The 57,671-nt window shown below is 42.9% G+C and carries 46 protein-coding genes (1 of these 46 only partly in view); 40 read left to right on the forward strand and 6 right to left on the reverse strand.

The window, feature by feature from the left end:
- Together ACESTK_RS02530 and ACESTK_RS02535 are read left to right on the forward strand one after the other, a co-directional pair.
- Positions 1 to 5,216, forward strand: a 5,216-nt coding sequence (locus ACESTK_RS02530; RefSeq protein ID WP_373118472.1) for a Cna B-type domain-containing protein, incomplete at its 5' end; no start/stop codon positions are given.
- Positions 5,217 to 5,512: 296 nt separating this feature from the next.
- Complete coding sequence (locus ACESTK_RS02535; RefSeq protein WP_187565818.1) at positions 5,513 to 6,328, forward strand: hypothetical protein; 816 nt, start codon at positions 5,513 to 5,515, stop codon at positions 6,326 to 6,328.
- A gap of 71 nt (positions 6,329 to 6,399) precedes the next feature.
- Here the strand turns inward: ACESTK_RS02535 and ACESTK_RS02540 are convergent, their stop codons facing one another.
- Positions 6,400 to 7,239, reverse strand: a complete 840-nt coding sequence (locus ACESTK_RS02540) for a helix-turn-helix domain-containing protein (protein WP_373118475.1) — start codon at positions 7,237 to 7,239, stop codon at positions 6,400 to 6,402.
- Positions 7,240 to 7,408: 169 nt separating this feature from the next.
- Between ACESTK_RS02540 and ACESTK_RS02545 the strand changes: the two genes are divergently transcribed.
- The 3 genes from ACESTK_RS02545 (at position 7,409) to ACESTK_RS02555 (ending at position 12,279) form a co-directional block, all read left to right on the forward strand.
- Positions 7,409 to 9,571: an alpha-galactosidase gene (locus tag ACESTK_RS02545; RefSeq protein WP_373118478.1), complete on the forward strand. Its 2,163-nt coding sequence runs from the start codon at positions 7,409 to 7,411 to the stop codon at positions 9,569 to 9,571.
- A 155-nt stretch (positions 9,572 to 9,726) separates the two neighbouring features.
- Positions 9,727 to 11,160 (forward strand): hypothetical protein, encoded by a 1,434-nt coding sequence (locus ACESTK_RS02550; protein ID WP_373118481.1) that lies wholly within the window; start codon positions 9,727 to 9,729, stop codon positions 11,158 to 11,160.
- Between the two features lie 99 nt (positions 11,161 to 11,259).
- Positions 11,260 to 12,279, forward strand: a complete 1,020-nt coding sequence (locus ACESTK_RS02555) for a U32 family peptidase (RefSeq protein WP_373118483.1) — start codon at positions 11,260 to 11,262, stop codon at positions 12,277 to 12,279.
- Between the two features lie 57 nt (positions 12,280 to 12,336).
- Here the strand turns inward: ACESTK_RS02555 and ACESTK_RS02560 are convergent, their stop codons facing one another.
- Complete coding sequence (locus tag ACESTK_RS02560; protein ID WP_173716073.1) at positions 12,337 to 14,127, reverse strand: flavin reductase; 1,791 nt, start codon at positions 14,125 to 14,127, stop codon at positions 12,337 to 12,339.
- A 221-nt stretch (positions 14,128 to 14,348) separates the two neighbouring features.
- On the opposite strand from ACESTK_RS02560, the gene ACESTK_RS02565 reads away from it, so the two are divergent.
- Positions 14,349 to 14,999 (forward strand): Crp/Fnr family transcriptional regulator, encoded by a 651-nt coding sequence (locus tag ACESTK_RS02565; protein WP_373118486.1) that lies wholly within the window; start codon positions 14,349 to 14,351, stop codon positions 14,997 to 14,999.
- A gap of 251 nt (positions 15,000 to 15,250) precedes the next feature.
- Here the strand turns inward: ACESTK_RS02565 and ACESTK_RS02570 are convergent, their stop codons facing one another.
- Positions 15,251 to 15,955 (reverse strand): hypothetical protein, encoded by a 705-nt coding sequence (locus ACESTK_RS02570; RefSeq protein ID WP_373118489.1) that lies wholly within the window; start codon positions 15,953 to 15,955, stop codon positions 15,251 to 15,253.
- Positions 15,956 to 16,168: 213 nt separating this feature from the next.
- Between ACESTK_RS02570 and ACESTK_RS02575 the strand changes: the two genes are divergently transcribed.
- The 19 genes from ACESTK_RS02575 (at position 16,169) to ACESTK_RS02665 (ending at position 36,707) form a co-directional block, all read left to right on the forward strand.
- Positions 16,169 to 16,438, forward strand: a complete 270-nt coding sequence (locus ACESTK_RS02575; RefSeq protein ID WP_373118492.1) for a hypothetical protein — start codon at positions 16,169 to 16,171, stop codon at positions 16,436 to 16,438.
- An 82-nt stretch (positions 16,439 to 16,520) separates the two neighbouring features.
- On the forward strand, positions 16,521 to 17,240 hold the full coding sequence (locus ACESTK_RS02580; protein ID WP_331479148.1) for a transposase: 720 nt from the start codon (positions 16,521 to 16,523) through the stop codon (positions 17,238 to 17,240).
- Positions 17,241 to 17,835: 595 nt separating this feature from the next.
- Positions 17,836 to 18,840, forward strand: coding sequence for a LacI family DNA-binding transcriptional regulator (locus ACESTK_RS02585; protein ID WP_295260775.1), 1,005 nt, complete (start codon positions 17,836 to 17,838; stop codon positions 18,838 to 18,840).
- A gap of 9 nt (positions 18,841 to 18,849) precedes the next feature.
- Positions 18,850 to 19,749, forward strand: a complete 900-nt coding sequence (locus tag ACESTK_RS02590) for an N-acyl homoserine lactonase family protein (protein WP_295260774.1) — start codon at positions 18,850 to 18,852, stop codon at positions 19,747 to 19,749.
- 62 nt (positions 19,750 to 19,811) lie between these two features.
- Positions 19,812 to 20,774 (forward strand): sugar ABC transporter substrate-binding protein, encoded by a 963-nt coding sequence (locus ACESTK_RS02595; RefSeq protein ID WP_295260773.1) that lies wholly within the window; start codon positions 19,812 to 19,814, stop codon positions 20,772 to 20,774.
- A gap of 15 nt (positions 20,775 to 20,789) precedes the next feature.
- A complete protein-coding gene (locus ACESTK_RS02600) occupies positions 20,790 to 22,301 on the forward strand; it encodes a sugar ABC transporter ATP-binding protein (RefSeq protein ID WP_295260772.1) in 1,512 nt (503 codons plus the stop codon).
- Between the two features lie 13 nt (positions 22,302 to 22,314).
- A complete protein-coding gene (locus ACESTK_RS02605; RefSeq protein WP_295260771.1) occupies positions 22,315 to 23,295 on the forward strand; it encodes an ABC transporter permease in 981 nt (326 codons plus the stop codon).
- A 548-nt stretch (positions 23,296 to 23,843) separates the two neighbouring features.
- Positions 23,844 to 24,854, forward strand: coding sequence for a sugar ABC transporter substrate-binding protein (locus ACESTK_RS02610; RefSeq protein ID WP_373118496.1), 1,011 nt, complete (start codon positions 23,844 to 23,846; stop codon positions 24,852 to 24,854).
- 127 nt (positions 24,855 to 24,981) lie between these two features.
- Positions 24,982 to 26,466 carry a sugar ABC transporter ATP-binding protein gene (locus tag ACESTK_RS02615; protein WP_373118498.1) on the forward strand — a complete coding sequence of 495 codons (1,485 nt, stop codon included), beginning with the start codon at positions 24,982 to 24,984 and terminating at the stop codon, positions 26,464 to 26,466.
- A gap of 11 nt (positions 26,467 to 26,477) precedes the next feature.
- The gene (locus ACESTK_RS02620; RefSeq protein ID WP_295260767.1) at positions 26,478 to 27,425 is read left to right on the forward strand and encodes an ABC transporter permease; all 948 of its coding nucleotides are present in this window, start codon (positions 26,478 to 26,480) and stop codon (positions 27,423 to 27,425) included.
- A gap of 12 nt (positions 27,426 to 27,437) precedes the next feature.
- Positions 27,438 to 28,073 (forward strand): SGNH/GDSL hydrolase family protein, encoded by a 636-nt coding sequence (locus ACESTK_RS02625; protein WP_295260765.1) that lies wholly within the window; start codon positions 27,438 to 27,440, stop codon positions 28,071 to 28,073.
- A 107-nt stretch (positions 28,074 to 28,180) separates the two neighbouring features.
- On the forward strand, positions 28,181 to 29,191 hold the full coding sequence (locus ACESTK_RS02630; protein ID WP_295260763.1) for a LacI family DNA-binding transcriptional regulator: 1,011 nt from the start codon (positions 28,181 to 28,183) through the stop codon (positions 29,189 to 29,191).
- 233 nt (positions 29,192 to 29,424) lie between these two features.
- Positions 29,425 to 30,315: a ribokinase gene (locus ACESTK_RS02635; RefSeq protein WP_295260761.1), complete on the forward strand. Its 891-nt coding sequence runs from the start codon at positions 29,425 to 29,427 to the stop codon at positions 30,313 to 30,315.
- A gap of 420 nt (positions 30,316 to 30,735) precedes the next feature.
- The gene (locus tag ACESTK_RS02640) at positions 30,736 to 31,719 is read left to right on the forward strand and encodes a D-ribose ABC transporter substrate-binding protein (protein ID WP_118582021.1); all 984 of its coding nucleotides are present in this window, start codon (positions 30,736 to 30,738) and stop codon (positions 31,717 to 31,719) included.
- A gap of 173 nt (positions 31,720 to 31,892) precedes the next feature.
- Positions 31,893 to 32,480 (forward strand): DUF2291 family protein, encoded by a 588-nt coding sequence (locus ACESTK_RS02645; RefSeq protein WP_173718359.1) that lies wholly within the window; start codon positions 31,893 to 31,895, stop codon positions 32,478 to 32,480.
- A 14-nt stretch (positions 32,481 to 32,494) separates the two neighbouring features.
- On the forward strand, positions 32,495 to 34,033 hold the full coding sequence (locus tag ACESTK_RS02650) for a sugar ABC transporter ATP-binding protein (RefSeq protein WP_148463203.1): 1,539 nt from the start codon (positions 32,495 to 32,497) through the stop codon (positions 34,031 to 34,033).
- 19 nt (positions 34,034 to 34,052) lie between these two features.
- Entirely contained in the window at positions 34,053 to 35,099 is a 1,047-nt protein-coding gene (locus ACESTK_RS02655) for an ABC transporter permease (protein ID WP_373118503.1), read from the forward strand.
- 103 nt (positions 35,100 to 35,202) lie between these two features.
- Positions 35,203 to 35,604 (forward strand): D-ribose pyranase, encoded by a 402-nt coding sequence (gene rbsD, locus ACESTK_RS02660; protein ID WP_173716076.1) that lies wholly within the window; start codon positions 35,203 to 35,205, stop codon positions 35,602 to 35,604.
- Between the two features lie 104 nt (positions 35,605 to 35,708).
- Positions 35,709 to 36,707, forward strand: coding sequence for a LacI family DNA-binding transcriptional regulator (locus tag ACESTK_RS02665; protein WP_187565811.1), 999 nt, complete (start codon positions 35,709 to 35,711; stop codon positions 36,705 to 36,707).
- A gap of 229 nt (positions 36,708 to 36,936) precedes the next feature.
- Here ACESTK_RS02665 and thrH read toward each other — a convergent pair whose 3' ends face one another.
- Complete coding sequence (thrH, locus tag ACESTK_RS02670; protein WP_118582003.1) at positions 36,937 to 37,542, reverse strand: bifunctional phosphoserine phosphatase/homoserine phosphotransferase ThrH; 606 nt, start codon at positions 37,540 to 37,542, stop codon at positions 36,937 to 36,939.
- Between the two features lie 354 nt (positions 37,543 to 37,896).
- Between thrH and ACESTK_RS02675 the strand changes: the two genes are divergently transcribed.
- From ACESTK_RS02675 to ACESTK_RS02695, 5 genes are all read left to right on the forward strand, one after another.
- Entirely contained in the window at positions 37,897 to 39,579 is a 1,683-nt protein-coding gene (locus ACESTK_RS02675; RefSeq protein WP_118582000.1) for a phospho-sugar mutase, read from the forward strand.
- 179 nt (positions 39,580 to 39,758) lie between these two features.
- A complete protein-coding gene (locus ACESTK_RS02680) occupies positions 39,759 to 39,968 on the forward strand; it encodes a hypothetical protein (RefSeq protein ID WP_118581997.1) in 210 nt (69 codons plus the stop codon).
- 516 nt (positions 39,969 to 40,484) lie between these two features.
- A complete protein-coding gene (locus ACESTK_RS02685) occupies positions 40,485 to 41,987 on the forward strand; it encodes a DUF4186 family protein (protein ID WP_373118507.1) in 1,503 nt (500 codons plus the stop codon).
- A 100-nt stretch (positions 41,988 to 42,087) separates the two neighbouring features.
- A complete protein-coding gene (locus tag ACESTK_RS02690; protein ID WP_373118510.1) occupies positions 42,088 to 43,239 on the forward strand; it encodes an exonuclease SbcCD subunit D in 1,152 nt (383 codons plus the stop codon).
- Positions 43,236 to 46,547: an SbcC/MukB-like Walker B domain-containing protein gene (locus ACESTK_RS02695; protein WP_373118513.1), complete on the forward strand. Its 3,312-nt coding sequence runs from the start codon at positions 43,236 to 43,238 to the stop codon at positions 46,545 to 46,547. Before ACESTK_RS02690 ends, ACESTK_RS02695 begins: the two co-directional genes overlap by 4 nt.
- A gap of 54 nt (positions 46,548 to 46,601) precedes the next feature.
- Here the strand turns inward: ACESTK_RS02695 and ACESTK_RS02700 are convergent, their stop codons facing one another.
- Positions 46,602 to 47,261: an HAD family hydrolase gene (locus ACESTK_RS02700; protein WP_373118515.1), complete on the reverse strand. Its 660-nt coding sequence runs from the start codon at positions 47,259 to 47,261 to the stop codon at positions 46,602 to 46,604.
- Positions 47,255 to 47,944, reverse strand: coding sequence for a thiamine phosphate synthase (thiE, locus tag ACESTK_RS02705; RefSeq protein WP_195698899.1), 690 nt, complete (start codon positions 47,942 to 47,944; stop codon positions 47,255 to 47,257). Before thiE ends, ACESTK_RS02700 begins: the two co-directional genes overlap by 7 nt.
- 105 nt (positions 47,945 to 48,049) lie before the next feature.
- Here thiE and ACESTK_RS02710 point away from each other — a divergent pair, with 105 nt between their 5' ends.
- The 10 genes from ACESTK_RS02710 to ACESTK_RS02755 form a co-directional block, all read left to right on the forward strand.
- Complete coding sequence (locus ACESTK_RS02710; protein ID WP_118581979.1) at positions 48,050 to 48,235, forward strand: DUF6783 domain-containing protein; 186 nt, start codon at positions 48,050 to 48,052, stop codon at positions 48,233 to 48,235.
- Between the two features lie 118 nt (positions 48,236 to 48,353).
- Positions 48,354 to 49,007 (forward strand): hypothetical protein, encoded by a 654-nt coding sequence (locus ACESTK_RS02715; protein ID WP_373118518.1) that lies wholly within the window; start codon positions 48,354 to 48,356, stop codon positions 49,005 to 49,007.
- Between the two features lie 222 nt (positions 49,008 to 49,229).
- Positions 49,230 to 49,772 (forward strand): TetR/AcrR family transcriptional regulator, encoded by a 543-nt coding sequence (locus ACESTK_RS02720; RefSeq protein ID WP_256144131.1) that lies wholly within the window; start codon positions 49,230 to 49,232, stop codon positions 49,770 to 49,772.
- Between the two features lie 375 nt (positions 49,773 to 50,147).
- Entirely contained in the window at positions 50,148 to 50,588 is a 441-nt protein-coding gene (locus tag ACESTK_RS02725) for a hypothetical protein (protein WP_373118521.1), read from the forward strand.
- Positions 50,589 to 50,626: 38 nt separating this feature from the next.
- The gene (gene ftsH / locus ACESTK_RS02730) at positions 50,627 to 52,459 is read left to right on the forward strand and encodes an ATP-dependent zinc metalloprotease FtsH (protein ID WP_195698902.1); all 1,833 of its coding nucleotides are present in this window, start codon (positions 50,627 to 50,629) and stop codon (positions 52,457 to 52,459) included.
- Positions 52,456 to 52,998, forward strand: a complete 543-nt coding sequence (locus tag ACESTK_RS02735) for a DUF308 domain-containing protein (protein ID WP_173716088.1) — start codon at positions 52,456 to 52,458, stop codon at positions 52,996 to 52,998. Before ftsH ends, ACESTK_RS02735 begins: the two co-directional genes overlap by 4 nt.
- A gap of 98 nt (positions 52,999 to 53,096) precedes the next feature.
- The gene (locus tag ACESTK_RS02740) at positions 53,097 to 54,083 is read left to right on the forward strand and encodes a LacI family DNA-binding transcriptional regulator (protein ID WP_118581958.1); all 987 of its coding nucleotides are present in this window, start codon (positions 53,097 to 53,099) and stop codon (positions 54,081 to 54,083) included.
- 605 nt (positions 54,084 to 54,688) lie between these two features.
- Positions 54,689 to 55,951, forward strand: a complete 1,263-nt coding sequence (locus tag ACESTK_RS02745; protein ID WP_118581955.1) for an ABC transporter substrate-binding protein — start codon at positions 54,689 to 54,691, stop codon at positions 55,949 to 55,951.
- 205 nt (positions 55,952 to 56,156) lie between these two features.
- The gene (locus ACESTK_RS02750) at positions 56,157 to 57,038 is read left to right on the forward strand and encodes a carbohydrate ABC transporter permease (protein WP_118581952.1); all 882 of its coding nucleotides are present in this window, start codon (positions 56,157 to 56,159) and stop codon (positions 57,036 to 57,038) included.
- Positions 57,038 to 57,671, forward strand: partial view of a carbohydrate ABC transporter permease gene (locus tag ACESTK_RS02755; protein WP_270413668.1) — the 5' portion only. It continues 227 nt past the right edge of the window; only the first 634 of its 861 coding nucleotides appear in the window; it begins with the start codon at positions 57,038 to 57,040; the stop codon falls past the right edge of the window. The genes ACESTK_RS02750 and ACESTK_RS02755 overlap by 1 nt, the downstream gene beginning before the upstream one ends.

Below are 57,671 nucleotides of genomic sequence, written 5' to 3' on the forward strand. Positions count from 1 at the left end.
TAAGGAAGGTATGGGATGACAGCAGCAACCAGGACGGAATCAGACCTGCAAGTGTGACAGTACAGCTTTATGCAGACGGAAAAGCAAACGGAGCCCCGGTAGACCTGAATGCGGCGAATAATTGGAGCCACACCTGGAGCGGACTTGCGAAGAAAGCAAATAAGACCGACATTAAATATACGGTGGACGAAGTGAGCGTACCAGAAGGTTATACCAAGACGGTAAGCGCAAATGAAGCCAAGACGGAATATGTGATCACCAATACCCATGTGACCGAGACAACAGAAGCAACGGTCAAGAAGGTATGGAACGACAGCAATGACCAGGACGGAAAACGCCCGGCTAAACTGACCGTAAACCTGATGAATGGAAATACAGTAGTGTCTACGGTAACCCTGAGTGAAGAGAACGGCTGGGAAGCAACTGTATCCAACCTGCCAAAGAAGGAAAACGGAACGGTCATCAGCTACAGCTGGAGCGAGGGAAGCATGCCGGAAGGCTACAGCCTTGAAGGAAGTGTGACAAGCGGAACCGTAACCACGCTGACTAATAAATATGCGCCGGAAGAGACCAGTGTAAGCGTAAGAAAAGTATGGACGGACAGTGACAACCAGGACGGAATCCGTCCAGACTCCATCACCGTACAGCTGAAAGCAGACGGTAAAGAGAGCGGAGAGCCGGTAGAGCTGAATGAGGCAAACAACTGGACCCATACCTGGAATGGTCTTGCGAAGAAGGCAAGCGGAACCGAGATTGAGTACAGTGTAGACGAAGTAAGCGTGCCGGGAGGCTATACTAAGACGGTAACAGCCAATGAAAACAAGACGGAGTATACGATCACAAATACCCATGAAACTGAGAAGACAGAAGCAACGGTCAAGAAGGTATGGAATGATAGCAACAACCAGGACGGAACCCGCCCGGTTGAACTGACCGTAAACCTGATGAATGGAAATGCAGTAGTGGATACTGTAACTTTGAAAGAAGCGAATGACTGGAGCGCAACTGTAGGGAATCTGGAAAAGAAGGCTGGTGGAAAAGATATCGAGTACACCTGGACAGAGGGAAGCATGCCAGAAGGCTACAAACTGACCGACACCAGAAAGAACGGAACTGTAACCACCCTGACTAACACCTACGCTCCGGAAAAAGTTTCCATCACTGGAACAAAGACCTGGAACGACGCGAATAATCAAGATGGCAAACGTCCAACCAGCATCAAGATCAGCCTTTTTGCAAATGGAAATGTAGTGAAGAGCCTTGATGTAACAGCAGCAACCAACTGGACGTATAGCTTCACAGACCTGCCGAAGTACGAAGCAGGAACTGAAATCAAGTACACAGTAGGAGAGGAAGCAGTTGCAGATTATGAGACTAAGGTAGAAGGCTACAACATCACCAACACTCATAAACCAGCAACCCTCGACATCACCGGAACCAAAACCTGGAACGATTCCAACAATCAGGATGGCAAACGTCCAAAGAGCATCACCGTCAACCTTCTTGCAAATGGCATAATTACAGACACCAAGACCGTAACAGCTGACGATAACTGGACCTACAGCTTCACCGATCTGCCGAAATATGCAAATGGTCAGGAAATTACCTACACGGTAAGCGAGCTTACCGTACCTGGTTATACAACAACTATTGATGATAATTACAACATCACCAACAGCTACACCCCAGGTGAGACCAGCGCGTCTGTAACCAAGATCTGGGATGATGCTGACAACCAGGATGGCATTCGTCCAGAGAGCATTACCGTAGCTCTCCTTGCAAATGGAACGCCAACTAACAAAACTGTTACTCTTACTGCTGCGAACAACTGGACACAGACGATAACTGGTCTTCCGGAAAAAGCAGATGGAGAGTATATCACCTACACCTGGACCGAGGTTAATGTTCCAGAAGGCTACAGCTTGACAGGAACTTCCAAGAACGAAACGGTAACCACTCTGACCAACACTCATACTCCAGAGCTTACTTCCATCACCGGAACCAAGACCTGGAAAGATGCAGATAATCAGGATGGAAAACGTCCAGAGAGCATTACCGTAAACCTTTTTGCAGACGGAACTAAGCTTAAGAGCCAGAGTGTAAGTGCTGATGCAGACGGAAACTGGAGCTACAGCTTCACAGACCTTCCGAAATATGCAAACGGACAGGAAATCACTTACACCGTAACTGAGGATGCAGTCGATGGCTACACAACCGAGAGTGATGGCTATAATTTCATTAACACTCATCAGCCAGAGACCACCGAGATTACCGGAACCAAGACCTGGAACGATGCAAACAACCAGGATGGCAAGCGTCCGGAAAGCATCACTGTAATCCTTCTTGCAAATGGCACAGAGAAAACTCGCCAGGCCGTAACTGCAGACGAAGCAGGAAACTGGACTTACACCTTCAAAGATCTGCCGAAATATGCAAATGGCCAGGAAATCACCTACACCGTAGCTGAGGAGGAAGTAACTGATTACACTACAACCTACGATGGCAGCAACATCACCAACAGCTACACTCCAGGAAAGACCAGTGCAACAGTAACCAAGATCTGGAACGACGCTGAAAATCAGGATGGAAAACGTCCGGAGAGCATTACCGTAAGTCTTCTTGCAGACGGTAAAGAAACCGGAAAGACCGTTACCCTGAGCGTCGAGAACAATTGGAAACAGACTATATCTGACCTTCCGGAAAAAGCAGACGGAAAAGCAATCGAGTACACCTGGACAGAGGAAACTCTCCCAGAAGGTTACGAACTTACCGACAACAGCAAGAACGGAACTGTAACTACTCTGACTAACACCTACGCTCCAGAAACAACTTCCATCACCGTAACCAAGACCTGGGATGACGCAGACAATCAGGATGGCAAGCGTCCAGAGAGCATTATCGTCAACCTTCTTGCAAACGGAGAGATCGTAGCAAGGCAGACTGTAAAAGCAGACGAAGCAGGAAACTGGACCTACACCTTTAAAGACCTGCCGAAATATGCAAATGGCAAGGAAATTACCTACACTGTAACCGAGGAAGCAGTGGAAGGCTATGAAACAAGTGTAGACGGATTTAACATCACCAACACTTACACAACCGAGACAACTGAGGTGAAGGGCTCCAAGACCTGGAACGATGCCGACAATCAGGATGGCAAACGTCCGGAGAGCATCACTGTAAGACTTCTTGCAAACGGCGAGGAGAAAGACAGCCAGACCGTAACCGCAGACGAAAATGGAAACTGGACCTACAGCTTCGAAAAACTGCCGAAATATGAGGCTGGAAAAGAAATTGTATACACGGTAACCGAGGATGCAGTTGCAGATTACACAACTGAGATCACCGGCTACGATATCACCAATAGCTATGCACCAGAAAAGACCAGCGTCACAGTTACCAAGTCATGGGCTGATAACGATGACCGCGGCGGTCACAGACCGAAGGAAATCAAGGTTCAGCTGAAAGCCGATGGAGAAAACAGCGGCGAGGAAATTACCCTGAATGCAGAGAACAACTGGACCTACACATGGTCTGACCTTGACCAGAAGAAAGCCGGTAAGGACATTGCCTATACCGTAGAAGAGACTGGAAAAGCAGCTGGTTACATTTCCACAGTAACCGGAAATGCAGAAGAAGGCTTTATCATTACCAACACCATTACCTCCGTGAAGATCAGCAAGGTAGACATCACCGACCAGAAAGAACTGGCAGGTGCTCATATCCAGGTGATCGACAAGGATGGAAATGTAGTAGAAGAGTGGGATTCCACATGGGAAGCTCACGAAGTAACTGGCCTGAAGCCTGGCGAAACCTATACCCTTCGCGAGACTGTAGCACCAGAGGGATATACTTTGACCAGCGATACCACCTTTACCCTGAAAGAGGATGGAACCGTTAACAAAGATACTACCACAACAACCATATCAGATAATGGAACCCTTCTGGTAGAAGACAGCAGAACTTCTGTAAAAGTAAGCAAAGTAGATATTTCCGATGGGAAAGAGCTGGAAGGTGCTCACATCCAGATCATTGACCAGGATGGAAACGTAGTAGACGAGTGGGATTCCACCAAGGAAGCTCATGTTACCGAGAAACTGAAAACCGGTAAGATTTACACTCTTCGTGAGACTGTAGCTCCAGACGGATATTTACTTACAAGCGACACTACTTTTGTTCTGAAAGAAGACGGAACAGTAGATGCAGAAAAAACAACAGCTGTTTCCAAGGATGGTGTTTTACTTGTACAGGATAAACTGGCAACCTCAGCATCTATTGCAGTGACAAAGAAACTTACCTATATTGGTGAAGGTCTGGCAGCAAGAAATCAGACCTTCTATGTAGCCCTGTATTCTGATAAAGAATGCACACAGAGAGTTTCTGATGTGAAAGCTCTTGTATTCAAGAATGCAGATGCTTCCACCGTAGTATTCTCAGAGAATATTAAGGCAGGCAAGACATACTACATTGCAGAGTGTACACAGGATGGAACTTCTCAGACGATCGGCGCTCTTGCAGATGGAACTGTTTATGAAGCTGTATTTGGCAATGGTAACTCCACAACAGTAACCGAAGCCGATGGAACAACAACCGTTTCCTTTGAAAACGTGTTCAGCAGCTTCCCGCCAGATGGATTCTACAAACAGGGTCAGCTGACAATTACCAAGAAGGTTCTTGGTGCAGATGGAGGCACCAGAAACAGCAACGAGGTATTCTATGCAGGTATCTTTGATGATGCAGCTCATACACAGCTTTCCCAGCAGGTTGAGCAGAACATTATCAAGCTTGATATGGACGGTGGCTATGAAGTAAGTGAGATCATCAATGTTGGTCTTGCCCAGTCAGGAGCAAAGGTAACCCTGTATGTAACGGAAACTGATTCCAACGGAAAACCAATTGCAGGCTCCGAAGGCTTTGGATATAAAGTTACCGTAAGTGCAGATTCTGTTACATTTGATGAAACGAATATGACAGCAGAAGTTGTCATCACCAACCAGGAAGAAAGCACAGTAACAGAAACACCAACACCAACACCTACTCCTTCTTCCGATGGTGGAAATAGCGGTGGCTCCGAAGATCATTCCGGCGGCTACGGCGGAGGCAAATCACCGAAGACCGGAGATGATACCCCGATCGGAACTTATCTGATGCTTCTTCTTGCAGCTGCAATGCTTGCAGCCGAGACTGAAAGACGCCGCAGAAGAAACAAAAGACAGTAAAGCAAAACAAGGTTTCTGACCAGATTGGAACCATAACAAAGTAAGTACAAACGAAGGCGGTCCGCACACAAAGCGGATCGCCTTTTTGCAGATTCACTTTAGCTTCCTGCTCAATTAAGGAAAACCACAGAACAGCCCTGTGGTTCTGGTTTTGCAAAAAAGTAAAAAAACTTTCCTGAAAAGTGGAAAAACATCCCGAAGAAAGAGTTGACGAAACAGCCCTACTGGTATAATGAAGTCAAATTAAAGGATATTACATTTGGGAATGACTTTATAGATTTCAGGAGGTTTCCATTATGAGAAAGAATACATTAAAAAAAGCAATGGCAGTTATGATTTCAGCGACAATGCTGGTGACAGGATATACAGTAGTTTCCGCAGAAGGATTTACAGATGCGGAGGCACTTGCAGAGATGGATGCTTTTACTACAGGTGATGAAGCTGTATATGTGGAAGAAGTTCAGCCGGAAGCTGCACAGACTGAGGAGGTTCAGCCAGAGCAGACTCAGACAGAGGTTCAGCCGGAGGTTGCACAGACCGAGGAAGTTCAGGTAGAAGAGCCTCAGGCAGAAGAATCTCAGGATGAGTTCCAGACCGGGGAATCTGCTGAAGAAGCCGCTTTTGTTGATGGATTCACAGATAGCTCTGCAGAAGCTGATCCAGCTGAGTTTACCGATGGAACCGGTGAAGTTGGAGATGCAGTAGAAACTACCGTAGATTCCGATTTCCGTTTCGAGAACGAAGAAGTCATTATCACTGCAAAAGTGTTTGATGAGACAGCTCTTCCAGAAAACGCTGAAATGAACGCTGTAAAGCTTGAAGTTGGCAGTGAGAAATATGAAGAAGCAAAACAGGCTTCCATCAGAGACCTTGGAACAACAGAAGACGACGAGTACACTTTCTACGACGTAACCTTCATCGCAGATGGTGTTGAGATCGAAGTTCCAGACGAAGCAGTTGTAATTAATATGGAATTCAAAAACGTTGCATCAGAGGAAAACGAAACCCAGAGCGCCCTCCACATCCAGGAGACAGAAGCTGGCGTAGTTGCCCAGGACGTAACCGCACAGTCCGCAGACGGAACACTGAAATCCGTAGGATTTAACTTCTAAAATTCAATAACCGCAAGCAGATACAGGACTTTCTGAGAAATCGGAAAGTCCTTTTTTGTATAATCAAAATTTCATCTATGCTGCTCCCGCCACGTCCGCGGTGAAACCCCATACACATTTTTAAAAGCCCGGGAGAAGTGGAGGGCGTTTTCGTAGCCTACGGCAGAGCCGATATCTCCTATAGATAATGTGGTCAGCTTCAGCAATTCCGCCGCTTTTGTCATGCGGTAATGAATGAGAAATTCCTGTGGAGAGCGTCCTGTGCTGGTGCGGAAAATTCGTCCCAGATAGCTTCTGTTAATACCGCATACAGCTGCCACATCCTCAATAGAAATATCATTCTGGAAGTTCTGTTCGATAAAATTTATCGCCTCTTTTATATAATAATCACTCATTTTACTGGTGGCGGCAGGCTGTGGTCTGGCAACAGATTGTGCAAGCAGATCCGCAAAAAGATAGAAATGTCCCATCAGATGAAAAGGAGATTGCTCTGAATTCTGAGAAATGTAAATCAGTTCATCCGCCATCTTTTTTCGTGCCTCCCTGGAGTGGGCCATATAGACTGGCGCATCCTTGGAAAAGCCACAAACGTTGAGGATTTCTGTGGTACGCAGCCCGTCAAACTCCACCCAGACGTATTCCCATGGCACCTGAATATCTGCCACATAAGTGGTGATCTGTCCTGGAAAAATCATAAATCCCTGTCCGCTCCGAACCTGATAATTTACATTCTGCCCCTTGGAATTCGTGGCCATCAGGGTGCCTGTTCCGGAAAGAACATAGTGAAAAAGATAGTGATTCCGCGTTGCCGGACCAAATAAATGTCCGGGAGTACACTTCTCATGTCCATATTGGTAAAGGCATAGATCAATGAAAGTTTCGCTCGGAAAAATGTGAAAGTTGTTATCCATATCCGGAATCCTCCGTTACATTTGCTGACAATATATCATAATGCGATAATATATTTCATTATACCATAAAAAACCATCATAAAGGCATAAAATAAGAAAAATTAAGCTATTTAAGTGTTGATTTTGGTATGCTATACTTAACACATCATAGAAAAAGGAGGCCCCACTCATGGCAATTACCTTCAACGAAATAACCCGGATCTTTACCCTCACCACTGCCCACACTACCTATCAGATGCAGGCGGATGCTCAAGGGTACCTTTTGCACCTGTATTATGGTGCCAGAACTGCAGGAGAAATGGACTATCTTCTGAATTATGGAGACCGTGGATTTTCTGGAAATCCGAATTCAGCAGGCAGCGACAGAACCTATTCTCTGGATGCATTGCCACAGGAATATCCATCACTTGGCACAGGAGATTTCCGAAATTATGCGTTAAACATAGAGAATGCAGATGGTTCCCAGTGCTGCAATCCGGTTTACATAACACATGAAATTGCGGCTGGAAAATACACTCTGAAAGGTCTTCCATTCGTCCGTGCAGAAGAAAATGAAGCGGAAACTTTGAAGATTATACTGGAAGATCCTGTTACAAAAGTAGAGCTTCATCTGCTCTACGGAGTACTGGAAAAAGAAGATATTATCACCAGAAGTGTGATAATTAAGAATGCTGGAAAAGCCCCTGTAACAGTAAAAAAAGCCCAGTCTGCATGCCTGGATTTCCTTCACGGAGACTATGATCTGATCAAATTTTATGGCAGACATGCTATGGAAAGAAACATGGAAAGAATGCCGGTTTCCCATGAAAGCACCCGAATTGGCAGCCGCCGTGGAACCTCCAGCCACCAGTATAATCCAGGGGTAATCCTTGCAGGAAAAAACACAAATGAAGACAGCGGAAGCTGCTACGGAATGCTGTTTGTATACAGTGGAAACTTCCTTGTAGAAGCAGAAAAGGACCAGTATGATCAGACCAGAATCCAGATGGGTCTGACTGATGAACTGTTTGCATATTCCCTGGAAGCCGGAGCTGAATTTACCGCGCCAGAGGTTGTTTTATCCTACACAAACAAAGGTCTTTCCAGGCTTTCCCAGCAGTACCATCACTGCATTATGAATCATATCTGCCAGGGAAAATACGTCCATGCAAATCGTCCTGTCCTGATCAACAGCTGGGAAGCCGCATATTTTGATTTCACCGGAGACACCATCGTAGAGCTTGCAAAGGAGGCAAAAGCGCTTGGAATCGATATGGTGGTTATGGATGATGGATGGTTCGGAAAGCGAAATGACGACAATTCTTCTCTCGGCGACTGGTATGTGAACGAGGAAAAATTAGGCGGAACTCTGACGAAATTAATCGAAAGAGTAAACGCAGAAGGCGTGAAATTCGGTATCTGGATTGAGCCTGAAATGGTCAGTGAGGACAGTGATCTTTACAGGGAACATCCGGACTGGGCAATCACAATTCCAGGCCGCAAGCCTGTCCGTTCCAGAAACCAGCTGGTCCTTGATTTTTCCAGAAAAGAAGTACGTGATGAGATATTTAAACGCATCTGCGCAGTTCTGGATCAGGGAAATGTGGAGTACATTAAATGGGATATGAACCGCAGCCTGGCAGATATTTATGCACCAAACGTGACCTATGATTATGTTCTTGGGGTGTACGATTTCCTGGAAAAACTTACGAACCGTTATCCGGATATTCTTATTGAAGGCTGCAGCGGAGGCGGCGGAAGATTTGATGCCGGAATGCTGTATTATACGCCTCAGATCTGGTGCAGTGACAACACAGATGCTATTAATCGTACACGGATTCAATATGGAACCTCCTTCTTTTATCCGGTAGCAGCAATGGGTTCCCATGTGTCAGCAGTGCCAAACCATCAGACCGGAAGAGTGACCAGTATGCATACAAGAGGCGTTGCAGCTATGTCTGGAACCTTTGGCTATGAACTGAATCCCGCACTTTTAAATGCAAAGGAAAAAGCAGAAATCCGTGCCCAGCTTGCCCAATACAGGGAGTATCAGGAATTGATCCGTGAAGGAGATTATTACCGTCTTTCCAATCCTTTCCAGGATAATTTTGCGGCCTGGATGGTGGTATCAGATGACAGATCCAAGGCACTGGTAAGTGTGATAAGATTTACAGCAGAAGCCAATCCGCCGGCAGCATACGTTACCTTAAAAGGAATGGAAGAGGATGCTTTTTATCGGGAAAAAACTACCGGAAAAGTATATCCGGGAGCTGCACTTATGGAGGCTGGAATACTGCTTCCTGCTGCGATGAGCGAATATGAAGCATACCAGATAGAACTAGAGCGTGTTTGAAAAATCAATGATTATGTTTTCATAGCCGTTAAGTTAATTTTATCATTCTTTTGTGAAGAAAAAAGGAGAAAAAGTTTATAAACCGGAAAGATTGTTTTTTTATATGTTCTGAGATATACTTGCAGTATTCGTAGACGGAACAGGGTGTGATTGCAATGGTTTCAATGATTCCTTTCGGGCTTCTTGCCGGGGTTGTGGGGGGACGGGAGGTTCGGATTACAGAGGTTGATGAGAGTGGATTTTGTTTTCGGACAATAGAAGAAAATATCTCTGATTCAGAAGCTTTGAAGGTGTGCTTTTATGATATAAAGAATGGGTGTTACCGTGAATTGGAAATTTCAGAATACGATATACAAAGGTTTGATATGGAGGACGCAGAACTCTCCGGATTTTATGTGAAATATAAGGTGACGGTGAAGCAGAAAGCGTATGCAGAGGCGGTTCAGAGGCTTCTTTATCAGTATAATCACTACATTCATCTGAAGCTGGAAGAGGACGACAGCGCGTTGGCGAAAAGCCTGACAGGGTATCCGGGGGAACTGGATGAGGTCAAGCGTGGCAGTCTGGAAGAGCAGGTGGGAATATGGCGGAGAGAGCTTACGCCAGATGGATTGGAGTCCGCTTATAATGGGAAACGTATAGATTTAACTGATAATTGTTCTCAGTACGGAACTGGCTTTAAGCCTGGGTATAAGTGCCAGGTACCGCCTGAATCAGGTGTTACGGAGCTGGCGCTGGAGATAGATCGCCCGGAATTGTATCAGGAATATTTGAATAGTTCCCTGACAGAATTTTCCAAAAAGTATGCCGGAAAATGTATCGGTATCTGCGGCAGCATTATTCTGGAACATAGAGTACCGGATCACCTTTATATTGGAAATCAGTTCTGTCATCTTCTGTTTCCGGAACGTAAATTGTTGTTTGAAATAATAGAAAAAGCAGCGGCAGAACAGGTGGAAATCACACTTGTTTTTTCTTATATCCGGGAATATATGCTGGATTATATAACAGAATTGCTTGATGAAATTAACCGGTGGTGTGAAGAAAAAAGGCAGTCTGTAGAGATTGTTGTAAATGACTGGGGAATGGCTTCTTTAGTAAAAAAAAGCAGAAGGAATCTGATTCCCAGCCTTGGAATTTTGTTAAATAAACGCAGAAAAGACCCTCGGATTCCGTTCAAAAAAGGAGAACAGAAATGGTTTGAGAGGAACAGCCTGAATGCTGGATTTTACCGTAATTTTCTGGAAAGAGAATATGGAATCCAACGCTTTGAATGGGAATCCTGCGGTTACGAACAGCAGATTCCACCTGGAAAAAACAGCCTGCATATTCCGTTCTATCAGACCAATACATCACAGTATTGTCCTCTTGGTGCAGTATGTGAAACAGGTGAGAGAGGACGGCAAAAGCTTGCAAAAAAATGCCCGGGATATTGTACGGAATATGCACTTTTGTATCCGGAACATTTGCATATGATAGGGCGGTATAATTCGTTGTTTGGGATTGATATGATGATATTGAAAGAGGAAGAAATACTGAAGAATTATATCCAAAACGGTGTGGACCGGGTTGTAATAAGAGCATGGTAATGCCGCCTGCAGGTGACATACCCGTGTTGAGGCAGAAGCGATAGTTTATTCAGGATGAAGTACATGGCTGCTCAAAGCTGGAATTTATGGAGATAAGTGATGAAAATAGTAGCAGGATTAGGCTCGATAGATGAATATATAAAGTTCGCGGAGGCTGGTGCAGATGAATTTTTCTGTGGTTATGTTCCTTATTCCTGGTCCCAAAAATACGGAACGGTACTGCCCTTAAACCGCAGGGAAGTACTTTGTTATAACGTACAGCTTGGCGCATTCAGTGAGCTGGAAATCCTGTCTGGGATGATGAAAAAGTACGAAAAACCAGTCCATCTTACCTTCAACTCCCTGTATTATATCCCGGAACAATATCCAGAAATTGCCGGGATTATAAGCCAGTGTATGAAAATCGGTTTTCACAGTTATATTATTGCAGACCCGGCGTTGATGGTATATTTACGTGAAAATGGTATAAACTGCGAAATCCATCTCAGTGGAGAATGTGGAGAAATTAACAGCCAGATGGTGGCTTCATTGGCAAAAATGAGATTGAAACGTGTGATTTTTCACAGGAAAAATACATTCGAAGATATGAAAGCGGTTGTTGATAAATGTGGAAAAAAGGATGGAACAGAAGGAGTTCCGGAATTTGAGGCCTTTGTATTGAATGAAATGTGCCAGTTTACAGGTGCATTTTGTAATTCTTTGCATTGCGATGAGATGGGGTATCTTTGTAAAGTGCCCTATCAGATCGGAACCTTAAAAACAGGGAATGCCGGTTCTGAAATCTTCAATCAGAAAATAAACGGAGGGCATTTGCTGCCAGACGGCTTTGTTCCTGATGATTTTCACAGTTTACATGATTTTTCCTATGATTCTGCGGGTTATCTTTGCGGTGAAACTGGCTGTGGTCTATGTGCACTTTATCAGTTAAAGCAAGCCAGAATTACGCACTTGAAGCTGGTTGGCCGTGGAAATTATACGGATTACATGGAAAAAGATATTCGAAATCTTCGAATGGCGTTGAATATATTGAAAGAATCCGCTGACGAAATGGAGTTTCGGCGAAAATTGAAATTGCAGATTTTTCCCAGCGGGTGCAGCAGGAATTGCTATTACCGGTAATCAGGCAGCACAGGATCTGGATCCTGCGCTGCCTTGAGAAATTTATCTGGTTGTTTTTTATCCGATGGGCTCGAAATCTGCAGCTCCATGTTTGCACAGCGGGCAGATGAAGTCATCCGGGAGCTCGTCACCTTCGTAGATGTAGCCGCATACTTTGCAGACGAAGCCTTTTTTGCCATCGGTTTCTGGCTTCGGTTTTACATTTTTCTGATAGTAGGTGTAAGTCATGGTGTCAAGATCGTTCATGACGCGGGCTTCGGTGACGCTGCAGATGAACATTCCATGGGTACCAAGGTCTACATATTGTTCAACCTTCAGAGACATAAATGCATTAATATATTTGTCCAGGAATACCAGTCCATTATCGGAACGGTAGACCTTCTGACCTGCAAATTTATCTACGCTGCGTCCGGTCTGGAAACCAAACTGCTGGAATACAGAGAACGGTGCATCTACAGACAGGCAGTTTACATTGAGAACTCCAGTCTGTTTGATCACATGGTGGGAGTAATTTGCCTTATTGATATTTACCGCAATACGGTTTGGAGTATCAGTGAGCTGGGTCACAGTGTTGACGATCAGTCCGTTGTCTTTTTTGCCGTCATTGGAGGTAACTACATAAAGACCGTATCCGATTCTGAAAAGGGCTGTCATGTCATTTTTGTTTGCCAGCTCATCATTCTGGGCAATGTATTCTTTGCAAAGTTCGCTTGCCATAGCTTCCAGCTGATCCTTGTTTTCCTGGTTTACTGCGGAAAGCACTTTTACAGTAGTGTCCAGCCAGTTGATCTTCTTGCAGCCAGAAAGCATTTCTTTCATAATTTTTGCTGCCAGAGGTGCCCAGGAACCATTTTCGATGATGCCCACGGTGCGGTTCTGGAAGTTGTGCTCGGTCAGACGGGTGATATAGTCGTGCATGAACGGATAAATGCTTGCATTATAGGTTGTGGTAGCAAGAACCAGCTTACTGTAGCGGAATGCGTCGGACAGAGCCTGTGACATGTCATCTCTTGCAAGATCATATACAACAACTTTGGGACATCCCTTGCTGCGAAGCTTGTCAGCCAGCAGCTCTACAGCCGCTTTTGTATGACCGTATACAGATGTGTAGGCAATGACAATTCCTTCTGTCTCTGGTGTGTAAGAGGACCATGTATCGTAAAGACCAATGTAATGTCCAAGGTTTTCTGTAAGAACAGGTCCGTGAAGAGGGCAAATGATCTGGATATCCAGGCCTGCGGCAACTTTCAGTAATTTCTGAACCTGTGGTCCGTATTTTCCAACGATGCCAATAAAGTATCTGCGAGCTTCATCGTCCCAATCTTCTTCTACATCCAGTGCGCCGAATTTTCCGAAGCCATCTGCGGAGAAAAGTACTTTATCGGTGCTGTCATAGGTTACCATAACTTCTGGCCAGTGCACCATGGGAGCGAAAACAAAGGTCAGGTTGTGGTTTCCAAGGTTGAGGGTGCCGCCATTTGTAACCTCCAGTTTCTGTCCTTCCAGGTCGAGACCGAAGAAGTTCTGGATCATAGTGAAGGTTTTTGCGTTGGCTACGATGGTGGTTTCCGGATAAACTTTCAGGAAGTTTGCCACATTTGCTGCGTGGTCCGGCTCCATATGCTGTACAATCAGGTAGTCTGGCTTGCGGCCTTCCAGGATGCGGTCCAGATTATCCAGCCATTCGTGAGTGAAATTTGCATCTACAGTATCCATGACTGCGATTTTTTCATCCAGGATCACATAGGAATTATACGTCATACCGTTCGGTACTTTGTACTGACCTTCGAAAAGATCAATCTGATGGTCGTTTACGCCTGCGTAGCGGATGGTGTCTGTAATTTTCATAGGGGTTCGTCTCCTTTTTATGAGATATTGTTATTGGTGTAATTGTTTGTGATTTCTGCGGGAACTATGTATTTTTTACTGCTTTGTTATTTCTTTAACATGGTCTTAGTATAACCAAATTTTGAAATAAAATCTGTTGCAAATACAACAAAATGGTGTAAGATATAAGAAATTATTTTTTGAACATGTTCTGGATAAATTTATAGAAAGGGATTGTAGAAATGACACCAGTGACACTTTTTTCATACATAACTCCTGAAGAACAGGAACGTATGCGCATCTGTTTCGATATGCATGAAGCAGTCTATCGGAATAATGAGACTGTGATGGAATATGCCAGTTCCATGAAAAAAATAGGTCTGATCCTGGAAGGTCAGGCAGTCCTTTATTGCATTGATGAAGATGGAAATCAATATATGATAGATAGCCTGAAAAAGGATAGTGTTTTCGGCGAACCATTCCTTTTATCTGAAGAATCCCAGCACTATTATGTCTGTGCAAAATCCGAAACAAGAGTGCTGTTTATCGCCTATGAGCATGTGATTAAACGCTGCGAAAATGCCTGTAAATTCCATAGCCAGCTGGTAAGCAATCTGCTCCAGATGATTGCCCAGCGTGCCAGCCAGCAGGCCAGTCGGATTTATGTGCTGTCAAGAAACAGCATCCGAAAGAAGATCATGACCTATTTAAATTCCATTGCCGCAGAAAAACAGACGAAAACTGTTATTTTGCCCATGTCCTACACCACTCTTGCCGAATACCTTAGTGTAGACCGCAGTGCCATGATGCGTGAGATGAAAAATTTGGTGGATGAGGGAATTATAGAAAGAGATGGGAAGAAATTGCGTATTTTGGAAAGCAAATCATCTTAAAACGGGGGATGAATTGCTGCGTGTTGTATAGCTGAGGAGTGGAAAGCTGCGTGTTGACAATAATCTGGTAAATTAATAACTAAGACTTCCCATACCTGAAATGGGATTCGCACCTTGAAAATTCAATATTTCAGCTAACAAAATAGTGATTTATGCCGCTACTGCCTCCGGATGAAGTGCATTCCGCAGATATTTCGGCAGTCTTGATTCAAAATCAGCAGTAAATGCGACCAACTGCGCATCACTGAGCTTTAGGATTTCCTGAAGGCTTGGGCTATTTCCGAAATCTCTTCTTCAGAATATCTCGGAATAATACGCCGGTGATCATTTTTCAGTTTCAGGAGAGTATAATCACGCTGCAGACAACAGTTCCCATGGGCACGAAGATATTCCGTAGCGTACTTTACACATCTTAACGTACGTCCAGTACTACCTCCGTTCGAAACCGGTACTTCGTCAATCAGAAATGACATGACTATAGTGTCATCAATTAATTGTGGCTTTATCCCGAGCTGTTCGGCGTACCACAGAAAATGTCTGATGGGAGCCCGGAGATCATTTTTTGTCGCGGTGCTGACAGGGTGGCTGTCAAGTATCATTTCAACGAGGCTGTTTATCTCGTCGGATACAATGTACTTGAGCGGATGAGATTTAGTGCTCGAAAAATCAACAACGCCTCTTTCCGCAAGCGAGGACAGCATACGCATAACACGTAGCTGGAATCGATGATATTCCTTACATATCTCACCAGAAGAGCACCTTGTGTCAAGATTATCCTTGTAGGAATCCATCAACTCTGGACTGTAGGAATCAACCTGTGATGACTGTGCAAAGCGTACTATCGAGTTACAAATAATCTGATACTGTTCTAAAGACACTTCCAGTATCCCATAGGTTCTCACCTCCTTCATGAGCTGATCAGTTAATGGTTTTAGTAACGGGTAGGATTTTACCATACACAGCCTCCTTTCTATAGCGATGACTGGTTACATCTCTATAGTAAGAAATGCCGATGTATTTATAAAGTCCTATAAATCCAATATTTCAGAAAATCAAAAATCGGTATATGGCAGATTGAAGTTTTCTTCAAAACCTGTAAGTCCATGCTCAACCTGCTAGGAGAGTGTCACAGTTTATCTTATGATGCACTAACTGCTCACGTAGCAATTGTGTTTACCAGATATATGCTACTTGCAACGGAACAACGGCGGAACGAAGAACAGAGAACGCTGGGAGAGCTATTCTTTTTCCTTGTTGATGAAATGGCAGATATTACTTTCAGCAGATCACTTGACATCCTGATGGATGCCTTAATGGCGAGCCTTCAGGAAATCCTGAAGCTGAGTGACGAGCAGCTTTCTGCCTTTATTGCTGATTTTGAATCCAGACTGCCGGAATATCTGCGTAATGCACTCCATCCAGGGACTGCGATGGCATAAATCGCTATTTTGTTAGCTGAAATATTGAATTTTCAAGGTGCGAAGCCCATTTTGGGTATGGGAAGTCTTAGGAGTTTTATTTATGAAAGTTGTTTATCAAACCTGTTGTGGTGTCGATGTTCACAAATCTTTTCTCGTTGCCATAATCATTAAAACCACTTCTGGAGTTCAGCCTTCTTATCAAAAGAAGCGTTTCTCCACCTTTAACAATTCTATTCTGCAATTCAAGAAATGGCTGTTGGAAAACGCATGCCGTGATGTCTGTATGGAATCTACCGGAAAATACTGGGTTCCTGTCTTTAATCTCTTAGAAGATGATATCAATGTCACCATCGCTGATCCTAAATGGGTAAAAGCTGTAAAAAGAAATAAAGACGACACAAAAGATTCCAAGTGGATTGGGGATTTGTTTCGATTAGGATTGGTTCCAAGAAGTTATATTCCATGCAAACCGATACGTATCCTGCGTGAATTTACAAGATATCGGTATAAACTGACTTCCTGCCGCTCCAGTGAAAAGAACAGATACCAGAATGCGCTTACTGTCTGTAATATCGCATTAGATTCGCTTGTTTCCGATATCTTTGGGAAATCAGCTACATCTGTTATTGATTACCTGATCGAACAATCCGACAATTCCATCAACTACGAAGAAATCACTTCCAGACTGCTCTGTTCCTTAAAGAAGAAGTCTGACAGTGTCATTGAATCCATCGAAGGGTATCAGATGACTGACTCCCCAAAATATCGTATGCGTCTCGTCCGCGCACATATGGATTATAATCACATCTACCATCAATGATATAGACACTATGCTTGATTCTTTGATTATTCCTTACGAAAATGCTGTCCAGTTACTTTGCGCCATTCCGGGTGTTGACCGTAACAGTGCAATCACTGTTATCTCCGAAATAGATACAAATATGACTCCGTTTTCTAATTCCAAACGCTTATGCTGTTTGACATTATTTTTCCGGAAGAGGCTTGACCCGAACCGTACTAAGAATATAACGAGAATTTTTTCGATTAGCTTATAATGAGGGGAAAGAATTGTTGGGAACGGAAGGCGTATTCAATGCATATGTTGTACTTTATAGAGTGAGATTAATACCCGAAATCAGTATTTAATTTGGGGTAAGCAGATGGTTAGGGTGATCATATTAAAACATGTATGTGACCGTTTACATTTGATGATTGGTCAAAATATTAACGATGTAATCGGTTACATGAAAAAAACCTTAATTTAACGCATAAAACAATGCAAAAATGCACAAAATAAATCGATATAAATTATATAATAGTTACGAAAAGACGATAAATGCATGAAAAGTAACCGTTTACATATTGCGTTTCATGTATTTCTATGCTATATTACCAACATAAGGAGCAAACACTATATGACAATTAAAGAAATCGCAAAACTCGCTGGTGTTTCGACTGCTACAGTATCAAGAGCGCTAAACGGTCAACCAGGTGTTTTACCAGAAAAACAACAATATATTTTGCAATTGGCCAAAGATTTAAATTATCAGCCAAATGTTCTTGCTAAGGGTTTATCCTCAAAAAAGTCATATACCTTAGGTGTGGCTATTTCCGATATCACTAATCCTTTTTATGGAGAAATTGTGAGAGGAATTGAGGAAATCGCGACGCCACACGATTATACTACTGTGCTTTTTAGTACAGATTATGACATCGATAAAGAACGAAGAGCTTTAAACTTCTTACAAAGTGGTCGAATAGATGGATTAATTGCATCCGTTAGTAATTATGTCGTAGATGAATGCGTATCTCTCGAACAATCGGGTCTTCCGTTGGTTTTGCTAGGACATATGCATAATGAAGCAAAATGCGGAAAGGTAGGTTGCAATAATGTTTCTTCCGCCTATCAAGCAACAGAATATTTGATCAAAAAGGGACATAAAAATATAGCACACGTTGCTGGTCATCGTAGAACTAAGACAGGAATGCAACGTCTAGAAGGCTTTCGCTCAGCAATGGCTAATTATGATCTCCCTGTGCCACCAGAGAATATTATTTATACGGATTATTTAGAAGTTGATGCATATGAGAAGGTTTTAGCATATCTAAAAACAAAGCCAGGGATCACTGCAATGTTTGTGGCAAATGATTACCTAGCAATTGGTTGTTATAAAGCAATTGAAGAAATGGGTTTAAAAATACCTGATGATATTTCAGTTATTGGACATGATGATATTTATCTGTCAACGATATTGAATCCAGAATTAACTACAATGCATCAACAACCTCGAAAAGTTGGAAGATTAGCCTCACAGTTAATTTTTGAAGAAATTGAGAAAACAAGAAATGAAGAGAAAATGCTGATTGTACCAACAGAACTTGTTGAACGAGCTTCAGTAAGAGATTTGAATTTGAAATAGTAATTTGCAATGAAAAAAGAAAATGTAATTTTTTTAATGAAAGGAGAAAAAGGCATGTATTCTATTTGGTTGTTAGAGTATTGCCATGTACCAACACAGCCCATAGGGAGTGTATTATCAGGTCAGCATAATGCCGGTTTTAGGGAGTTGTCGTTTACCTACATGGTACTTAAGGGAAATGGTCTCAATATCTTAATTGACACAGGTACGGATGGAAATGATCCGGTGACTCAGGCTTATCATAAGAGAGACAGTGTAACAAATTGGCATTCTCCTGAAGAAGTACTTAAAAAAGTCGGATTGAAACCAGAGGACATCAATTATGTGCTTATTACACATGCACATTACGATCATATGGATAATCTTAAGGCATTTCCAAATGCTAAATTTATAATTCAGGAAAAGGAACTTTTAGGTTGGGTATGGGCAATGACAAGACCTAGAAAATTCCGTGCACCACATATGGCTTTGAAATCACAGAATATTTATGAAGCACTCCATTTAGTTGAAGAAGAACGAATGACAATGGTAGATGGAGATGTGAAAGATATTCTTCCAGATATCGATCTGAAGGCTGCATTTGATGGTCACACCTTTGGATCACAGGCAATTGTCATCAATAATGAAGATGGTCCCTGGGTTAATGTTGGCGATATGGCGTATGTACGTGAAAACCTCACGGGATTCAATAATGATGGAGTATATGTTCCGGTTGGTCTGGCAGTTGGTACACCTTATAACATTACTAAATCAATCGACGAGGTTATAGATCTTGTTGGTGGAAAGCTCAACAGAATTATTATTGGTCATGAAACTGATAATTGGGATATTTATCCATCTAAAAAGTGTGAAGATGGATTATATATGGCAGAAATAGCCTTGGCCGAGGGAGAAACGTCAAAACTATAACAGTACATACTTTGAGATGGAGATCTTGAATAAAAATAAATGAGTAAAGAAAGGAAAGAATTATGAAAAAACAAATCGCTATGCTTACAGCTCTCGCAACATTAACAATGGCAGTTGCACCGATTTCGGTGTTAGCCGATGAAGAAAAGGTAGATATAGCTGTAGTATCTATTTCGGCAGCAGATTCTAACAACGTAAGATACATCAAAGGTCTTGAGGATGGCGCTGAACAATATGGTTATGAAGTGTCTGTTCTTGATGCAGATGGATCAACCGATAAGGCAAACTCAGCTTTTGCAAATTTTGTGTCACGTGGTGCAGATGTCATTGTTGACATGGTATTTCCGGCAACTTCGATTGCAACAGGACTTAAGTCAGCTGAGGATGCAGGAATTCCGGTTGTGACTTGGGGCGGTGGAATGGCAGATGGAGTATGGTATACGAATGGTAGTGGCGGCCCAACAGCTACTGATGTTATCAAAAAGATGATTGAAGATATGGATGGAGAGGGCGAACTGCTTGCTCTTACATATCATGAGGGACAGGTGGCTCGTGATAGAGAAGCTATTCTCGATGAACTGTTAGCAGATTATCCGGATATCGAGGTTACAAAAAATGAAGTAAACATTCCTGGAACACTTCAGAATGCAATGGAATACGCTAATGCATGGCTTGCATCAAGACCGGCGGATGGAACCAATTATGCTGTTTGGGGTTCATGGGATGATCCTGCTCTTGGCGCTATTTCTACACTGAAACAGATGGGTCGTACTGACGTAAAGGTATATGGACAAAACGGTAATGCTGATGCTTTACAGGCGATTCTTGACGGAACAATGACGGCTACAAGTTGGCAGAGTGGATATGATGAAGGCATTGCTGCAATGGAAGCAATCCATGAGATCTTGGAAAAAGGCGAAGAGTTTGAAAAGACAGAAGAAGTAGTACCGGTTGTTGTTGTAACTGCGGATAACATTGAAAAATTTATCGAAGAACATCCGGAAACAATGGAGAATGTACAGTAAGTAAAGGATACGACTATGAATAGTGATTATTCAATATCTGTAAGATCTATTACAAAGGTTTTCGCCGGTGTGAAAGCTTTGGACAATGTGAGTATAGATGTTGTGAGCGGAAAGGTTCATGGCTTAATTGGAGCAAATGGTGCTGGGAAGTCCACACTAATAAAAATTCTTGCCGGAGTTTATCATCCGGATGAGGGACAAATTCTTATTGATGGGAATGAAGTGAAGATAACAGATCCAGCGACTTCGACAGCATTAGGCCTTAGCTTTATACACCAAGATCTTCATTTGGTTGAGCATTTTAATGTAATGCAAAATATGCTGATGGGAGAGAAAAAAGATACAAAGCTTGGTCTTATTGATTGGAAGAAATCTACTCAGAAAATACAAAAAGTACTTGAACTAGTTAATTTTACGAAACCTTTAACAACCAAGGCAAAGGACTTGAGCACTGGTGATCAGTGGTTGATCGCCATTGCAAAAGCCTTAATGCATGATGCAAAATTTATAGCTATGGATGAGCCTACTGCAGCTTTATCTGAGGCAGAGGTAGAAAATTTATTCAGAATAGTTCGAGATCTGACCAGTCATGGAATTGGAGTAATTTATGTTTCACATAGATTAGATGAAATACTCGAATTATGCGATGAAATTACCGTTTTCAAAGATGGGAAAAAAATTCTTTATGAACTGACCTCAAATATTAGTAAGGAAGAATTAATAACAGCAATTGCTGGTCATAAAATCAAGCATTTAGATTCTATTACATATCGTTTTTCTGATGCAGAGACTGTTTTACAAGTTGAACATTTGCATGACAAAATGGATCGTGTGAAAGATGTTTCATTTGAACTCAAAAAAGGTGAGGTATTAGGTATTACTGGCTTGGTCGGAGCTGGAAGAACAGAAACGGCATTGTCTGTGTATGGTGCTAATCCGCTAAAAAATGGAAAAATGACACTATATGGAAAAGACTATACACCTAAATCTCCGCATGATGCTGTTAATAGTAAGATTGTGTTGGTTCCTGAAAACAGAAGACTGGAAGGATTAATCACAAATCAGACAGTTAATTTTAATACAAACATTCCAACTTTAAGCGTACTTCGTGTGATTAAGAATTTGCCATTTATTAGTCCTAGAAAAAGTAAGGCCGTTACACAGGAAGCTATCAAAAGATTACAAATTAAAGTTAATTCACCACAAGATCCTGTGCTCAGCCTAAGCGGGGGTAATCAGCAAAAAGTAGTAATCGGAAAATGGTTACAGCGTCAACCTCAAATCATTATTATGGACGAACCGACGCAAGGAGTAGATGTTGGTGCACGTACAGAGATTTATAAGTTAATCCGTTCTATGGCGGAAAAAGAAGGTATTAGTTTCCTCATTATATCATCAGATATTGAGGAATTACCGGGGCTATGCGATCGTGTTATCGTTATGGCCGAAGGAACAGTCACAGGTGAACTCATCAATGATGAAATTAATTCTCAGTCAATGCTCAGATTGAGTTATGCAGCACAGTAAGGAGATACAGAGCATGAATACTTCAGATAAGCTTCAAAAGAAAGCAAAGATATTTCGATTTATAGGAAATTATGGAACCATAATAGGATTATTACTTATGATTGTAGTATTTTCTATTTTAAGTCCAAAAGCATTTCCGACGATGACGAATTTCCTGAACGTACTAAACAATGCCTCTCTGTCTGCAATCATTGCTTGTGGGTTGACAGTTGTTGTTATCGTCGGCGATTTCGATATGAGTATATCTTATATAGGTAGTTTCGCAGGTGTACTTGTATGTGGATTAATGGTTAAGCAACATTTACCTGTAGCGGCAGCCATTATTGTCACAATTCTTGTGGCGGCATTAATAGGTGCTTTTAATGGTTTTATCGTTACAAAGCTTAATGTGGTTTCTATTATTGCAACAATAGGAAGTGGAAGCCTAGTATATGGACTAAATTATATGTATTCACATGGTTCGCCAGTTTTGACAGGTATTCCGACAGAATTTAATCAATTAACATTAACGAGAATCGGTGGGAAATTACCGGTAAATATTCTCTATATGGCAACCGTTTCACTGATTTTGTGGATAATGCTAAACAGAACAGAACTTGGCGAACGAATTAAAGCGGTTGGTGGAAATATTGTTTCTGCAAAGCTGGCAGGTATCCGTTCAGATCGCATTAAAATTATTGCATATATTATTTGTGCAATGTGTTGTGCAGTGACTGGTATTTTGTTGGCATCAGTCATGGGAGCCGGAACTAGTTCAGCTTGTGATGCGTATATGGTAAATTCTTTTGCGGCGGTTTATGTTGGATCAGCAACCTTGAAAGATGGAGAATTTCATATTGTAGGAACATTAATTGGTGTGCTAATTACAACAATAGCATTTAATGGCTTAGCAATATTGGGAATTGATACTTATGCACAGTATCTGTTTCAGGGCTTCATCATCCTTTTCTCTGTTGCTCTGAGTTCCGTAGCAAGAAAGTATGCAATCAAATAATATTGAAATAATGATGGCGGTATTGGTCTAAAGGCTAAATACCGCTATTTTTGTTTTAGACGTTAACTATTTAATTACTAAAACTTCCCACACCTTATTGGTGTAGGAAGTCTTAGCATATAATAGGTAGACACAAAAGACGCTGAGCTGGTTCGCAATCTTGAATTAAAACAGGGAATATAAGTTTTTTAGAAGTTTTTCTAAAAGTAATAGAGTTTTTGGAACTGGATCCAGCGTCTTGTGTGGTGGCGGAGATGTCTTACAATATTCAAAGGTCACTTTTTAATTAGAGAAAATTGCTGTAAATTATGCATAAAAAGTATTGCCAATATTCATATAAAACAGAAAAAATGTAAAAACAGATTGACAGAAACAATAGGAAAGTGTATGATGAAAACATCAAATGGGAACGTTCTCACGAATGAAAAAATTAGTGCTATTTCACAAGAAAAGAATGCGAAATTTTTTTTGCAACAAAATGGTAACGTTCCCACGAAACGCTAACGTAACTGCTTCAAAATTATTTAAATCAAATGGAGGAAAGAAATATGAAGAAAAAACTCGTAAGCCTGTTTCTTGCAGCAACAATGACCTGTTCCATGATCGCAGGAGCAACAACTGTATTCGCAGAAGATAATGCAGAGGATACAACAGCAGAAGAGACTGTGGAATTAGCAGAGCCTTCTACTGATGAAGGATATACCATTGGTATTTCCGTTCTGAATCTGACCGGACAGTTTTTCATCCAGTTGGTAGATGCAGCACAGAATGAAGCAGATGCGACTGGCTGTACATTAATGACAAATTCCTGTGACAGTGATTCTGCAAAACAGATTACAGCATTGGAAAACTTCATTTCAGCAGGATGTGATGCGATTATTGTATGTGCTGTTGATTCTGAAGCTGCAAAACCTGTTATTGCAAAGGCAAAAGAAGAAGGTATCGCAGTTGTATGCTTAACCTCTACAGTTGATGGATATGACGCATATATTGGATGTGAAGAATATGTACTTGGATATACACAGGGCTGTGCAGTAGGACAGAGAATCGCTGAAATGTACGGAACAGAAGAGGAAGTACAGGCAGCTACATTGAATTATGATTTAATGGAATCTGTTATTGCACGTAAAGAGGGAATCATTGCTGGTGTTCAGGAATATGCACCGAATGTTAAATTTGTGGCAGATGCAACAGCAGCAGATCAGGAAGAGGGTATGTCAAATACAGAGAACTTCCTTCAGGCAAATCCAGATCTGAAAGTTGTATGCGGTGTATCTGATGGTGCAGCTCTTGGTGCTTATCAGGCATTTAAGGCAGCAGGTATGACTGATTCTGAGCAGTATCTGATTGCAGGTATTGATGCTACAGACGAAGCTCTGAAACTTATTGATGAGGGTACGATCTATCAGGTTTCTGTAAGCCAGAACCCGACTGCAACAGGTAAAGCACTTGTTGATACAGCAATCGCAGTAGTAAATAAAGCATCTTACCCGAAAGACAGTTTATTTGACCTTCAGGCTGTAACATCTGCAAATGTAAAAGATTATATCACTGAATAAGTGAAAGAAAAGTGATGTCATTAAGCGTTCGGGGGACTATATCAGTCCCCCGAAGTTGTTCAAGGAGTGCGGGGCGCAAAGTGAACCGTAATCGTTCAGGGGTTACCCCGGGAAGGAAACAGATTATATGGAACCTATATTGACGTTAAAGAATGTTACGAAAGAATATCCCGGTGTTGTGGCTTTGGATCACATGAATCTGGAAGTTTATCCCGGGGAAGTACATGCACTTATGGGTGAGAATGGTGCAGGAAAATCTACTTTGATCAAAGTGGTTTCCGGAGCCATAAAACCAAATGGCGGCACTATTTTGTATGAGGGAAAAGAATATACATCTATGACTCCGGCATTGTCAAAGAAACTGGGAATCGGTGTTATTTATCAGGAATTTAACCTTGTTCCGGACCTTTCTGTTGCAGAAAATATTTTTCTTGGTCAAAAGCTGACTACAGGTTTTACAATCAACAGAAAGCTGATGAACCAGAAAGCAAAAGAACTTATGGACAGCTTTGGAATTGATATTGATGTGACAAAAGAAGTAAAAAGCCTGACAGTAGCCTATCAGCAGCTTGTAGAGATTACCAAAACGATTTCTTCTAATGTAAAAGTTCTGATTATGGATGAGCCTTCTGCGCCATTAACCAATCGCGAAATTGATGCTATGTTTGGAATTGTACGGAAACTGAAAGAACAGGGTGTGGCAATCATTTATATTTCCCACCGAATGGAAGAAATCTTTGCTCTAGCTGACCGGATCACAGTTATGCGTGATGGCAAATATGTGGGAACGAAAATGGTTTCAGAAATCGACAACAACGGACTGATTAAAATGATGGTAGGCCGGGATCTGGATGAGCAGTATCCTACAGTAGAAAAAGAAATCGGAGAGGTAGCACTGGAAGTAGAACATCTTAGCACAGAAGCCCTTCTGAAAGACATCAGTTTCCAGGTGCATAAAGGGGAAATCCTTGGTCTTGCAGGTCTGGTAGGAGCAGGAAGAACCGAAACTGCAAGAGCTATTTTTGGAGCAGATCCAAAATCTTCTGGAGAGATTAAAATTCATGGAAAGAAAGTTTCAATTCATAACCCGAAAGATGCCATTAAAGATGGAATTGCTTTGATTCCAGAGGATCGTAAAAAACACGGAGCGCTCCTTGATATGACGATCCGGGATAATATTTCTTTTATTGCGGTAAAAAGCATTTCAAAGGCAGGCTTTGTTGATCGGAATGCAGATAAAAATATGGCCCAGAAATACATAAAAGAACTGGCAATCAAAACACCTTCCATGGAGCAGCTTACCAGAAATCTTTCTGGAGGAAATCAGCAGAAGGTAGTTCTTGCAAAATCCCTGGCATCGAATTCCGATATCATTATTTTTGATGAACCTACCAGAGGAATTGATGTGGGCGCAAAAAAAGAGATTTATGTGTTAATGAATGAATTGGCCAAAAAAGGAATGGCGATCATTATGATTTCTTCTGAAATGCAGGAACTTTTGGGAATGTCTGACCGGATTATCGTAATGCATGAAGGGGAAATGATGGGTGAATTAAAGAAAGAGGATGCTACGCAGGAAAAGATTCTTGAGCTGGCCTCCGGAATCAGATAAGGAGAGAAGACATGAAACAGATATTAAAGAAATTCAGTACGCTTATTATTTTAGTGGTCTTGGTAGTTATTTTTTCAGTTGCGTCCCCAAATTTTCTGCGGGTAAATAACCTTTTGAATGTTCTTCGCCAGGTGGCTGTTATTGGAATCCTGACGGCTGGCATGACTTATGTTATCATATCCGGCGGTATGGATTTGACAGTGGGCGCTTATCTAGGTCTTTCCGGTGTTGCTCTTGCACAGTTGATCAGTGCAGGCGTTCCGGTACCGGCAGCGGTGATTCTGACAATAGTGCTGATGACTGTGATTGGTATCGTAACAGGAGCTCTTATTGTAGGCCTAAATGTATCTGCAATTGTAATTACCCTTGGAATGATGACCGTTGTTCGGGGACTTGCTTATATTTTTTCCGGCGGACTTCCAGTGTATGACATTCCAGATTTGATCGTATTTCTTGGACAGGGATATGTTGCAGGAATTCCAGTTCCAGTTATCATTATGGTAATTATTGTGGTAATTGCAGGACTTATTTTAAAATATTCTTACTTTGGACGTTATGTATATGCAATCGGTGGAAACGTAGAAGCTGCAAAACTGGCAGGTGTGTCCGTTAATAAAATTACGATTTCTTTGTATGGAATCAGTGCATTTCTTGCATCTATCGCAGGTATTGTGCTTACCGGACGTATTAGTTCTGGTGCTCCTGCATCAGGAACAGGTACTGAAATGGATGTTGTAACTGCAGTTGTAATTGGCGGAATCAGTGTAAATGGCGGAAAAGGTTCTATGCTGGGAGCTTTTCTTGGAGCTGTAATTATTGGTGTTCTTAGCAATGGTCTGACTATTATGAATATTGGAGAATACTATCAGCAGGTAGTAAAAGGACTGGTTCTGATTCTTGCAGTAGCCTTCGATGTTTTGGCAAATAAAGAAAAAGTAAAGAAAGTAAAAGAAGCATAGGAGGGAAAGCTGATGAAGACGATTTTGTGTTACGGAGATTCTAATACTTACGGCCTTAAATCTGATCTGGTCAGCAGATATCCTAGAAATGTGAGATGGACAGGAATTCTTCAGGAAAAACTGGGTTCAGAGTACTATGTTATTGAAGAAGGTCTTGGTGGAAGAACCACAGTGTGGGATGATCCTGTAGAGGATTACAAAAATGGGAAAAAATATCTTCTTCCCTGCCTTGATAGTCACAAGCCTCTTGATCTTGTGATTATCATGCTTGGGACAAACGACTTGAAATCCAGATTTTCTGTGACACCTTTTGACATTGGTGCTTCAATGGAAAATCTTGTAAAAACGATTATAAAATCAGATGCAGGAGTGGATTTTCAGCCGCCGAAAATTTTGCTGGTAACACCAGTTCCCATTCACAGTGTAGGACGGGCAATGGATCTGGATCTGATGATTCCGGATATGGAAAATAGAAGCAAAGCATTATCTTATTATTACGAAGACATTGCCAAACGTTACCAGTTGGACTACCTGAATCCGGAAGGAAAAGTGGAGGTTAACGAAACTGATGGTATCCACTATACAGAAAAAGGTCATGCACAGATGGCAGAACTGATGGCAGAGAAAGTAAAAGAAATTCTTAGATAAAAAACGAGGCAGGATTCGTATAAAAACGAACTCCTGTCTTTTTTATTTTCTTGAATAATAGGGACAAAAAAGGTATCATTAGGTAATAAAACTATGGGAGAAAACATATGACTACAATATTTGATGTCGCAAAGGAAGCTGGTGTATCAAAGTCTACAGTTTCCCGGGTAATAAATGGGGAAACAAAGGTAAAAAAAGAAACAAAGGATGCTGTAGAGGCTGCTATTAAAAAACTGAATTATTCCCCAAGTTATATGGCACAGGCAATCCGGACAAGACGGACTCACACCATAGCGCTGGTAGTTCCGGAATACAGTAATATTTTTTATACGGAAATGTTTCGGGGAGTAGAGGATATTGCCCTGAAGTATGGATATATGGTCATGGTCTGTAATACAGAGCGTCATGCAATGTCAGAAATCGAGTATACCAATGAACTTCTGAAAAGAAACATTGATGGAATTATCTATAATACATATCGTACGGATGATGAGATGGCAGATTATTTAAGACATATTTCAGAGAGAATTCCGATTGTTTATATGAATAAAACTCTTGGGGATGATGAGAATTACGTTTGTGTTTATACAGACGGATTTAAGAGCAGCCGCAAAGCAGTACAGTATCTAATCGATAAAGGAAAGCATAAGCTGGGCTATGTAATGAATTCTGAAGATGTAAGTATTATTGAAGACCGTTTTGAGGGATTTGTCCAGGGACTGAAAGATTATGGCCTTGAGTTAAATAAAAAATGGGTGTACCGGGTGCAGCGTGAAAATGAACCTGATTATATTAAACTGGGGCGGGATGCTGCAAAGTATTATGCATCTTTGAAAGAACGTCCTGATGGAATTCTGACAGCGACAGATATGCTTGCCATTGGCTGTGTGAAAGGCTTTAATGAGAGCAGGATAAAGGTTCCGGATGAGATTAGCGTAATCGGGTTTGACAATATTTTTGTCAGTGCCTTGATTGATCCTCCGTTGACGACCATTGCGCAGCCAGTTCGTAAAATGGGGCAGGCAGCAGCCGAAATTCTCATTTCCACTCTACAGGGAAAAAAGACGCAGAATAAAGTGGTGTTTGAGGGGAAATTGATTGTCAGGGAGACGACGTAAAGGAATAAATCATATAGAGAGTGTGGCTTAATCATAAAAATGGATTGAGCCGCTTTTTGACGGTGACAAACGAGAAATTTTGATTGACGTAGGGATTGTTTTACAACATAATATAGACATAAGAACTATCTGTAGGAACTTGCTGTCAGAGTTCAAGTGTTTTACCAGCTTCTGGCGCTATAAAATTCATACAGTGAGAATGCAATAAGCAATGCAAAACGGAGGATTTTTACATGAAGGTATTAAACTATGGCTCACTTAACGTAGACTACGTGTATTCCGTAGATCACATTATCGTGGGCGGCGAGACACAGCATTCATCCAAAATGGAGATTTTCAGCGGCGGAAAGGGGTTGAACCAGTCTATTGCACTGGCGAAGGCCGGGGTTCCGGTTTATCATGCTGGTATTGTAGGAAATGATGGGGATATTCTTCTGGATGCCTGCAAAGAGGCCGGGGTAAACACAAAATATATCCGCAGACTGCCTGTAAAAGGCGGCCACACCATGATCCAGGTGGACAAGAACGCCCAGAACTGCATTATCCTTTACGGCGGTACCAACCAGATGCAGACCAGGGAATTTGTAGATGAAGTTCTGGCTGACTTTGGAGAAGGAGATTACCTGATCCTGCAGAATGAGATCAATATGCTGGATTACATTATTGACCAGGCTTATGAGAAAAAGATGAAGATTGTAATGAATCCGTCCCCATTTGATGATAAGCTGAACAGCTGTGACCTGGGAAAAGTATATCTTTTCCTGGTAAATGAAATTGAAGGAGAGCAGATCACCGGCTGTAAGGACAAAGACCAGATCCTGGATGCTCTGGCAGAGAAATATCCAAATGCCCGCTTTGTACTGACTCTTGGAAGTGACGGTGCGGTTTACTACGATGGAAAAGAAAAAGTATTTCAGGATATTTTCAAAGTAAAAGCAGTAGATACAACTGCAGCAGGAGATACCTTTACCGGATATTTCATCGCATCAACCATTGAAGGAAGAAGCGTCCAGGAGTCTCTTCGTATTGCAGCGAAGGCATCTTCTATCGCAGTATCAAGGCCAGGGGCCACCCCTTCTATTCCGACAGCAGAGGAAGTGAAGAAAGAGCTTGGGATTGAGTAATAGGGAAAAATGGGAGCGAGGCAAGATTCGCTCCCATTTTTTTGATGAAATACTTAAAGCGTATCCATAAAAATATTTGCAGGTTGTATTTATAAGATTGCGATATAAATCTCTCACAAATTGTGATGCGCATTTTGCAGAAAGCTTTTTGAATACGCGGCGGCTTATTAAAATGTTTATAAACGTTTATATAAATGTTTTTATAAAATGACAATAAAAGTCCATAAAATCATCATATTTATAGTGATAAATAACTAAAAAACAACTAAAAATATTGTGCAAACATACAAAATGCCAAACAAAACTAAAATAGCAATTGAAATATTTGTGTAAACGTTTATAATCAAGATATCAGCAGTGCAGAAAAGAAAATGACTGCAAATGAGATCTTAATTTATTTTTTTCAAGGAGGAAGAAATTATGAAAGCAAGAAAAGCAATGGCATTAGCAATGACAGCAGCGATGGTTGGAGGTTTAATGACAGTTCCGGTAATGGCTGAAGAGAATGCAGAATTACTTCCAGGCGGCGGAAGCAAGATCATTTACTGTATCACACCTTCCACATCTAACCCATTCTTCAACACAGAGCAGGTAATTGCGAAAGAGAAAGCTGAAGAACTTGGATACGAAGTAAAATGTGCTTCCCACGATGACGACGCTGCTACACAGCTTGAGCTTTTCGAAGCAGCTATCAACGATGGCGCAGCAGCAATCATTTGCGATAACGCTGGTGCAGATGCTTCCATCGAAGCAGTTCAGAAAGCATATGACGCTGGAATCCCGACTTTCCTTATCGACCGTGAGATCAACCAGTCCGGACTTGCAGTAGCACAGATCGTTGCAGATAACGCACAGGGTGCAGCAGCAATCGCAGAAGTATGGGTTGAGGCTATGAACTACGAAGGCAAATACGCAGAGCTCCTTGGACTTGAATCCGATACAAACTGCCAGGTTCGTTCTGATAACTACCATTCTGTAATTGATGAGTATGAGGATCTTGAGATGGTAGCTCAGCAGTCCGCTAACTGGGATCAGACAGAAGCTTATGAGAAGACAGAAGCAATCCTTCAGTCCAATCCAGAGATCACCGGTATTATCTGCGGTAATGACACAATGGCATGTGGTGCTGTTCAGGCTTGTCTGGATGCAGGACGTAACGACATTAAGATCATCGGTCTTGACGGATCTGACGAAGCAAACGCTTACATCAAATCTGGTGACATGGTTGGTACCGCTCTTCAGCAGATCGCTCTGATCACTGAGATGGCAGTTGAGCAGGCAGACGCTTACCTTAACGGTACAGCTCCGGAAGAAGAGAAACAGCTTGTTCCTTGTGTAGCAATCACAGCTGACAACACAGATTGCCTGAACGCATTTGTTTACACAGAACCAGAAGCTAAATAATCTGGCTGCCAGGAAACAGATTTTTATAAAAAATGAACGAGTGTTTGAAAAATTATTCGCACAATCTGCATGCCCCGCTTTGTGGTATATTTTGCAGAAAGTCTTTTTAAACACGCTTTGGAAGGCGGTGCGCCAGCGCCGCCTTTTATAATAGAAAGCAGGGAGAGATGATTATGAAAAGCAGAAGAATTTTGGCAGTTCTGGCCGCATGTACAGCAGTAACCTTTACCGGCTGTGGTGTTGTAACTGTAGTACCCATTGGCGAAGAAGCTTCTTATACAGGAAAACAGGAATTTGATTCCGCAGCAGAGTCCCAGGGTGACTGGGGAGCCGTTGTAGCGGACATTTCCGACAAGGCACAGGATCTTTCTGAATTATTAAATGGTGATGGCATTACAGAAACAATTGCAGTAAAAGGCACAGGAAAAATCAAAGAATACAATACAGACACCCCGAAACATTATCTGATAGTAGAACTGGATGGATATACCGGAACTACAGAGGTTCAGGTCCGGACAGATGGACCGAACTCCAGTACCGCCATCCGTGACCTTCAGTCTCTGAAGAATTTTGAAAGCTTTACCAACCAGACGGAATGGTCAAGCTATGGAAAAGAACTGAACAAGCAGGCGCTTGCACAGGTAATTGACCCACTTGGAATCGACGAAAATGTAGTTGGCAAGACTGTTACATTTACAGGCGGCGCAGAAGCCGGTACAGATGCAGTATCTGTTACAGCAGTTGAGCTGACGATTGAATAAAAGGAGGAAGCATTATGTTTGATGATCCGAATGTTGTTCTCCATTGTGAAAAAATTGATAAAATTTATCCCGGAACCAAAGCTCTGGATCAGGTTTCCTTCGATCTTCTGAAAGGAAAGGTAAACGTTCTGATCGGTGAGAACGGTGCCGGAAAATCCACCCTGATGAAGATGATTGCCGGAATCGAGCAGCCTTCAGCAGGTAAGATGTACATGGACGGCCAGGAGGTTTACTTCAAGGATACCAATGCAGCCCGTGCAAAAGGTATCGGAATCATCCACCAGGAGCTTTCTCTTTTCCCGAATATGACAGTTTACCAGAATATTTTTATGGGACATGAGAAAAAGAAAGGCTTTTTCCTGGATGACAAGGCCCATTCAGAGGGTGCGAAAAAAATCCTGCAGCGTCTGGAACATGAAATTCCACCGGAAACCATGGTCGGAGATCTTCGTGTAGGACAGCAGCAGATGGTGGAAATTGCACGAAACCTGAACCAGGATGACTTACGTGTCCTGATCATGGATGAGCCTACGTCCTCTCTTTCTGCCGCAGAGGTTAAGGTACTTTTCAAGATTATGAGAGAGCTTCTGGAAGCCGGAATTTCCATCGTATATATTTCCCATCGTCTGGAAGAAATCATGGAGATTGGCGATCACGTTACCATTCTTCGTGATGGAAAATACGTTGCAGATGCTGATGTAAAGGACATTGAGCTCAGCTGGATCGTAGAGAATATGGTTGGAAAGAACACCCAGTATCATCGGTTTGAGAGAAGCATTGACCTTTCCAAACAGCCGAAGGTGCTGGAAATTAAGGATATGTGCCTTCCGAAAAAAGGCGGCGGCTGGACTCTTGACCATGTAAGCCTGGATCTGAAAAAAGGCGAGGTCCTTGGTGTTTACGGACTTCTGGGAGCTGGACGAAGCGAGCTGTTTGAGTGCCTGATGGGACTTCATCCGGAGCACACCGGTGATGTACTCTATGAGGGCAAAAAGCTAAATATCAAAGATGTTGCCGCCCAGATCAAAAACGGTTTTGCTCTTGTACCTGAGGATCGTCAGAGCCAGGGCTTGATCCAGACTCTTGACATCGGCAAGAATACCGCTATTTCTTCTATGAAGGATTATGTAAAAGGTCTGTTCCTTGACGAGAAAGCAGAGAATGCGGCAGTTGACGAGCAGATCAAGGATATCCATATTAAAGTGGCGGACAAGAGACTTCCAATCCTGTCGCTGTCCGGTGGAAACCAGCAGAAGGTTGTAATCGGCAAAGGGCTTTTGACCAAGCCGAAGATCTTACTTCTGGATGAGCCTTCCCGTGGTATTGATATCGGTGCGAAGACTGAGGTCTTTGAGATCATTCACGACCTTGCGGAAAAAGGACTTTCCATTATCGTTATCTCATCTGAGCTGAAAGAGATCATGGCAATCGCAGACAGGATCGTTGTATTGTCAAATGGCAAAAAGACCGGCGAGCTGACCGGAGATGAGATCACAGAAGACACACTTGTACGTACATCTTATGCCGGACTTGGAACCGGAAGAAATGCGTAAGCCGGGGAGGAGCAGAACAATGAATAACAAAAAAACAAATAATAATCAGTTGTTAATGACACTGTTAAAAGGACGTACCTTTATTGTACTGGTACTCCTGGTTATCTTTTTTACCATTGTAAAAGGAACTACATTCCTGTCAGCATCTACACTGACCATGGTTGCCAAGCACGTAGCCCTGTATGGAATTCTTGCACTTGGTATGACGTTTGTAATCATTACTGGCGGTATTGACCTTTCCGTTGGTTCTGTAGTCGGACTTGTTGGTATGCTTGCCGGTGGTATGATCCAGGAAGGTATTACACTGAAATTTGCAGGTGTAACCCTTTACTTCAGCGTTCCGGTAATCATTATTACCATGCTGGTTGTTGGATGCATCATCGGTGCAGTCAACGGCCTTATTGTAACAAAATTAGGTGTAGCACCATTTATCGCTACCCTTGGTACCATGTATATCTGCCGTGGTTTTGCAAACCTTCGTTCCAACGGTGCAACATTCTCCGACATCAAAGGTTATGACGGACTTGGCAACACAGGCTTCAAAATCCTTGGAAGCAATATTGCCGGCATTCCTACCGGTGTTTACATTTTCGCAGTGCTTGCAATTATTTCCGTTATCATTCTGAAGAAGCTTCCATTTGGATGGTATGTACTTGCAGTCGGCGGTAACGAGAAATCTGCCCGTCTTTCCGGTATCAAAGCAGACAAGATCAAAATTATCGTTTACATGATCTCCGGCTTCTGTGCAGCATGGGTTGGTATGATCAACACCGCACAGCTTTCCGCAGCACATCCTGCATCTGGTGATGGCTGGGAAATGAACGCCATCGCAGCTACCGTACTTGGTGGTACTTCCATGAGCGGTGGTTCCGGAACCATTATCGGAACTGTAGTCGGTGCATTTGTTATCGGTGTTATCAATGATGGTATGACAATGTGTGGTGTATCCGAGTTCTGGCAGAAGGTTATCCGTGGTCTGGTTATCATCCTTGCAGTCGTAATCGACCAGACACAGAGAAATCTTCAGGCGAAGATGGCACTTCAGGCAAGAAACGAGAACAAATAATTAGGTAACCAACAAAATCTTTCTTAATGTTAAAATAATTTGAAAAGTTGAAAAAAATCCGAAAAAGATTTATAGTAATAATCAGAGATGCAGGAGGAATAGCATGAAAAAATCAGGGATTTTAAATGCCCAGCTGATCCGTTGTATCGCAGAGCTGGGACATAAAGATCTGTTTATGATCGGTGATGCAGGAATGCCCATTCCAAAGGGCGTGGAGATTGTAGACCTGGTTGTATGCGGAGGGGTTCCCACCTTTAAACAGGTGATGGATGCAGTGCTGGCGGAGACAGAAGTGGAAGCCTACACCATTGCAAATGAGATTGAGGAAAAAAATCCGGAGCTTCTTGCATATATTCAGCAGAGCCTTCCTGAGGCAGAGGAGAGCAGAATTGACCACGTAGATCTGAAAAAGATGTCTGCACAGTGCAAATTTGCAATCCGTACAGGTGAGTTTACACCTTATCCGAACATAATTTTAAGAGCGGGAGTTGCATTCCCGGCATAAAATGATCAGAGAAGACGCTGCGAATAACAGGTGATAGCTTGTTTTTGCAGTGTCTTTTTTTCGCAGATGTATGGCATTATTTTACCGACAGAGGAGGAACTAAAATGAAAGTGAGTGTGAGAAAAATCAGTGAGATCACAGGATTTTCTCCGGCAACTGTTTCAAATGCATTAAACTACAAAAAAGGCGTGAATGCTGAGACATCTGCGAAGATTTTTAAAGTGGCGCAGGATCTTGGGTATTTTGAGGAAAATCATATCCGTAAAATAAAATTTGTCATGTTTAAGCGGGATGGTGCTGTGGTTGAGGATTCTCCCTTTTTTATCCAGCTGATTTCCGGGGTGGAACAGGAATGCCGCGCCTGTGGAATGGAAATGCAGATGTGTAATCTGGACAAAAGAGATCCTGGATATCAGGAGCAGGCGAAGTGGATCATGAATGACAAGGCGTCGGCCGTGATCCTTCTGGGAACAGAGATGGTGGATGCGGACATTGACCTGATCCGCGGAATGACCTGTCCGTTTATTGTGATTGATTACTGGAAAGAGGATATGAGCTTTGATGCCATGCTGATCAATAATGCAGATTCTGCACGTATGGCTACAGAGTATCTCATTGCCAATGGACATAAAGAGATTGGTTATCTGCGGGGAGATTTTAGGATCAAACCTTTCCGGTCTCGTTTTGCAGGGTATCAGACAGCACTGCAAAAGGCGGGACTTCCCCTGAATAAGGACTATATTTTTACAATGGCAACTACCATCGACGGTGCTTACGAGAATATGAAACGGTTTTTGTCTGAGAAGGTGAAGCTGCCTACAGCTTTCTTCGCAGACAACGATATGATCGCGCTGGGGGCTATGAAGGCTATGGCAGAGTTTGGAATCCGGATTCCGGAGGACATATCTATTGTGGGATTTGACGACCTTACTTTTTCCTCAATTTCTTATCCGCCTCTGACCACACTCCGGGTGCCGAAGCAGGAGATGGGAAGAGCTGTTGTAAGGCGGTTGCGGGATATTCTGAAAGATAATGACGGGATTAAGATCAAGATGCAGATGTGTACGCAGTTTATTGAGAGGGAAAGCGTGAAGAAGATATAAGAGGTACACAGTTGGGCAACTGATATTCCACGCAGGTCGGTACCGCGCTCCGGTGAACTAACGGTCAACTCTGGCTAAGACGTTCGGGAAAGCCCTCACGCCTAAGTCTATGCAGGTTGTGGATTTTACCTTCGCTAAGAGCGCACCTGAAATGACATGCTTAGGAATAGCAGTTGCCCAACTGCTATGTATTGGCGGAAACTGGATGGAATCCAAGTTTTACTTTACATTAATTTTTAATTGCCTTCATAATTGCGTCATACAGCTCGTCATATGTTTCATAAGCCGGAATCTCCGGATATTCAGCCTTGATCGCATCCGTGCTCTTGAACAGGAATCCTGCTTTACTTGCCTGGATCATGCCAAGGTCGTTGTGGCTGTCACCGCTGGCAATGGTGTCGTAGCCGATGGACTGCAGGGCTTTCACAGTGGTATATTTGGACTTTTCGCAGCGCATTTTGAAATCAGTAATTTCGCCATTTTCGCCCACTACCAGTGTGTTGCAGAAGATGGTAGGATAGCCCAGCTTTTTCATAAGAGGACCTGCGAACTGGGAAAAAGTGTCACTGAGGATGATAACCTGGGTCTGTGCTCTTAATTTGTCCAGAAATTCCCTGGCGCCTGGAAGCGGGGCGATCTTGGCGATGGTCTCCTGGATTTCTTTCAGACCAAGACCATGCTCTTTCAGAATGTTCAGGCGGTATTTCATTAATTTATCGTAATCAGGCTCGTCTCTTGTGGTTCGTTTCAGCTCCGGAATGCCGGTTTCTTCGGCAAATGCGATCCAGATCTCCGGGACAAGCACACCTTCTAAGTCTAGGCAGACAATTTCCATAATCTCCTCCGTTCTGCAGCTGTAAAGATTGCTGCAATTGAATTTTATAGTGTTTTTCAAATCTCAATGTCAGATAAAGGGAAAGCGGTTAGGATGGTTGCTTTCACACATTATCTTATTATAGCGTAAAAAAGCCGGGAACGCTATACCTAAATTGATAATGTGAGAATGGAATGTTCCCTGTGAACTGCGACTGAAATGTATAATTGTCGGAAATTAGTGGAAAACAGAGAAAAAATGTCTGGTAGAAATTTGTCGCTTATATTGCCGTTCCGTGAAAAATGTGGTATATTATTAATATCTGTAGTAATATTAGACAAAATAAATAGAATAATAATGGCAGGAGTGGTTAAAATGTATAACGAAGAGTACAAGCGCTGGATGGCAGCGGATCTCGAGGATGCAGATCTGAAACCAGAATTATCTAAGATTGAAGGAAACGACGAAGAAATTAAAGATCGTTTTGCAGTAGCTCTGAAATTTGGTACAGCAGGACTCCGTGGAGTTCTTGGAGCAGGTACCAACCGTATGAATATCTATGTAGTGCGTCAGGCTACACAGGGTCTTGCTAACTGGGTGAAGACTCAGGGCGGCACTCAGACCGTTGCAATCAGCTACGACAGCCGTCTGAAGAGTGATATATTTGCGAAAACAGCAGCAGGAGTTCTGGCTGCCAATGACATTAAGGTCAGAATTTATGATGCATTAATGCCTGTACCGGCCCTTTCCTTTGCGACACGCTACTATGAGTGCAACGCGGGTATTATGGTTACCGCATCTCATAACCCTGCTAAATATAATGGATACAAGGCTTACGGCCCGGATGGCTGCCAGATGACAGATGATGCTGCAGCTATCGTTTATGATGAGATCCAGAAGACAGACATTCTGACAGGCGCGAAATACATGTCCTTTGCAGAGGGCGTTGAGGAAGGCCTGATTCGCTTTGTTGGTGACGATTGCAAACGTGCTCTTTACGATGCAATCGAGTCACGCCAGGTTCGTCCAGGTCTTTGTAAGACAGCAGGACTGAAGCTGGTTTACAGCCCGCTGAATGGTTCCGGACTTGTGCCGGTAACCCAGATCCTGAAGGATATCGGAATCACAGATGTAACGATTGTTCCGGAACAGGAATACCCGAACGGCTATTTTACCACATGCAGCTACCCGAACCCGGAGATTTTCGCAGCTCTGGAGCAGGGACTGAAGCTTGCCAAGGAGACAGGAGCAGATCTTATGCTTGCTACTGACCCGGATGCAGACCGTGTTGGTATTGCCATGAAATGCCCGGACGGTTCCTATGAGCTGGTAAGTGGTAATGAAGTGGGAGTTCTTCTTCTTGACTATATTGCAGCTGGTCGTATCGAGAAAGGCACAATGCCGAAGAATCCGGTTGCAGTGAAATCTATTGTTTCCACACCTCTTGCAGACGCAGTTGCAGAGCACTACGGTGTAGAGCTTAGAAGCGTACTTACCGGATTTAAGTGGATCGGCGACCAGATCGCACAGCTTGAGGCTGCTGGTGAAGTGGACCGTTTCATTTTCGGATTTGAAGAGAGCTACGGATACCTTGCAGGACCGTATGTACGTGATAAGGATGCCATTATCGGATCCATGCTGATCTGCGAAATGGCTGCATACTACAGAAGCATTGGAAGCTCCTTGAAGCAGAGACTTGAGGAGATTTACGCACAGTATGGCCGTTACCTGAACAAGGTTGACAGCTTTGAATTCCCGGGACTCAGCGGAATGGACACTATGGCAGGAATCATGCAGAAATTCCGTGACAACCCGCCGGCAGATATTGCAGGCTACAAGGTAGTGAAGGTTACCGATTATAAGAAGCCTGAGGAGACCGGTCTTCCAGCAGCAAATGTTCTCATTTACAAACTGGAGAATAACGAGACAGTAGTTGTTCGTCCATCCGGAACAGAGCCGAAGATTAAGATTTATTATACTACACTGGGTAAAGATCTTGCAGAGGCAGAAGCTGAAAAAGAGAAGCTGGCTAAGGCATTGGAGCCGATGATGGCTTAAGCGAAGTATATAATCGTATAGTGAATAATCGCCCCTTGCGGAATGATTCCGCAGGGGGCTTTTTACGATGTTTGTAAATTTTTTCTTTATTTGAAGTGAAAATCCCCATTAAGTCGTTGATTACAGTAAAGGGCAGACTATATTGTATAATGCCTGAAAAGAAAACGAGGTGACAATTTATGCTGACGCTGTTATTTATCATTTTAATGTTTGGTATATTTGGCAAAATGATCGGACTTGCTTTCCGCGCAACCTGGGGAATTACGAAAATCTTTTTTCGTCTGATATTCCTTCCCCTTGTCCTGATCGGATTAGTTCTGGGAGGTCTGATCTACATAGCACTTCCCCTTCTTGTGATAGTTGGGATTATCATGCTGGTATTGATGTAATATATTGATAGAATAAAAAATAGATGAAAATACAATCGAAAATATGTTCACTTTGCCAGATGACAAAAAGCGACAGATATGGTAGTATAGATACATCAACGAAAGAGAAATACGAAAAACACTTAAGAAATCTGAAATACGAAAGAAAGCAATAAAGCACAAAAGAATCTGAAAATACAAAAGAACTTAGAAGTACGAAAGTTCTGTGTTTCACCAAAGATTTGTAAATTACTAAAGATTCATAAGCCGCTAAAGATCAACCAAAATACCTAAGATCAATAAGAAAACGAAAGATTTTCGAAACACATCCGATAAAATTATAACAAGACACATCAGAAAAAATGGCTGGGAACTAGTTTCCCAGCCATAAATCATAACAATATCTAACCGATTCCCATTTATAATGACATCTACTCAGAGTAAGTTAAATTGGAAATTTATAGCCCTTTTACTTGAAATAATGTATACTGAAAGAATATGAAGACAAAAACGAAATAAAAATATCGGGAATATATAATGAATACACAAGATGCAATAGAACTTCTGGGGATTGTCCCAGAAGATGATGAAAGAGAAATTAAGCGAAAATATCATAAGATGATCAGCCGTTTTCATCCGGACTCATTGAATGAAGTAAGGGAAGCTCATATTCAGCGTGCACAGGAGATAAATGAAGCGTATCGGATACTGAGCCAGAGCGATAGTCGGGAAATGCAGAACGCATATGGAACGGAAGCTTATGGAACAGAGGCTCATGGCACAGACAATCATAAATCTGGGAAGAGGGAACAGCATCAGGAATGGTCTGGTGAATGGAACGAGGCTGCTTTTATACCAAGGAATATTTATCTGCACTATAGTATGAATCTTTCTGAAGAAGAACGAAAGGAAGCCCAGGGGAAACTGTATTATCAGGCTGCCTGTGGAAAATATATGTGGGATCCGGAGGAAGAGGATTTCGCGCTTTTTCTTACCAGTATTCGTCATGCAGCGGCAGTCCTCCTTGAGAGAACGGAGAATGCCGTAAACGCAGAAGACTTATCTTCTGTACCAGATTTGAAGGAATACCGTTTCCGCATCCAGGCGAAGCTGTTTGAATATCTTTCTATGCAATATGTGAACCCATTGCTGGTTCTGGATTCCCTGATGAAACCAGAGGGCACAGATGGGAAAGGTCAGAGAATTTATCGGGTTAAGGCATTTCTGGCAGCCGAAGCATCCTCCCCGGAAGGCAGGCTTATAGCCAGTTTGCAGTCTGGCGAATATCTGTTTCCAAAAGCTTTCCATGGGAATCAGATTCAGCTTATGAATAAAGACAAACAGGTATTGGGATATCTTCATATGGAAGATGACCGGCTGTATTTTTGCATTATTCCTCTTCTGAAGAGGCATGTAGCGCAGGTGAAATTTCTGGTGCAGGAAGAAGGTGGTGGAACAAATGAAAAAAATGAAGGAATTAATAATACGACGAATAGTAGTAATTTCAGAAATAGCGGCAGAGGAATAAAGCGTGGAAACAATAAGCTGAAAGTTAATATAGATTTCTATTTTCGTTTAGAGGATGAGAACTATACGTATAATAGTTCAGAGCTTAATTTGAAAATTGCAGAAATATTGAATGGATATGAGAAGTATTTGCGAAAATATGATCCGGAACAGGACCAGTTTTGTGATCTGTTTGCCCGCCTGTCCCGCTCGAATTTTCGCAGTCGTTTTCATCTGAAGGACAAGGATATACAGTATATCCGGGAGAAAGGAATGGATACCATCCGCAGTCATGCCTCAGATTTTGTGCGAACACGTCTGGCTCCGGCTCAGATTCCCAATGATGGCAAACAGACTCCAATGCGCGGGCACCCTGTATTCCTGGCTCAGCATGCTACTGGCTGCTGCTGTCGGGGATGCTTGTATAAGTGGCATAGAATTCCAGCAGGAGTGCAGCTCACAGAAGAGCAGCAGGAATACATAGTAGATGTGTTGATGGCGTGGATTGAGAGAGAATATAACAGAAATGCATAGGGCTATGAAGTTGGTTTTATATATACAATCGGTAACATTAAGGTATATGAAATATATAGTTTAACAGGAATTTTGAGAAGATAAGAATGGGGAACGGTTTATGAGAATATTTCACTTATCAGATTTACACATTGGCTTGAAATTAATCAATCGTGATCTCAGAGAAGATCAGGAATATATACTGGATCAAATAATTCAAAAGGCCGCAGAGAAAGTACCTGATGCGATCGTGATCGCAGGGGACATCTATGACAAAGCAGTTCCGTCTGCAGAAGCAGTGGAGGTGTTTGATCATTTTATCGGAAAGCTGCGAAATGCAGTTTCGGATTCTGTAATTATGATGATCAGTGGAAACCACGACAGCGCGCCCCGCGTGAACTGCTTTCGGAGTGTACTTGATCGTCAGAAAATTTATATGATCGGAATGCCGCCGCAGACAGAAGAAGATCAGATTGAGAAAGTGGTACTTCAGGATGAATATGGTCCGGTGAATTTTTATTTGCTTCCCTTTGTGAAGCCTTCCATGGTGAAGCTGATCACTGGTACAGACGAGAATGGAAATAATCTTTCTTACAATGATACGATCCACAGACTGATAGAACGTGAACAGGTTGACATAAACCAGAGAAACATTCTGGTCAGCCATCAATTCTATCTGCCTATGGGGGAGAGTGCAGAAGAAGTTGAACGAATGGACTCTGAGATCCGGACAGTAGGAAATATTGACCAGGTGTCAGCCGATATTCTGCAGAAATTTGACTATGCGGCACTGGGACATATTCATAAGCCAATGAAAGCAGGCGGCGAGTTTTATCGCTATTGTGGAACGCCGCTGGCATGCTCTGTAAGTGAAGCAGGTCAGAATAAAGGAATTATAATGGTTGACATAAAACAAAAGGGCGAAATCACTACAGAAGTAATTCCACTGGAACCGCTGCGCCAGATAAAAGTGATCAAGGGAGATTTAGAGAGTGTTCTGGCACAGCGCTGTAAAGATTATGTGACAATAATTCTTACGGATAAGGTGGATCTGGACGTAATTGATATGCAGGATCGTCTGCGTCTGGCTTTTCCAGGGCTTCTAGAGATACGCCGTGAGACTGTGCGGCAGGTTGATTATACCAGACATGCAGACAGTGAGCGTGAATTGAATCCATTTGAACTTTGCTGCCAGTTCCTCGGAAATGCAGATGCGGAAGAGCAGGAAATTCTTCAGGAGGTTATCAATACAGTACAGGAGGTGACGAAATGAGACCTGTGAAACTTATCATGCAGGCGTTTGGTTCCTACGGAAAACTGACACAGATCGATTTTCAGGAGCCGAATCAGAATTTGTTTCTTGTGACCGGAGACACCGGAGCAGGAAAAACAACTATATTTGATGCCCTTGTATTTGCTCTTTACGGTGAAGCCAGCTCCAGTACAAACAAGAAAGATGGTGTTGTACTGCAAAGCCAGTATGCAGAGTTGAACGTTGAACCATTTGTAGAGCTTGTTTTTTCCGAAGGGGCAGGAGAAAATAGCCTGCTGTATACTGTCCGCCGTGTTCCCAGACATCTGAAGCTTCTGACAAGAGGGGCGGGGAAAAATACAGGAAGTCGTGAAGTACCGGGGTCTGTCAGCCTGATCATGCCAGATGGTACCGAATATCCACAGAAGGAAGCTGACAGCAAGCTGGGGGAGATCCTCGGTCTTACCAAAAGCCAGTTTATGCAGGTTGCCATGATCGCTCAGGGAGAATTTATGGAGCTTCTTCGTGCAAAATCTGATGATAAGAAAGTCATCTTCCGGAAGCTGTTTAACACTGAATTATACCAGAATATTGTGGACGAGCTGATGAATCGCAAGCGTTCCCTGGAAAAAGAGATTGCCCAGATCAAAACTGCATGTCAGACTGAAGCTGCCCATGTGGTAATTCCCCAGGAATATGACCAGTGGCAGGAAATAGAAGGGCTAAAAAAGCAGGTTTTGAATGGGGAAATTGTAGTGATGGATTGCTTTCTGGATCATCTGGGCGAGTTATGCAGAACACTGGAGAAAAGTGTGAATTTTACCTCGAAAGAATTACAATCCGCATCAAAACTCCGCGACGAAAAAAGGGATATCTACAACAGTTCCATTCAGCTGACGAATTTATATGCGCAGCTGGAAAACGCTGAGGTTCAGCTTTCTGAATGTGGGAAAGTGGAAGCACAAATAGGGGAAAAGACCATTCTGTCAGAGAAAATTAAGAAAGCATACGAAATAAAAGGCGAATACGCACGCTGTCAGGATGCCTTGCGTAATATGCAGACATGTGAGAGTGCCTTAAAGGAGCAGCAGGAACGAGCTCCTTTATTAAAAGAACAGTCACAATCTGTCATTCAGACAGCGAAGGCGGTGAAAGAAACGGCAGAGAAGGAGCTTAAGGCGTACACCACTATTTATGAGCGCGTGAATAAAGAAGTGAAGCTCCTTAAGCAGATCAAGGAAGCAGAAAAAAGTGTAAAGACCAGCCAGCAAAATCTGACCGCAGCGCAGGCCGCAGACCGCAAAGCCAGAGAAGATCTGGAGAAAATGGAGAAGCAGGAAGCGGACTGGAGGGCTCAGTCAGAGAAGCTGACCGACACTAATGAGAAAATTGCTGTCTGGAAAGGGAAAAATCAGGAACTGGAAGTACTTGGCATTGAGGTACAAGAAACGGAAGATCTTCTTAAAGGTGTAGAAACACAGAAAAAACTGGCGAAGAAAGCACGAGAGACATACCAGAAGAATAGAACCAGATATGACGCAAAGAGTCAGGAATATGAGTCTATGCGGAGAATTTTTCTGGATGAGCAGGCTGGTTTTCTGGCGCGCGAGCTTCAGCCAGGGAAACCATGTCCTGTATGCGGTGCAATAGAACATCCGAATCCATGCATAGCTTCTACCCTTCATAGAGATCTCACCCGTGAGCAATTGGAACTGGCAGAAAAAGAAGTTTCTGAGCTTCGAAACAGACAGGAACAGTCTGCCGGTGAAGCAAGGTCAGCTGTGGATATAGTTGCAGAAAAAGAACGACTTTTGGAAGAGACAGGAAGGAAGCTGTGCACGCGTATTTTAAATGATCATGAGCAGTTCCCGGAAGCAGGAATGCTGGAAGTATTTGATTCTTTGGGAGACAATATAAAAAATTTCCAGGAGAGCAGAAATTCAGAAGTCCCTGGTGCAGCCCAGGATCAGATGGCGGATAAAGAGTGTAATTGGAATGCCTTGCTGAAGCAGATACAGACACTTCTTGGAACCTGGAAAACTTTATTACAGGAAGAGGGTACAAGACTTAATACAGCCCAGAAAACATTGCGTAATCTTCAGGATGCTCTGGGACAGGTAGAAGAGCGGAAGAAATCAGGAAAAACTGCCGTAGAGGAATGCGGACAAAAGCTGACTGAGGCAGCAGCGTCAGCCAAGAGCGCAGAAGCTCTTCTGAAGCAGTTGAATGATTCCCGGGAATATCCATCAGAAGAGGCGGCTATGACAGAGTTTAACCAGGCAAAAGGAAAATGGAAAGCTGCAGAAGCTGCTTCCAAGGAAGCTGAAAAGAAAGAAAAAGCGTCTTCTGAAGATCTGGTTAACTGTACCAGCTTGATTAAACGATTTGAAGGGGAACTTCCAGATCACCAGAAGCTTTACCAGGAGCGGCAGGCCTTTTATCAGACTCTGATGAATGAGAAAAATATGACAGAGGCAGAATGGGCGGACATAGCAGAGAACTATACCCGTGAAACAGCGGAGCTTTTGCAAAAAGAAGCAGACAGCTGGCAGCGAAAAAAACTAGCCGCACAGACCACTGCAGAAACAGCTGGAAAAGCCATAGATGGCAGGAGCAAGCCGGATATGGAAGCTGCCAAGTCCCAGATGGAGGAAGCTGAGAAAGTACGGCTTCAGACTCAGACGAAACTGGAACTTTATAAAGAACAGTATAAAGCTGATAAAGAGGCATATGATATTCTTAGCCCTCAGATGGAGAAGCGAGGTAAGATTATTGAAAAGCATACCAAGCTGGAAACTCTTTATAAGCTGTTGTCTGGAAATATGTCCGGAAACCGTATGGATCTTGAAACCTATGTGCAGAGATATTACCTGGAGAAGATTCTTTATGCGGCCAATCGCCGCTTTGCGAATATGTCTGCCGGACAGTTTGAGCTTCGTATGGTAGACGAGGAGAATGCGGGGAAAGGCAAGAATCGTGGTCTGGATCTTATGGTATATTCTAATGTTACCGGCAAAGAGCGTGAAGTCCGTACCCTTTCCGGAGGAGAATCCTTTATGGCAGCCCTGGCATTGGCACTTGGAATGGCAGATCAGATCCAGGAGAGCTCTGCAGCGATACATCTTGATGTAATGTTTGTGGATGAAGGCTTCGGTTCCCTTGATGAGCATTCCAGAGAACAGGCGGTAAAGGTTCTTCAGGAACTGGCGGGAGGAAGCAAGTTGATTGGAATTATTTCTCATGTGACCGAGCTGAAGCAGGAGATTGAAGATCAGCTGATCGTCAGCAAAGACGAGAAGGGAAGTCGTGTGAAGTGGCAAATAAGCTAAAGACTGCCGCGTAAATAATATCGGGAAGCTTAATAGCTTCCCGATAGAGAAAAATTATAGATTTTTTACAAAATTAATAAATTCCTCCAGCTCACTGTAATCACGAATTCTACAGTTTGCCAGACACTGTATTTCCTCTTGATTTTCTTCATGAGAGTCGTACACAGCAGTGGTATAGAAGCCATCTTTCTTAGCTGTAGTAAGGGCATGAAGAGAATCTTCAAAGACCATGGTATTGGTTCGGTCAGTGCCAAGAAAGTTCAAGGCTTCCCGATAAATGGTTGGTTCGTCCTTTCCGGCACCCGCAGAGGAGCAGGTAAAGATTTCGCTGAAATAATCAAGCACTCCGCAACGTGCCAGGGCAGCTTCCACGAGGGAGCGCTCTGTAGCAGTGGCGATACACATTTTGACTCCGGTCTCATGAAGCTGAGCCAGAAATTCTTTCAGATGAGGCTTCAGCTGAGCTTCATAGCGGTAGAAATCATCTACAATTGCTACAGCACTTTTGATCAATTCATCTCGGGTCTGTTTTACACCATAGTGCTCAATAAAATAGTCAGCTGCCTGGTGGAGACTCATAGTGGCGATTGCTTCATCCAGATCCGGTTCAGGTTCAATTCCCTGGCTTCGCAGGTAATTTTCGCCTACATGATCCCAGGCTGACATAGAATCCAGAATCGTACCATCCAGATCCCAGATGGCACCCCTTAACATGAAATTCCTTTCCTGAAAGATGCATTGTCTTTGGAAATACAAGTAGAATCTTTCATTTTGAGAGTAAGCTCTTTAAGCTCTCTGGTTGCTTTTGTAATATCTTCAGCTGCAAAGATGGCACTTACAACTGCAATTCCGCAGATACCGCTTCCAGCCAGCTCCATTACATTGTCATGTGTAATTCCACCGATAGCAATAACAGGAATATTTACAGCCTCACATATTTGTTTTATAGTTTCATGGCTGATATTGCCGGCATCTTTTTTGGTTCCGGTTTGGAATGCGGCACCTACTCCCAGATAATCTGCGCCATTTTTTTCAGCAAGAACAGCCTCTTCAACTGTATGCGCAGAAACGCCGATGATTTTGTCAGAACCGAGGATGGCTCTGGCATTACCAGCAGCCATATCCTCCTGCCCTACATGAACGCCATCGGCATTGATTTCTTTTGCAATTTCTACATTGTCATTGATCACGAATGGTACATGATAGCGCGCACATAACTCTTTGATTTCCGCAGCTTCTTTGCGAAAACTATCTGTATCCAGAGTTTTTTCGCGTAGCTGAATGAAGGTAGCCCCACCTTTTAAGGCTTCTTCGACCTGGTCATATAAAGTTCTGCCATTTAACCAGCTGCGGTCAGTAACGGCATAAAGTAAAAGCTCTTTTTTATTGCAGTTCATTGGTAAAACCTGCCTTTCACATATAACTTGTGCGTCAAACACACCCTAGTACATTATATAAAGCTGAATCTGGAAAGTAAAGGTAATTATTAAGCTAGAGCCTGTTTGAAAAATCATTCCCGCAATCTGCACGCCCCACTTTGCGGGAGATTTTGCCCGAATTCGGTTGCCGTAGCCCGCTACGGCGCCCTCATCCGGACAAAATCTCCCACAAACTGTGACGCACATCTTGCAGAAAGCCTTTTTCAAACACGCTCTAGAGCGTGTTTCTGCGAAGATCGAGAATCGTAACCCATAATGTTTGTTACACGAACAGGAACCTGTACATTGAAAAACGAAAAGTGATATGTTAGACTAATATTAAAATTGTGTTTTTGTCGGTTCGCAAAAAAGAGAGGCAGGTTTGATTATGGATCAATTTGAGCAGATGAAGGTGACACGGCAGGCGATGAATGGCAGGATGTGTCTGATGTTTGGTGGTATTTTCCTGATGTTTTCAGCCATTACCTCCACGATCATGTATGGAATCAATTTTTTTATGACAGCTCTGGAAGCAGATAAAGGAACTGCAGAGTATGTAGAACTTCTTGAAAATGCCGGAGTGGGAAGTGGACTTCTGAAAGGGATTGGTATTTGTTTTATTGCAGTAGGAATTTGGGAAGCTGTAGTTGGATTTCTATCTGTAAGGAACTCCAACAGAGTAGATAAGAGCAGATTTTCTGTAAAACTGGCCATATCTCTTCTTATAACTGAGATTGTCATGCAGGTAATTCTGTTTTTTACCGGATTGATGAATCTGGGGCTTCTTTTTACAGCCATTGTGCTTCCGCTGTTTTTACTTTGGGGAGCCACCCGTTTAGGCAAAGTTGCCAAGGCTGATCCGGAACGCAAATTTGCAGTAGACCCAGCCAGGAAGAAAACCTCCCAGCAATCTCAACCGGCCGCCCCGAAGAAGAGCATTCGTGAGAGAGCCGCTATGCAGGCGAGAGAAGATGTAGTGGTACCAGAGAAACAAGATACTGTAGATGAGGAAAATATTGCAGATTCAGAAGAGTCAAATTAGAAACTCAAAGTATGAATATAAGCATCATTGGAAAATGCAGTGGGTATAAGCGTCATAGGAAAATGCAGTGGGAAAATTGTTAAAGATATATAACCTGTGAAATTGTATGAGCGGTAGTTGGTTGTTGCTCCCGATAATATGATTTGCATGTAGCTATCAAGGTATAAGAATTTGAGCCTTTTTATGATTCAACATCGGATAAAGGAAAGAGAACCACAGTATATGGACATGAAAGAGATCATCGCAGAAGCAGCCCGTAAGCTGATTCTGGAGAAAAAGGTAAAGAAGCTTACAGTAAAGGATATTGTGGAAGAGTGCCAGATCACCAGGCAGGCATTTTACTACCATTTCGAAGGAATACCGGATCTGATCCAGTGGAGCATAAAGCAGGGAACCAGGCGGCTGCTGGAGGCGTGCAAAGAGCAGGGCGGCGCAGAAGCAGCGCTGAAGTATCTGTTTGTTTTTGCCATCAATGCTATACCAGAAGTGCGGAAAGGCATAGAAAGTAATTATGGCAAAGAACTGGAACAAACCCTTATGCAAGGAACCTACGAGTTGTTTGAGAGCATTGTGGAAGAAAAAAATCTGTACCAGAATTATAGCCGCCAGGAGCTGAAACTGATCCTCCGTTACCACAGCCATGCTATCTTTGGTATTTTCCAGGACTGGACACCGGAGGATACGAAGAATCTGGATATGATCGTACACGAAGTCTATTTGATTATGATGGGAAAGAATGCTACAGAAGATGTCTTTCTGTGCTGAAAAATGCTCCTGTTTATTCGTGACAGTTTTATTCCTGTGTTTATTGACCTTGAAGCAGTTTTGAAAGTGAAATTGACGGAGGTGGAGACCGACTGGGAATAGAATCCAGAGGCCGGATGCAAATACATGGAGGGAACTAAATAAGAGATCAAACGGGCAAGGTGTATCTTTACACTTTGCCCGTTTTGTCTATACACGGTGAAATTTTTGGCTATCGACACTTTCTTCTGCTTGTACTAGAATAAAATCATCAGGATTACGGAGTGCGATTGTGACGCACGTTTTGCAGAAAGCCTTTTTCAAACATGCGCTAGAGCCTGTTTGAGAAAGAACGGAAATGATAACGTAATCCGCAAGGAGAGGAGGGAACCATATATGGCACATGAAATTTTATCCGTAAAAATGTACGAGCTGGATAAAAAACTGGAACAGACCCACAGTCGGATTCAGCTGGCGGAGAGTATGGATACGGAAAGACTCCACCAACAGATCCAGAATCTTCGACAGGAATGTCAGGAAAGCCGTATCACTTTGGAAAACAGACTTCGCCATTCCAAGACAGACTGTGTAATGAAGCTGGCAGGCGTCTACGACCAGGTGGAGGCAGCAGTTGGAAAAGTGCTGGAGGCAGAAAACATTAATTTGAAAAATAAGGAGCCAATATTTGAAAATGTGCTCCCGGGAACGGAGAAGAAAATCCTCACCGCAGAATACGCCCTTGATTTTGCAATGCAGGCAGTAAACCGGGCACTTCTGGTATCGCTGGAGGCTATTGAAGCCCAGCGTCTGGAAGAGAAGAAAGAGGCAGAAGAGTGAGTAGACACTATTAGTTTACATAAGAAAGGACTACAACTATGAAAGAAGTAAAAACCCCAAAAAAGCCGTTGATCTATTACTACGGCATTGTGCTTCTGGTACTGATCGTCTTTAACCTGGTGGTTTCCCCAATCTTAATGGAGCATCAGGTAGAAGAAACCGATTACGGTACCTTCATGAGCATGATCAATGACAAAAACATCGGTAAAGTAGAAGTGGAAGATAACCAGATCGTCTTTACCGACAAGAACAATGAAAAAATTTACAAAACCGGTCTTATGAATGACCCGGATCTCACCGACCGTCTGTATGAGTGCGGTGCCACCTTTACCAAAGACATTGACCAGCAGGCCTCTCCGATTCTCAGCTTCCTGGTAACCGGACTTCTACCACTGATCATTTTCATAGTTCTTGGAAATTATATGGCAAAGAAGCTGATGGAGCAGGCTGGAGGCAAAAACTCCATGGCATTTGGCATGGGAAAAAGCAATGCAAAGGTTTACGTTCAATCCAGTGAAGGAATCCGTTTCTCAGATGTAGCCGGAGAGGATGAAGCCAAGGAAAACCTTGCAGAGATTGTAGATTACCTTCATAACCCAAAGAAATACACAGACGTGGGAGCCTCCATGCCGAAAGGCGTTCTCCTTGTAGGCCCTCCAGGTACCGGTAAAACAATGCTTGCCAAAGCCGTTGCCGGAGAAGCGAATGTCCCATTCTTTTCCATGTCCGGCTCTGAATTCGTAGAAATGTTTGTAGGTATGGGTGCCTCCAAAGTTCGTGATCTTTTTAAGCAGGCGAAAGAGAAAGCCCCATGTATCGTATTCATTGATGAGATCGATGCCATCGGTAAAAAACGTGATGGCCAGGTAGGGGGCAACGATGAGCGTGAGCAGACACTGAACCAGCTGCTTACAGAGATGGATGGTTTCGAAGGCAACAATGGGGTTATCATTCTGGCAGCTACCAACCGCCCGGAATCCCTTGACCCGGCACTTACCCGTCCAGGACGTTTCGACCGCCGCGTACCAGTTGAGCTTCCCGATCTTGCAGGTCGTGAAGCAATTCTGAAGGTTCATGCAAGAAAAATCAAAGCATCCGATGACGTGGATTTCCACACTATCGCACGTATGGCATCTGGTGCATCCGGAGCCGAGCTGGCAAATATTGTAAACGAAGCAGCACTTCGTGCAGTCCGTGACGGACGTACAATCGTTACAGAAGCAGACCTGGAAGAGAGCATTGAAGTGGTAATTGCTGGCTACCAGAAGAAAAACGCAGTTCTCTCTGACCAGGAGAAAAAAGTGGTTTCCTATCACGAAATCGGACATGCCCTGGTGGCAGCCCTTCAGAACCATTCCGCTCCTGTTCAGAAGATTACTATTATTCCGCGTACTTCCGGTGCACTCGGCTATACCATGCAGGTAGAAACTGGTGACAAGTATCTGATGACAAAGAAAGAACTGGAAAATAAGATTGCAACCTTCACCGGCGGACGTGCTGCAGAAGAAATCGTGTTTGGCGAGATCACCACAGGCGCTTCCAACGATATCGAGCAGGCAACCAAGATTGCCAGAGCTATGATCACTCGCTACGGAATGACCGACGAGTTCGACATGGTGGCTATGGAAACCGTTACCAACCAGTACCTTGGCGGCGATGCATCCCTTTCCTGCTCCGCAGATACCCAGAAGGAAATCGATGAGAAGGTTGTAGAATTAGTAAAACGAGAACATGAAAAAGCCAAAAAGATCCTGACAGACAACCGTAAAAAACTGGATGAACTGGCTATGTTCCTTTATGAAAAAGAAACGATAACTGGCGAAGAGTTTATGAAAATTTTAAATAACAAAGAGGAGAGTGAGGAAAAATGAGAAGACGTTCACGTTATGGCTGGCTGGAACTCATTGAGGGAATCCTGCTGATCCTTCTTGGGATTTATACGTTGTGTAATCCGGGCGGCATGCTCCGCGGAATTACCTTTGCGTATGGTTTTCTTGCTGTCATCACCGGAATTTCAGATATTGTATTTTATGCAAAAACAGAGCGCTATATCGGCTTCGGACCTACCATTGCTCTGGTGACTGGAATTTTAAGTCTCCTTGCCGGACTAATGCTCCTGATGTACCCAAATGCCGGAGAGCTGATTATGACCCTGCTTCTCCCAATCTGGTTCATCGCTCATTCTGTTTCCAGATTGACCCACATCCCTCTGGTCCGTCTAGCAGGAAAATTTTACTATTACTTTACCTTGATTGTAAATATTCTTGGAATCATCCTTGGCTGTCTGATGATCATCTGGCCGTGGGTAGCGTTGTTTTCAACGGGCTTTATTATTGGCGGTTATCTGATCCTTCTTGGAATCGATTGCGTGGTGATGGCCTGCAGTGACATGGATGCCGGGTGGATGTAGAAACAGGATGTATTTACCGGTTGACACAAGAAACTACGAGGTGATAAAATCAAGATGAAATAAAAAACTGCAGCTCGCAATAAAGGAGATTTACATATATGGCAACACTTAAGGATGTGGCGAAGGCCTCAGGCCTAACGGTAGGAACAGTTTCCAGAGTCCTGAATAACAGAGGATATATCAGTGATAAGACCCGTGAGAAAGTATATCAGGTGATGAAAGAGCTGAATTATCAGCCTAATGAGACAGCTCGCGCACTGTCAAAGCAGAAGAGTAATACGATAGGAGTTATTTTGCCGAATATTGAACATCCTTATTTTGCCAAGGTACTAAGCCGTTTGGAGCGAGAGGCTGCGAAGCAGGGATATCGTATCATGCTTTTTGTTTCCAGGTATAAAGAAGAACGTGAGGAACAGTGTATTGAGATGTGCAAGAGCGAAAGAGTGACCGGCGTTGTTCTTTGCAGTGGAAGTTTTGAAACTGAGAAATTTGAAGATCTTGATTTCCCGTTGATCACATTGGAACGTTCTATGGATGAAGGGACATCCGGGATTGAATGTGATAACTATCAGGGCGGTGTGCTGGCAACGGAGCTTCTGATTGAGAAAGGCTGCAGGAAGCTGATGTTTATCGGCGGAGTAAGTGCAGGGGTTGACATTCATATGCCAGGAGATCTCCGCGAGGTTGCATTTCGTGATATCTGTAAGAATCGAAATGAAGAAAATGTGGTTATGGTAACGGATAACCGTCTTTTTGATTCTCTGGAATATTATGAATATGTAAGACAGGCACTGGTGGATAATCCTGATGTGGACGGTGTATTTGCCAGTTCAGATGTTATTGGTGCCTATGTACTGCAGGCATGCGCAGATCTGGGAATCAAGGTTCCGGAGCAACTGAAGATCGTAGGTTTTGATGATGTGAATATTGCCCAGTTTACAAGTCCGGGACTTACGACAATTCATCAGCCTGTGGAACAGATGGCAGAATTGGCAGTAGCAGCTATTGCGCAGATTGATGAGGGGAAAGTTGTACCTACTAAGACAGTATTTCCGGTTACACTGGTTGAGCGAGGGACGACTTGAACGCAGATAAGCATTTCCCCGCTTCAAGTGCGCGGAGCACTAAGCGGCGAGTGAGGGGGGATGCTTCTGCCAGTGGGAGCCTTCAGCTCCCACTGACAGATCGCGAAGCGACTGCGTTCATGAGCAAGCAGCGAAGCGGATTGCGAATGTCCGCTTTACTGAATTGTTAATATTTTTTTATCTTCGAAAAATTTTCCAGTCAGTTGTCATATTGTGTATTCTGGGGTGTTTTTGAAACATTTCAGAATACAATATGACAGCTGATTTTTTGTATAGCAGGAAATTACTCTGTAATATTTCTGCTATACAAAAAAACGCTTCGCGCGGAATTGATCAGATGCATAAGGAATATGACATGCGGTTGTGATAAAAAATGAAGCAATTTTCGTAAAAAAACAAGAAAAATAAAATAAATGAACTACAGACACGAAAAAAGCATGTAAAAGTGCACAAAACATAAAGAGCTAAATAGTATAAATGTAACAAAGTGGTGTGAAATGGACAAAAATATATGACAACCGCTTGACATGTTTGAGACGCAATGCTATCATACAATCATCAAGAAAACGTCTCAACAAGAACGTAAAAAACAGGAGGAAGCAAAAATGAAAAAACGTATTTCAATGGCAATTGCAGTTGCAACTGCAGCAGCAACAATGGCAAGTGTATCTGTACCGGTTATGGCAGACGATGTGAACATCACAATTTTTAACTCCAAGATGGAGGTTCAGAGCCAGTTCGAAGAATTAGCTGCTCAGTATGCAGAAGAGACCGGCGTTGGCGTAGAGGTTTATTACAATAGTGATACAGTATCTGCTCATCTGGCTACCAGATATTCTGCGAATGATCCATATACAATCTCTATGGTAGACCCGAAAGATATCTATTCACTTGCAGCAGACCATGCAATTGATTTAAGCGATCAGAGCTGGGTTAATGAGACTGATTACGCAATCGGAGTTGACGGACAGATCAATGGTTTCCCGACCTGCCTTGAAGCACGCGGTGTTATTTACAATGCAGATGCAATCGAAGCAATCACAGGCGAGACATTCAATCCGGATGATTACAAGACACTTGATTCTTTTAAAGAGCTTCTTGAGAAACTGAAAGAAGGCGGAATGGAAACACCTACCGGTATCATGAAAGAGGACTGGTCCCTTGCAGCTCACTTCCTTGCTGAGGTTTACGAGCAGCAGCCAGATGTAGAAGCATTTGTTTCCTCTCTTTATGAAGGAACAGCAGACCTTGCAAACAATGAGAAATTCAATTCTCTTATGGACTTCTTCGATGTAATGATGGAGAATAACTACGCAAAAGATTCTGCAATCGCTGCAGAGCGTGAGACAACCGAGATGATGCTTGCTGAAGGACAGATCGCATTCATGTTCGGAGGAAACTGGGACTGGTCCGTAATCAATGCATATGATTATACAGAGAATATGGGAATGATGCCAGTACCGCAGAACACAGATGACGGATCCAATGAGAAGCTTGTTGGTGGAGGTTCCAAATTCATGATGATCGATTCCTCTGATGCAACAAGTGATGAGCAGCGTCAGGCAGCTAAGGACTTCCTTACATGGCTTGCTGATTCCGATGAAGGACAGAGCTTCATTGCTGAGACATGTGCACTTGTACCTGCATTCTCTAACAATGAAAAAGAAGTATCCGATCCACTTGGAAAATCTGTTAAGAAATATGCAGATGAAGGCTCTCTGATTGATAACTACAATTACCTTCCGGATGATCATCTTTCCATTTGTGGTGCAACCTTCCAGAAATATCTCGCAGGACAGATTGACAGAGCTGAGTTTGCAGCAGAGATTGAAGACTACTGGAAGAACACAACTCCTGTAGAGCACTAAGAATTATCCTTTGGTAACAACTTATTAATTTAACAAACATACTGTAGTTTTATAGAAATTTGCCACCCCTCAAGAGGCTGCACGCCTGTGCCATGCGGCGTGCGGCCTCTTTCCCTCACAAAAAGAAAAGTACTGGATTATAGATTTTCGGAGGCAGCGGGAAAAGGGTGGAGACAAAAAAGAAAAGGGAAAGGGGATCGTGATTATGGAACAAAACACCATGAAATATAAAGTAAAACAGTACTTGATGTTCGCTGGCGTTTCCACTGTCCTGTTTAGTGCAGTTGTAATCCTTCCATTTATCTACGGATTATATCTTACATTTACAAGCTGGGACGGTGTTTCAAAAGACAAACCATTTGTTGGACTGGCAAACTACATTGCTACATTCCAGGATGCAGCTTACTGGCAGGCACTTGGACGTACCTTGATTTATTCTGTTATCGCTGTAATTTTGGTAAACGTGGTAGCATTTTTCCTTGCATACCTTCTTACCAGCGGAATTAAAGGTCAGAACTTCTTCCGTGCAGGCTTCTTTGTTCCGAACCTGATCGGTGGTATCGTACTTGGTTATGTATGGAAATTCGTATTTAACCGTGCATTTGTATCACTTGGAAAATCTCTTTCTGTAGGTGCTCTTTCCACCTCCTGGCTGGCAACCACCAACGGTGCAATGGCATGTCTGATCATCGTATCTGTGTGGCAGTACGCAGGATATATGATGCTGATCTATGTAGCCGGATTTATGAGCGTATCCAAGAGCCTTATGGAAGCAGCCCAGATCGACGGCTGCACCAAGACACAGGCAACCATTAACGTAACGATCCCACTTATGAGATCTTCTTTTGTACAGTGTCTTTTCTTAACAATCACAAGATGCTTTATGGTATATGATGTAAACCTTTCATTGACAAAAGGTGAGCCATTTAACTCTTCTGTAATGGCAGCTATGCACGTATACAATCAGGCATTTACTTACAAAAACTACGGTACCGGCCAGGCAGAGGCATTGATCCTGTTTGTTGTCTGCGCGATCGTAGGTGTGACTCAGGTTTACATTGGTAAGAAAGGGGAGGTGGCAGCATAATGGACGAAAACAAAAAAGCAGCTCAGAAGAAAAAAATCAGCCATTTTATTACAATGGCAGTGCTGGTTATCCTGTTTCTGGCATTTATCTTCCCGTTTATCATGGTAATTTTCAATGCGTTTAAGACAAAAGGTGATATCACGGCAGATCCGCTGGCACTGGTTGGCTCTCACGGATTTATCCTGACCAACTTCACAGATGCTATGAAAAAGATGAACTTTGCAACATCTTTTACAAACTCTCTTTTGATTACTACAGTTTCTACGATCCTTACAATTATGCTTTCTGCAATGACAGCGTTTGTAATTGTTCGTAATAAATGGAAAGCATGCGGTATTCTGTTTTCCCTGATGATTGCATCTATGGTTATTCCGTTCCAGGTACTTATGATCCCGCTGGTTTCTCTTTACGGTGGTATCTTTGGAGTACTGAACAGCCGTATTACTCTGATCCTTATGCATGTGGGATTTTCCCTTTCCATGGCAACATTCATGTTCCACGGTGCAATTCACACCAGCGTTCCGATGGAGCTGGAAGAAGCAGCATTTATTGATGGATGTACCAGATGGCAGACATACTGGAAAATTGTATTTCCGCTTCTGAAACCAACCATCGCAACAGTTGCGATTATTG

The organism is Ruminococcus sp. Marseille-P328 (genome assembly GCF_964249465.1).
Taxonomy (GTDB): Bacteria; Bacillota; Clostridia; order Lachnospirales; family Lachnospiraceae; genus Blautia_A; species Blautia_A faecis.

Bases quoted from the DNA above. Each gene is read 5' to 3' on its own strand.
- ACESTK_RS02645 (WP_173718359.1), top strand. From the start codon at position 31,893: ATGAAAAGCAGAAGAATTTTGGCAGTTCTGGCCGCATGTACAGCAGTA.
- ACESTK_RS02560 (WP_173716073.1), bottom strand. From the start codon at position 14,127: ATGAAAATTACAGACACCATCCGCTACGCAGGCGTAAACGACCATCAG.
- ACESTK_RS02720 (WP_256144131.1), top strand. From the start codon at position 49,230: ATGGACATGAAAGAGATCATCGCAGAAGCAGCCCGTAAGCTGATTCTG.
- ACESTK_RS02745 (WP_118581955.1), top strand. From the start codon at position 54,689: ATGAAAAAACGTATTTCAATGGCAATTGCAGTTGCAACTGCAGCAGCA.
- ftsH (WP_195698902.1), top strand. From the start codon at position 50,627: ATGAAAGAAGTAAAAACCCCAAAAAAGCCGTTGATCTATTACTACGGC.
- ACESTK_RS02610 (WP_373118496.1), top strand. From the start codon at position 23,844: ATGAAGAAAAAACTCGTAAGCCTGTTTCTTGCAGCAACAATGACCTGT.
- thiE (WP_195698899.1), bottom strand. From the start codon at position 47,944: ATGAACTGCAATAAAAAAGAGCTTTTACTTTATGCCGTTACTGACCGC.
- ACESTK_RS02565 (WP_373118486.1), top strand. From the start codon at position 14,349: ATGACACCAGTGACACTTTTTTCATACATAACTCCTGAAGAACAGGAA.
- ACESTK_RS02555 (WP_373118483.1), top strand. From the start codon at position 11,260: ATGAAAATAGTAGCAGGATTAGGCTCGATAGATGAATATATAAAGTTC.
- ACESTK_RS02580 (WP_331479148.1), top strand. From the start codon at position 16,521: ATGAAAGTTGTTTATCAAACCTGTTGTGGTGTCGATGTTCACAAATCT.
- ACESTK_RS02700 (WP_373118515.1), bottom strand. From the start codon at position 47,261: ATGTTAAGGGGTGCCATCTGGGATCTGGATGGTACGATTCTGGATTCT.
- ACESTK_RS02675 (WP_118582000.1), top strand. From the start codon at position 37,897: ATGTATAACGAAGAGTACAAGCGCTGGATGGCAGCGGATCTCGAGGAT.
- ACESTK_RS02735 (WP_173716088.1), top strand. From the start codon at position 52,456: ATGAGAAGACGTTCACGTTATGGCTGGCTGGAACTCATTGAGGGAATC.
- ACESTK_RS02680 (WP_118581997.1), top strand. From the start codon at position 39,759: ATGCTGACGCTGTTATTTATCATTTTAATGTTTGGTATATTTGGCAAA.
- ACESTK_RS02655 (WP_373118503.1), top strand. From the start codon at position 34,053: ATGAATAACAAAAAAACAAATAATAATCAGTTGTTAATGACACTGTTA.
- ACESTK_RS02615 (WP_373118498.1), top strand. From the start codon at position 24,982: ATGGAACCTATATTGACGTTAAAGAATGTTACGAAAGAATATCCCGGT.
- ACESTK_RS02550 (WP_373118481.1), top strand. From the start codon at position 9,727: ATGGTTTCAATGATTCCTTTCGGGCTTCTTGCCGGGGTTGTGGGGGGA.
- ACESTK_RS02600 (WP_295260772.1), top strand. From the start codon at position 20,790: ATGAATAGTGATTATTCAATATCTGTAAGATCTATTACAAAGGTTTTC.
- ACESTK_RS02540 (WP_373118475.1), bottom strand. From the start codon at position 7,239: ATGGATAACAACTTTCACATTTTTCCGAGCGAAACTTTCATTGATCTA.
- ACESTK_RS02640 (WP_118582021.1), top strand. From the start codon at position 30,736: ATGAAAGCAAGAAAAGCAATGGCATTAGCAATGACAGCAGCGATGGTT.
- ACESTK_RS02545 (WP_373118478.1), top strand. From the start codon at position 7,409: ATGGCAATTACCTTCAACGAAATAACCCGGATCTTTACCCTCACCACT.
- thrH (WP_118582003.1), bottom strand. From the start codon at position 37,542: ATGGAAATTGTCTGCCTAGACTTAGAAGGTGTGCTTGTCCCGGAGATC.
- ACESTK_RS02750 (WP_118581952.1), top strand. From the start codon at position 56,157: ATGGAACAAAACACCATGAAATATAAAGTAAAACAGTACTTGATGTTC.
- ACESTK_RS02590 (WP_295260774.1), top strand. From the start codon at position 18,850: ATGAAAAAAGAAAATGTAATTTTTTTAATGAAAGGAGAAAAAGGCATG.
- ACESTK_RS02715 (WP_373118518.1), top strand. From the start codon at position 48,354: ATGGATCAATTTGAGCAGATGAAGGTGACACGGCAGGCGATGAATGGC.
- ACESTK_RS02725 (WP_373118521.1), top strand. From the start codon at position 50,148: ATGGCACATGAAATTTTATCCGTAAAAATGTACGAGCTGGATAAAAAA.
- ACESTK_RS02605 (WP_295260771.1), top strand. From the start codon at position 22,315: ATGAATACTTCAGATAAGCTTCAAAAGAAAGCAAAGATATTTCGATTT.
- ACESTK_RS02740 (WP_118581958.1), top strand. From the start codon at position 53,097: ATGGCAACACTTAAGGATGTGGCGAAGGCCTCAGGCCTAACGGTAGGA.
- ACESTK_RS02665 (WP_187565811.1), top strand. From the start codon at position 35,709: ATGAAAGTGAGTGTGAGAAAAATCAGTGAGATCACAGGATTTTCTCCG.
- ACESTK_RS02685 (WP_373118507.1), top strand. From the start codon at position 40,485: ATGAATACACAAGATGCAATAGAACTTCTGGGGATTGTCCCAGAAGAT.
- ACESTK_RS02570 (WP_373118489.1), bottom strand. From the start codon at position 15,955: ATGGTAAAATCCTACCCGTTACTAAAACCATTAACTGATCAGCTCATG.
- ACESTK_RS02650 (WP_148463203.1), top strand. From the start codon at position 32,495: ATGTTTGATGATCCGAATGTTGTTCTCCATTGTGAAAAAATTGATAAA.
- ACESTK_RS02535 (WP_187565818.1), top strand. From the start codon at position 5,513: ATGAGAAAGAATACATTAAAAAAAGCAATGGCAGTTATGATTTCAGCG.
- ACESTK_RS02630 (WP_295260763.1), top strand. From the start codon at position 28,181: ATGACTACAATATTTGATGTCGCAAAGGAAGCTGGTGTATCAAAGTCT.
- ACESTK_RS02620 (WP_295260767.1), top strand. From the start codon at position 26,478: ATGAAACAGATATTAAAGAAATTCAGTACGCTTATTATTTTAGTGGTC.
- ACESTK_RS02625 (WP_295260765.1), top strand. From the start codon at position 27,438: ATGAAGACGATTTTGTGTTACGGAGATTCTAATACTTACGGCCTTAAA.
- ACESTK_RS02695 (WP_373118513.1), top strand. From the start codon at position 43,236: ATGAGACCTGTGAAACTTATCATGCAGGCGTTTGGTTCCTACGGAAAA.
- ACESTK_RS02595 (WP_295260773.1), top strand. From the start codon at position 19,812: ATGAAAAAACAAATCGCTATGCTTACAGCTCTCGCAACATTAACAATG.
- ACESTK_RS02585 (WP_295260775.1), top strand. From the start codon at position 17,836: ATGACAATTAAAGAAATCGCAAAACTCGCTGGTGTTTCGACTGCTACA.
- ACESTK_RS02690 (WP_373118510.1), top strand. From the start codon at position 42,088: ATGAGAATATTTCACTTATCAGATTTACACATTGGCTTGAAATTAATC.
- ACESTK_RS02635 (WP_295260761.1), top strand. From the start codon at position 29,425: ATGAAGGTATTAAACTATGGCTCACTTAACGTAGACTACGTGTATTCC.
- rbsD (WP_173716076.1), top strand. From the start codon at position 35,203: ATGAAAAAATCAGGGATTTTAAATGCCCAGCTGATCCGTTGTATCGCA.